This is a genomic window from Ancrocorticia populi (assembly GCF_003123745.1).
GTDB lineage: Bacteria > Actinomycetota > Actinomycetes > Actinomycetales > Actinomycetaceae > Ancrocorticia > Ancrocorticia populi.
The window spans coordinates 1-57,671 of sequence record NZ_QETB01000007.1 but is presented as its reverse complement, the minus strand read 5'-3'; the positions used below and the strand labels follow the sequence as shown (position 1 = coordinate 57,671).

Below are 57,671 nucleotides of genomic sequence, written 5' to 3'. Positions count from 1 at the left end.
TTCGGTGCCTGGCTCAGCCCAATCCACGGGCGGTCGCTGGCCGCGAGTAGCCCGTCGAGTTGGGCTAGTTTGCGGGCATAGCGCCACAGGTTGGGGTAGTCGCGGATAGACGCCGCACCCCAGCCGAACTTCGGGCGCAGCGTCAGATCGAACAGTGCGAGGAAGCCGAAGAGCTGAACATCCACCAGAGAGGCGCGCGTGCCAACCAGATACGCTTCGGGATCGGCCAGAGCGGCGTCCAGTACACCCAGCCGGGCGTAGATCAACCTGGCATAGGCCTCACGTTCTTCGTCAGATTCGGCTGCTACCGCCCGCCGCGCACCCTCCACAAGATCTTCGGAGATGGTGGCCGAAAGCCGCTGGGCCTCGTGTTCGGCAGTTTGCGCCACGAGCCAGGCCGCGTTGGGGTTTCCTTCTTGGATGGACGCCGTCAGTAGCGCCTCGATAATCGCCTCCGTAGGAGCACCGACCGGTGCGGCCGAAGCAGCCTCCTTAGCCACCAACTCGAAATCCTCAGAGAGCCCGAGGATCCTGATGAGGATGCGAATTACGAGGTGCTCCGGCGCTGTGGGATCGAGCTTGAGAACTAGCGGGGCGTTCGAACCCGCGAAGTCCTCTTCTAGGATCTGGGCGACCGAGCCTTCGGGCCGGGCCGCAAACGGTAGTGCTGCCATGATGTTCCTTCGGAGCGTTTGGTCAAGAATTGGGGAATCCTGCGAGATCCCCCGTTGAACCGAACTCAGGGCGGGCCCGGTAGGCGGCTCAAGGCGGAGCTCAAACGAGTAGAGCCGCTGGCCCCCATCTACCACTTTCGTCTCGCGCTCTATGCGCCGGACGAAACCGTGGTTGTAGTAGAGCTGGTGGGCGTGCGTCATGTGCGGGCTGGAATTGATCGAGATTGTCTCGGCGCCGTTGAACCGGGCCTCCTCGATAGCGTGGGCAACCAGCTTGTGCCCGAGCCCGCGCCCACGGCCCGCCGCGGCCACTCCCAGAATATTGAAGGTAGAGACACCGTTGCGGATCCGATCGGTGTGCGGAGTCAGAACGCCCGCCACCAGAGACCGCGTTGAAAGCTGCTCTACCACCCACACATAGCTGGCTTCGGCACGCTCGGTAATCGAGTGCAATCCCGCCTTGTATTCGTCGGTGATCCAGCACCCGGAAGTAAACGCGTCCTCAAGCATGTTGCCGAACGCCTCATACTCGGAGGGATGCGCCAGCCTCAGCAAATGATCGGGGGCCACGAGCGTTGCGGATACCGAGGTACTCATTGCCCGAAGCTCCACAATTCGTACGAACCGCCACCGCCAGGACCCGTGTAGAGCGGCGATCCCGCCAAGCCCTCACGCCCGGCAGGCTCCTTCCACGCCGCGAGCGATTCCTCTGGCGAAGGCAGGTAATCCGTGCTCCCCGAGATCACACCCTTGTTGATGTAATCGCCAGACGGGCCGGGGACCAGCCCGAGGAAGTACTTTTCGCGATCGTCAGCGAAACCGTTCTGGAAGAGGTCACGGGCGTACGCCCACAGATTTGGGTAGCCGCTTATCTGCACGGATTCTTCCTGCCCGAACAGCTTGACGAATCCCGGGCGGTAGTTGCGCTCAAACGAGGAAAGCGTCTGGAACAACCGCACGTCCGAATCCGTTAACTGATCACCAAAGAGATAGCGCCGGGACCCCAGCCGGAAATCGTAATCGGCAAGCCGAGCCTCAAACACGCCCTTTGCCGCCCGAGCCGCCCCCTCACTCCGCGCGAAAATCACCTTGTAGGTGCCGTTATTGACATCGTCGAAAAGCTGCTGATTCAGCAGATCGATCTCCGGGCGAAGCTCTTCCGGATACAGATCCGGCGCACCTGCCTTATGGAACGGCTTCCACGCGGTCTCCAAGTCCGCCGGCAAAAGGTGATAATTGTTTGTTACCACCCGCCCCGTCACGGTATCGATCACGGTGGGCGAGGTCCCACGGCCAACAAAATCCGGATCCGATGCCCGATAGAAATCGTTGAGCCGATCCGTGCCGAAGCGCTGGACCACATCGCCGTCACTATCCGAAATCCGCCACCCCTGCGAATCGCGCCCATACAACAGCACGAACGGGAAAGCTTCCTCAAGCCCGAGCAACCGGAGAACAATGAGCTGCCTGCGCGCCCAGCCGCATCCCACACTTCCCAGAAGGCGGTAGCGGCCGGGTTCGGCGGGCCACCCGCCGTCGTCGTTGCCAAAACGGGCAGTGAACCAGTTGCGTTGACGGCGGAATCCGCCATCGGGGGTCTGTTCCGTAGCCAATTCGGGCATTGTCTGGCTGTCGTCGCGGACTGGTGGGTTGAGCAATTCGTTTTCTACTGAGGTTTTCAGGACGGACATAGTCTTCTCCCTTGATTTTGGGTGCGTTGAACCTAGGTAAGTGGCATAGTTCCGGTAGTGCCGGGGCTTTTTTCCAGCGACGACGGATCGCCATCCCCACAAACACCACACGTGTTCTATGGAGTGACGAATTGCTTAAAGAGCCAATCGTGCCGCGGAAATATATGCGGGGATTGCGCGCGGGGCCCTGCTACACCTCAATCGTGGGCTACGGGCGGGCACAATGTGGCCGGCCTACCGGCAACACATTCGACAACAACATGCGGAGGCACAGTTAATACTGAGTTGTGCGGTGAGCATTGACTTGCGCATATGCTCGCCCCTCTCGTAGTTGAGTCGAGTTGAATACCTTTACCTTATGGAGTTAGAGGGTTAATGCCAATAGGTAGTCATATGGTGAGACGCTGGCGGCGGAATCGTTCAATCTGTACAGCAGAATCACCTACCCTGAATATATGAATGAAGCGGAAGAGTCTGTGGCGCCCAAGAAACCTAAGGGTTTCAACGTCAAGCTGTTTGTGTTGACGTTGGTGCTCGGCGTGATTGTGGTGGTGCTATTGGGGTTGTTCAGTGGCGCCTCAGAGGCGAGCCTGTGGGGCTGGGCGTTGGCGGGCGCGGGAGTCGGCGCACTATTCGGGGCGATCTTGGGTGCGAATGTGCAGATCGCGGATCCGAAGAAGGTCTCCGAGGCTGACACAACCGAACCGGGTGCGGACTCCACAGTGGAATCGGCGGTGAACTCCGGGGACGGTAGCGACGCCGCCCAGTCTCCAGAGCCCCCTGCCCCGGCTATCTGACGCCAACCCAAGCTGGCTTTTGGCGACTTGTCGCTAAATCTGGGTGACTCGAACTTTGAGCGAGCGATAGCCCGCCACCGGCGCCTCTTCGCGCACTGGAGATTCACTCTCATCAAGGCTCACGTGGCCCACGTTCAAGAGTGCTCGGACCAGAACTCGCAGCTCCAACGTTGCAAGCGGGCGCCCGGGACACACGTGGGGGCCATTACCGTACACGAGGTTGGCGGCGGCGTGGCCATCCGGATCGAAGCTGGCCTCGTCGGTGATTACCTCCGAATCACGATTCGCCCGCCGCCAATCCAACACCACCTGCTCGCCTTGATGAACAGGGCATCCGTTTACTTCGGTCTCCCGTGTGGCGATGCGCCGGTTAGAGACGAACGGATCATCGAGGCGGAGTATTTCATCGATTATCCGATCAAGCTGTTCATCTGATGCGGCGATGATGTGGTCGCGATGTGCGGGGTGTGTAGCAAGCCAATGCACAACCACACCAACACACAGTGCCACCGAAGAGAGGTCCCCACCCGTCCAGTTGCGGAGAATGGAGACGAGTTGTTCGTCCGTGAGCGTCTTGCCATCGGCGGTCTGCACGCTCATGAGCTCCTCGGTCACATCACGAGGCGCTTCGGGGGTGACGTTCACTCGGCGCTCATCAAGAAGGGCATGGATGATCTGATCGAACCGCTCCGCAACCTCAGCTGTTTGGGACCGATCACCAGATCGCGTTGCGGCACGGTTATCCTCTACCCATTGCAGGAGTTCGTCTTCATAGGCTGGCGACCATCCGAGCCACAGAGATTGTGCGCGTACAGAGTAGCGGGCACCCAAGTCCGAGACCGCGTCAAACGAATCCTGAGTCTGCACTAGGCCGTTCAGGAGTTCGGTGGCAAGGTCCTCTAGGCCGGACGCCAGAGGCGCCAGCTTTTCGGCGGTAAAGAACGGATCGATGATTCCACGAAATGCGCGGTGTTCAATGCCGTCCAGCCCGTTCGGAATCTGGAGGTGGTTAGACACAGCGTTGGAGAACAAGGTCGGGTTAGTCGCGGCCATGACAACGTCCGCGTGGCCGGAGATAATTGGGCGGCCAGCACTATCTCGCGGGCACATTGCTTCAGTCACTTGCGGCACGAGGCCTCCCTTGTTTTTCACGTTCTTTCTTATGAAAATACCACCAAACCTATCGTTGGCTCATGCAATGTGGAACACTAAACGCCAATTTGATATCTGGCCGCGGTTCCTATGAACTCCGAGCCCCAGCTCTGGGTGCTCCAACGCTGCCTGAGCCCTTACGTGTTCGAGTTCCTCAGGTGAAAAGAAACTAAGCCCGGCCACCCCTGCCGGAGCGACCGAGCTTGCTTTGTACACCGCCAGGGACTCGAACCCTGAACACACTGATTAAGAGTCAGATGCTCTACCATTGAGCTAGCGGTGCGCGAACACGGAGAACCTACTCCCCCTCGGTCGCTCAACGCAACTCAGCATTCTGTACGGCTAGCTCCAGCCAGAGCTTTACAACGCGAGCAAACGGCTCCAAACCCAAGCAAAGCCAAATCCCACACATTGTGCGCTCCACCCCAGCGGTCAGAATGTGGCACCCTAGAAGAATGTCCGCCACCGATTCCCATCAGCCTGCCGCCGAACAGCTTGCACGTCAGGCCCCGAAGCCTCCGCTCAACCTTGCGCTCGATCGTCTGGAGGATGAGCACGGCTACACGCCGCCCGAGGACGCCGTGTACGAGGAGTTCGTTGCGTGGGCGGAATCGACAAACCGCCCCCTCTACCCACATCAGGAAGAGGCTCTGCTCGGCGCGCTTGAGGGCGATCACCTGATTGTCTCCACGCCAACCGGCTCGGGGAAATCGATGGTGGCCCTCGCCGCAATCTTTGCGGGCCTCGCGCTCGGCAAGACCGCCTACTACACGGCGCCGCTTAAGGCCCTCGTCTCTGAGAAGTTCTTTGAGCTCATCGCCGCGTTTGGCGCAGAGAACGTGGGCATGGTGACGGGCGATTCGTCGATCAACGGCCAAGCCCCGATCATCTGCGCAACGGCGGAGATCGTCGCCAATATCTCTCTGCGCGAGGGCGACGCGGCTCAAATCGGCGTCCTCGTCCAAGACGAATTCCACTTTTATGGCGATCCCCAGCGTGGCTGGGCTTGGCAGGTTCCGCTACTCGAGCTCACCTCCACGCAGCAGGTGTTGCTCTCGGCAACGCTCGGTGATACCTCGTTCCTCGAGAAGGATCTGGAACGCCGCACGAAGCGCCCAGTCAGCCTCATCACCAATGCGGAGCGCCCGGTCCCGCTCAATTTCGCCTACTCCACCACGCCGTTGCCGGAGCTGGTCAAGGAGCTCACCTCAACTCACCGCTCCCCCGTTTACATTGTCCATTTCTCCCAACGCGAGGCCGTGGCCCAAGCTCAGGCACTCCAGCCGATCGCCCTCACCACCAAGGAGCAAAAAGCGGCCATCGCCGCAGCCATCGGCAACTTCAAGTTCGGCGCCGGTTTCGGAAAGATCCTCTCGAAGCTGCTGCGCGCGGGCATCGGAGTGCATCACGCCGGTCTCCTCCCGCGTTACCGCCGGCTCGTCGAACGCCTTACCCAAGCTGGCCATCTCCAGGTCATCTGCGGGACGGACACCCTTGGCGTGGGCATCAACGTCCCGATCCGCACGGTCCTCCTGACCTCCCTCTCCAAGTTCGACGGCACCAAGTCCCGCCATCTCACGGCCCGCGAGTTCCACCAGATCTCGGGCCGCGCCGGCCGCGCCGGATTCGACACCACTGGAGATGTGATCGTCCAAGCCCCCGAGCATGAGATCGAAAATGCCCGCCGCGTCGCCAAAGCCGGAGACGACCCCAAGAAGCTCAAGCGCGTCCAACGCGTGAAGCCGCCCGAGGGTGTGGTCCTCTGGTCCGAGAAGACGTTCAACTACCTCATCAACGCGAAACCTGAGACTCTCGCCTCCAGCCTCCAGGTCAACCACTCCATGATCCTCAACATTCTGCAGCGCCCCGGCGATGCGGTCGCGGCCGCAATCAAGCTGCTGACGGATAACCACGAACCACCCGCACCCTCAAATCCCCTCATAAGGCGAGCCCTCGATATCTATTCATCCCTCCACCGCGCTGGTGTACTGGTACACCACGACCTCACGTGGCAAGAAGCCCATCCCGGGCGTTCGGCGGTGGAGTTCGCCCACGAAGTTCCGGAGGATTTCGCGCTCAACTCGCCGTTGTCGCCCTTCGCACTGGCGGCGCTGGATCTGTTGGACAAGGATTCGCCGGAGTATGCGCTGGACGTGGTGTCCGTTGTGGAGGCCGTGCAGGAGGATCCGCGCCCACTGCTGTACGGCCAGCAACGTCAAGCTCGCGGCGAGGCTATCGGGCGGATGAAAGCCGCCGGCATGAGCTACGAGCAACGCATGGCCGAGGCTGACGAAATCACTTGGCCCCAGCCGCTCGCCGAGCCCCTGCACGCCGCGCTCGAAACCTACCGGCAGACCAACCCGTGGGTGGATGAATACGAGCTCTCGCCGAAATCCGTGGTGCGCGAGATGGTGGAAACCGCGCTCACGTTCTCCGAGCTAATTTCGCGCTATGACATCGCGCGCTCCGAGGGCATCGTGCTGCGCTACCTCACCGATACCTACAAGGCGCTGCGCCAGATGGTGCCGCTCGAAGCCCGCACCGAGGAACTGGACGAAATCACTGAGTGGCTCGGGGCGTTGGTGCGTTCCGTCGATTCCTCGCTGCTGGACGAGTGGGAGGCTCTCCGCGACGGGCGTGTGACCGCGGACGAGGCAGCCGCCCTAGACAACGATCCCGAGGGCGGCGAGCGCGAGCTAGCGTTCGGCGCCGATGCCAGCGGGCACGTCGCGTACACACGCAACCTCCACGCCCTGCGCACCGACATCCGCAACGCCATGTTCCGCCGCGTCGAAGCCATCGAGCGCGAGGATTACGATCTCCTCGACGATCTGGCCGGGGGCGGGGCGCCGCTCTGGGACGGTGCGCCCGTCTGGGACGGGGACGCCTGGGCCGACGCCACCGATCCCTATTTCGACGAATTCGAATCCATCGGCATCGGGCAAGCCGCCCGCGGCAGCGAGTTCTTCGAGCTCAACGAACGCCCGGATTCCGCAGATTTGCAGGCCGCCGGAATTCCGGGTCCGATTGCCGACCGCTTCGTTTCCGGGCGCCGCCCCGGAAGGCTCTGGCTTGTTCGGCAAATTTTCGACGACGACGAAGCCACCCACTCCTGGGGCTTCTCCGCACTCGTGGACCTCGACGCATCCGATGCCGCAGACGCGCTCGTGCTGAGCGTGGTCAGCGTGGGCGAGCGGTAAGGCTTATCCACAGGGTGTGCATTTCCCCTGCGAGGCGTACCCCAAGCTGCTACCTTGCAGAACATGGGACACAACGGGCGTGCACTTGCCGGACTACTGATCGCGCTGCTGATGGGGCTCGCGGGCTGCGGTGACGGCAACCCCGCCACGCCCACCAGTCAGGCGACTGCAGTTCAGCCATCCCCCACTGCTACCTCCGCAGTTCCCACTAAGCCCACGGGCATTGAGCCGCCCCAGAAACCCGCAGCCATGTCCACGCCCGACGAGGACGGCGCCGTTGCCGCCGCCGAATACTTCCTTCGCATGACAACCTACGCGGCCGCCACTGGCGACACCACCGAGCTCGAAGCCATGTCGGGGCCAGACTGCCAGTTCTGCGAAAGCTATCTCGAGTCCGTAACGAATATGTACAGTCCCGAGAAAGGCAACGCTTGGGCAACAATGCCCGAGATTACGATCGAATATTCCACTGTGAGGCCAACAGAAGAGAAGCATCAATTTCAAGTGGAGATGCGCACCCAAAAGGGAGAGTTCGACTACTACAACGAATTGAACGGTCTCCAACATGGCGATGAAGAGACCCTCGTCATGGCGGTCGTCGCGACTCATGTTTCTGACAACACTTGGAGAGTCGAAGTCGTACAGGATTTCCCAGAGGATACAAAGATCCCGGGTGAGGATTCATGACGGCGCGAGCACTCCGTATACTTCTGGGCCTCGTGATTGTCCTCTCAGTCGCATTTGCCGTTCCAGCCACTGCCACCTCAAACGGAGACAACGACGCGTTCTGGGAGGGCCGAGCTAATGAAGGTTCCGTTTCAATAGGTGGGAGCTGGTCCGGGTCCAGTACCTCAGGAAGCAACTCTGGCGGCTCGGGCAGCCAACCACCATCACAGAACGCTGGAAACTCTTCCAACTCAAGCAACAACCAGATTGTTCCGGCAGGTCCGGTGTGCCCGGACGGCACCGTTGGTTTATTGCTGGGATGCGAATCTGGCCTATCAATCGCAGGAGTTCTCGGGGGTAGCCCCACGATCGCGGCGGCGGCACCGGAAAGCTCGGGCGGTGAGCCCGTCGTTGATCCTTCAACTCTCGTAACTATCTCGGACGTCCAATCCATCGTGGCTGATGGCGGAACCATCAACGTGAGCCCGAACCGGGGCTGGGTGTATGTAAACAAGCCCGTCTATTTCGAGAGCGATGCGGTGGGATACGACGAAGATCTCTCAGTGCTGGGCAATGCGGTCACTGTGCACCTGACACCCACGTCCTACACGTGGGATCCGGGCGACGGATCTCAGGTATTCTCAAGCGACAATCCCGGCGGTCCTTGGCCAGATGGAACAGTCACGCACGCGTATCTCAAAGACATCGCGGAGGTTCGGATCGGGCTGACGGTTGAGTGGTCGGCGGCCTTCACCGTCGGTGGCACCACCTACCCGGTGGACGGAACGGCAACGTCCACGACGCAGTCGGATTCGTTCGATGTCCGCGAGGCGGAAGCGGTTCTGACGCGCTAAAGCTGCTTTCTGCTTGGCACAAAGGTCACCCTCAACGTCACGCCTAGCCGTCTCAGCAGTCAGAACACCTTTCCGTCCTGAGAGAACCACCTAAACCTTGAGGGGACCGTTCAGTCTGCATTCTTCTGCATGAGAGTGACCTTTGCAACACCACTGTCTCGTGACAGTGACCCGTTTGTCCTGACAGTGCCCTCCCAGACCGGGTTTTGAGGTCTCTCTCAGAGTGCAAACGTCACGCTCACGATTGCGGGACGCGCTCAGCCTACTTTTTCTCTTTCATGACTATCCTCTATACATCCTTGCAACGTGCCGCGGTAGGATTGTCGGCGGTCATTATTGCCAGCCAAGGAGTCGATTGTGAATCTCGAAAGCGTGCCCGCGCTCGATGAAATCCCGGGGCGGTTTGCACGGCTGCAGGAGTCAGTGGCGCAGGTGGTTGCGAAGACCGGGCGCGAGCCGGGTTCGGTCGCGATTGAGCTGGCCGTCAAATACCAAGCACCTGAAAGCGTCCTCGCTGCTATCGATGCAGGCGGGACTCTTCTTGGGCACAATATCATTCAGCAGCTCGAAGAGACCGAGCAGGCGCTCGCAGATGCGAACGCACCTAGGCACCGCACGCACGTGATCGGACACGTTCAGAAAAATAAGGCTGGGCGGGCGCTGGCTTACGCTCAGTGCATCGAGACGGTGGATTCGTCGAAGCTCGCCCGCCGGCTTGATCGCCTGCAAGGCGAGCGGATAGAGCGTGGTGAGGCCAGCCACCCATTCGACGTCATGATTCAGGTGAACTCGTCCGGGACAGAGAGCCAATATGGACGAGCTCCCGAATCGGTCGTCGATTTCGCAGGGAAGATCGCAGGCCTCGAGAATCTACGCCTCGTCGGCCTCATGACAATCGGTGCTCACACCACGGACGTAGCGGCAATTGCCCGATCTTTCCAGATCGTCCGCGAGCTCCGCGAACAGATTCAAGAGGCCGGGATCGCGAGCGCCACCGAGCTCTCAATGGGCATGACGCACGATATGGACATCGCCATCGCCGAAGGCTCAACAATTATCCGCGTGGGTACTGCAGTATTTGGCCCAAGGCCTCAGATCATTAGCCAGCAATAACCGCAAATCGGTTATGCGGGAAGACCGTTCTGATCGTACAGCTCGTCAGTATCAAGAGAGCCGCCATACTCAGCGATTCGCTCAGCCATGAGTTCGACCAGTTCGTCAATCTCGCGCTGCGAAATCATCCTTCTACCCCCGAATGGTGGTGCTCTACGCTTGTCTCTTTCGGTGGAATATACCAAAGGATGACAATAAAGTGTCAAGATAGTTAGTCGATGCGGTGCAGCCACTTGCGGCTGCCGAACTTCGACTTGACCATTTTCTGAGCCTCAACCAGTTCAGAAGGCCGATACGTGCCGCGGCGCACCGCGCGCCCGTCCTCCAAGGATTTGATCATGGCGACGACGACGTCCGCCTTACTCGCTCCACAATAATGACTAATACCCACAACTTTCTTCTGTGCACTCTTGGCGCCGCGCGTTCCCAGATCGTCGCGGAAGAGCCGCGTCACCGCTAGCATTGCTGGCCCCTCAATGTCCCATGACATGGTCGCATGGTGAATTGTGACTCCGTTGGCCATGCGGCGTTGGGCTGCTCCCCCGATTTTGCCCTCGGCTGTGGCGATGTCATTAATGGGCCGGTAAAACGCCGGAACGCCGAGTCCTTGCACGGCCTCCAGCACCCACGAATCGCATAGGGCGTAGGACTCGCGCAGGCTCATCCCCGCGAGTGCCTCGGTCGGCACGATCACCGAGTACGTGATGGCGTTCTTGGGATCCATGAACATCGTGCCACCGCCGGAGCTGCGCCGAAGCACCCGCACTCCACGCACCGATGCCGCCTCGAGATCTATCTCATTGGAGAGGGATTGCGAACTACCGATCACAGCGCAGGTCTCATCCCAGTTCCAGATGCGCACCGCAGCGGGCCGCCGGCCTGCCCCAACCTCGATTGCCACACCGTGATCGAGCCCCAGATTTAGAGCAACGGATAGCGGCCGCGACGTGAGAAGATCGAACCGTTCGGGAAGCTGAGCCATGCAGCCATCATTCCACGCCGACCCGCATTCTTTGCGCAAAAAACTTCGTCGGCGCGCATGAGATCGGACCAGTCCTAGGGGCCTACCTGAAATCCAGCCGTTAGCTGGCGGGGCGATCGCCTTCCACCCAAGGGGTAACACCAGCGCGGCGCAATCCGTACTCGTATCCCTCGGTGAGAGCCTCCCATGAGGCTTCGATAACGTCGTCGCCCACACCTACAGTGCGCCAGATTCCGTGGCCATCCGACAGCTCGATCATGACTCGGGTTGCCGCACCTGTTCCACGGTGGGTATCGAGAATACGGACCTTAAAATCGATGAGCTCAATACCTGCGAGTTCCTCATATACGTTCTTTAGCGCGGTACGCAGGGCCTGATCGAGGGCATCGACGGGGCCCACGCCCTCACCCACTCGCATGTAGCGGCGCCCGCCAGCAAATAGTTTGACCGTAGCCTCGGCGAAGGTTTCACCACTATGGAAGCCCTGGTAGGCGGAATTGCCCTCGCCGGCACTGCCAGCGCTTCCGACCTGTCCCGCTGTACCTGTCTTGGCACCGCCGCCATTTCCATTGCTCACGCCAACGGTAGCGATGTTTGCTCGCCAGGCCTCGATCACGAAGTACTGGGGCCGATCCCCAACGACGTCGCGCACGATCAGCTCGAATGAAGCATCAGCTGCGTCGTACGTGTACCCAGCGGCCTCAGCCGCCTTTACTCGCCGTGTGATCTCGCTCAGAGCTTCCTTGTTCGTAGACAGGTCGATTCCGAACTCGCGAGTCTTCAGCTCAATGGAAGCCCGCCCAGCCATGTCAGACACGAGCATCCTCATGTCGTTACCCACAGCGAGAGGATCGATGTGCTGATACAGGTCCGGATTCACGCGAATAGCAGATGCGTGAAGCCCAGCTTTGTGCGCGAACGCGGAAGCACCAACGTAAGGCTGACGAGCATACGGAGAGATATTCGTGATCTCCGAAGCCGCATGCGATACAGAGGCCAGACGTGCGAGCTGCTCCTGGCTCACCGTCTCATAGTCAGTCTTCAGTGCCAGATTCGCCAGTATTGTCAGGAGATTCGCATTACCTGTGCGCTCCCCATAACCGTTCACCGTTCCTTGGACTTGGCGGCATCCAGCCTCAATGGCGGCGATGGAGTTGGCAACGGCGCAGCCGCCGTCGTCGTGCGCATGAATACCCAACTTCGCGTCTTGGAAACCCGCGCTTGCCAAACGCTCTTTCAAGTCCGTGACGATGTTCGTGACGTGGGACGGAAGTGAGCCACCGTTGGTATCGCAGAGGATGACGCAACTGGCGCCGGCCGCGAAGCACTCAGCAACCACGGATGTTGTGTATTCCGGATCGAAGCTGAAGCCATCGAAGAAATGCTCAACGTCAATCATGACCTCGCGGCCCTGGCTGCGCAGGTACTCCACCGAATCGCGGACCATCGCGAGGTTCTCTTCCCCGGTGGTGCGCAAGGCCTGCTCAACGTGGCGGATGTCCGACTTTGCCACCAGCGTGATCACGGGAGCGCCGGAATCGAGGAGCCCCTGGATCTGGGCATCGTCTGCGGCGCTCACGCCGGCCTTGCGCGTGGCGCCGAATGCCGTGAGCTTGGCGGTGGAGAGAGGGACTTCGTCAGTGCGCCTGTAAAAATCCGTGTCACGCGGGATCGCGCCGGGCCAACCGCCCTCGATGTAATCGACGCCAATCGACTCAATCAGCGGCATGAGGGCCAGCTTATCGGCAACCGAGAGATTAATACCCTCCTGCTGAGCTCCGTCGCGAAGGGTCACATCATATACATCGATCTTCATGGCGTTCTCCATTTCGCGGCGGGTGCCGCTTCTTGCTGATTCTTCGCACAACCTACACGATCAGACGCAAGATTTCCGGTCTGTTTCAATGCGCAGTTGGCTGGGTCAAACCGATCAATCTGCATGACTTCGTGCAAGGCGGCTTAGGCCCGCCTATACGAAGGGCGACACTCTCTGACACGAAATTATGCAGCGCCTATCCACGCAACCAACCACCTGCACGAAGCGGTACGGCCCCTAGGCGAGGCGGTAGAGCCAGTTGAAATCGTCGGGCACTTGGCCCAGCTGGATCGCCGTCAGGTGATCGTAGAGGTTTTTCGTGACTTCGCTGCCGGGGATCTCCACGTGGAAGTCCTTACCGGTCAGCGAGCCAATCGACGTGACAACCGCAGCCGTTCCACAAGCGAACATTTCGGCAACCGCCCCAGAAGCAATCCCGTCAAGCAGCCACTTCAGGGAGATGGTCTCCTCGGAAACGGGTTTGCCCTGTGTGCGCAAGAGCTGGAGGATCGAGGATCGGGTGCAGCCAGGCAGAATGTTGCCGGTGAGCTTCGGGGTCTTGAGGGAACCGTCGGCCATCACAACGAAAACGTTCATGCCGCCCAGCTCGTCAAGGTTCGTATCCGTGGCGGCATCGAGGAATAGAACCTCGTCATACCCACCCTCGTGAGCCTTCACCTTGGGGAGCAGTGAGGACGCATAGTTGCCGCCGGTCTTGGCATCGCCCATGCCGCCGGGGCCAGCGCGGTGATAGGTAGGCTCAACCCACACGTTAATGGGCTGGAATCCGTGTTCGAAGTAGGGGCCGGAGGGTGATCCGATCACCAAGTACTCGTAGCGCTCGGCCGCCCGCACACCCAAGAAGGGCTCGGACGCAAACGTGAACGGACGAAGGTAGAAGGAGGAGCCGGGAACGTCGGGAACCCACTCGCTGTCCGCGCGGACCAGCCCGACGATCGAGGCTATAAAGTCCTCATGCGACAGCTCAGGAATTGCCAACCGGCGTCCCGAATGGTTCAACCGTGCCGCGTTGTAAGTGGGACGGAATGTCCAGATGGAGCCGTCCTCGTGGCGGTAGGCCTTCAACCCCTCGAAGATCTCCTGACCGTAGTGCAGCACAGCAGCGGCCGGGTCCATGTCAAACGGGCCATACGGTTCGATGACCTTGTTGTGCCAGCCTGCCTCAACAGTCCAAGTGGCGTGCGCCTGATAGTCCGAGTAGTCCTTACCGAAGAGCATCTTGGCCATCTTGGCCTCGCGCTCCTCGGTACTTGCCGGAGCCGGATGAGGCTGGCGCTCGAACGCACCAACCAATCCGTCTGAGCTGGCAACTGGCGCAGCTGCAGCATCTTCTAGTGCGGTTGGTTGATATGTCATGAGCGTCCCTTTCTCGCACGTTCAAGCTTACCCAGCGCCACTCCTTCGCGGCGGGACTCTGGGCACCTCTGTTGATTATGTTGGCTAGCTATATCGATCCTCGTCGCATGCTAGCCCTGCCGCGCACTAGCCTAGCGGCGCTAGCCCTGCCGCACGATGGCAGCAACTGCGTCCCCGACCTCGCCGGTAGAACGCGCAAACGGCGCTCCCTCAGCCGCCGCAGCAGCCCGCGCGGCCATGTCCTGATCGATGGCCGCTTCGACCCGGCGTGCTTCCGCCCCGAGCCCGAGGTGATCCAGCAGCAACACCACGGACGCGATCGTAGCAATGGGATCAGCCAGCTGCTTGCCGGCGATATCCGGCGCCGAGCCGTGGATGGGCTCAAACATGGACGGGTATACGCGGTCCGGGTTGATGTTGCCCGAGGCCGCCAGCCCAACGCCGCCGGTGATCGCACCGGCTTCGTCAGTGAGAATGTCGCCGAAAAGATTGTCCGTCACCATTACGTCGAAACGCCCGGGATCGGTCACCAGGAAGATCGTGGCGGCATCCACGTGTAGATAATCCACGGAAACCTCGGGATATTCGGCCGAAACGGCTTCCACGGTCCGCCGCCACAAATGCCCGGCGTTCACCAGAACGTTGTGCTTGTGAACGTAGGTGAGCTTTTTGCGCGGGCGTGCATTGGCCTTCTCGAAGGCGTATCGCACCACGCGCTCCACGCCGTAGGCGGTATTCACGGACACCTCGGTGGCGATCTCGTGCGGAGTCCCCTCGCGCACAACGCCGCCGTTGCCGCAGTACAGGCCCTCGGTCCCCTCGCGCACCACGAGGAAATCGATATCGCCAGGGTTGGCGAGCGGCGTCGGAACGCCCGGGTAGTACTTGTTCGGACGCAGGTTCACGTAATGATCTAGCGCGAAACGCAGCTTGAGCAGCAGCCCGCGCTCCAATACTCCGGAGGGAACACTCGGATCACCCACAGCCCCCAGCAAAATCGCCTCGTGCTGCTTGATGGATTCGAGATCCTCATCGGTGAGGGTCTCCCCGGTCCGGTGCCACCGCGCGGCACCAAGATCGTACTGCGTCGTGGCAACCTGAACGTCGTTCCCCTCAAGAACCGCCTCGAGTACCTTCAGGCCCTCGGCAACAACTTCGGGGCCAATACCGTCGCCCGGAATTACAGCTAAATCAATGGTCCGTGTCATGGTTCCGAGACTACTCCGTTGTCTTAAGGAGTGGGATTTTGGTATCAGATTTTGAACGACGACGACGTCATTCCCCGCCCAGCTCGTGTCGTAAGAGCTCGTCTTCCAGAACCACATCACGAATCCGATCACGAATCTGCTTGGCGGAGGCGTTCAGATCGACCGTCGCAACGCGCATGATGTGCCCCTGTACAAGTGCAGCTTCGTCAATCAGCTCGTTGACGCTCGGATGTAGAAGGACTCCAGATGCTGAATGTGCCAAGTTGCTCTGATTCTCCTGAGTGCGGAGGTATGCGTATAGCTGGTACAAGTACCCACTCTTAAATCTTTGGGATCCGTACATGTCAACGGTGGTTGCACTCGTAAACTTCGTATCAATGACGATCATTCGGCCAGCTTCCTGATGTCGCAGCGTTATGTCCGTCTCCATACCCGGTAAGAGTCCCTGAAACCCCGTTGTCTGACCGTCTCTAGGCCATTTGAGGTGCTCATGGTGTTTGACCAACCATCCCAGAGACGGCAACATCACTTTGTAATACCCAGCTACAGCCTTCTCAAATAACTCTCGCACCCACCTGTCGGCCTTGTCCGGTTCAGCGATCAGGTTGTGACCCGATTGTTCAGTCGGGATACACATGGTCAGTGCGAGCCGTGCGAGGGCCACTACTTCTCTATCTCCAGCATCGTGCCGGCCAAACGAATCCGTCACGATTTCGGATTGGCTCGGAGGGATAGCCGAAACACCCAGATGGTTGAACTGTGCTGCCAGAGAACGGCAACCCGTCGCAAGCTGCTCATTGCTAACCCGTAGTGAGACCTTATCTAGAGCAAAACGAATCATGCGGTTGCGTGGCGTATCCACCGTAAGCTCCTCGTACGAACAAACCACTTTCCCTTTAGCAACCAGCCGCTTGCGCTCAGTTCTCAGTAGATCTAGACGGCCACGTAATCTACGAAGCTCATCGTTCCGCCTTACGTAGCCCGGAGTGAGGTTCCTTCTCAACCGGATCTGCACTTTGCCGTGAAGCAACTCAGCAATAACGTCCACGAGCTCATCTGGATTGCCATCGAGCAAGACCTCTGAACGGTTGATGGCCTCACGTGATTCGGACGCGTACACCATGAGCAACCAAATGTTGCTCATAGGAATCTTGTTGACCCAACTTCCCGCGTAACGTGATCTCTCAGCACTTTGGATAGTTGTCACGTTGTCATACCATCCAATAGGTCGAATTCCGCTTGCTTCACAGTTTCTTCAGAATCGAACCAATACTCCTGCAGTAGCGGCTTGATTTCCGTTCTCACGATGCTCTCGTACCACCCATGTGCGTCTTCGACCCTCTCTTGTTCGTCTGTCAGTGGGGGCGTGAAAAAGCTATGCCCGATCGCGCACTGTGGTCCAAGAGACGGGGTGGTCGAGATCCGCTGATTCAGTTCCCTAATCCTGTTGGCAATCATGTCGAGATAACCTGCATCGATACCAAATCTCTGGTTAACCCAATCTCGCCAAGCGTCGTTATAGGTAGGCGCAAGATCAATGAATGCAAATCGCCGCCGGAGCGCCATATCCACTATTGCAAGCGATCGGTCGGCAACATTCATCGTGCCAATTACGTAGAGGTTCGGAGGAATGTATACACGTTCCGTTCCCCGAGGATAGGCCAGCTCGAGCGCTTCATATTCATTACGTTTGTCAGCCTCCAACAACGTAAGCATCTCGCCAAAAAGCTGGGCTGGGTTCCCTCGATTGATCTCCTCGATCAAAACTACATACGGCCTGTCTGGGTCCGCTTGCGCGGCTGTAACTGCCTTCAGAAATGGACCATCCGTCAACGCCAGCTCACCCTTAGACGATGGCCTATACCCGCGCACGAAGTCTTCATAACTCAAATTTGGATGGAACTGGATAGCTCTGACGCGGTTTATGTCGCGGCTTCCCATGAGAGCATATCCGAGCTTTCGCGCAAGCCACGTCTTCCCTGTTCCCGGCGGACCCTGAAGGATAATGTTCTTCTTTGCCTTCAACCGGTTCAGAATTCGTTCGATCTCATCCCGCGACAGGAAGCTACCATCGCTTATGATCTGATCGATGCTGTAGGCGCTATCGCCGGGGCCTTCTTCGTCAGGCTCATCGTTTAGATCATCACACCCAGCAATATGATTGGAGCCCTCGACATTGTCTGCGGAATCGCTCCGGGCCTTCTCATTCTCCGATGAAACCCAAGCGTGGTACGAGAGATCTGGAAAGCTCTCAAAAGGGTACTCGCCCGCTTCGAATTCACTCTTGCATAGGTCTCGAACCCTTAAATAGGCGACCGCTTTCGGGAGCTTGTCCTTCATGGATTGGACGGCTTCAGCGCAGTCATCACCGAGCGCCCGTTCTTTACGAATAAAGTCACGATTGCGAGAATCTAGATTAAGAAATGCGAGTGGCCTAATCCAATAGAGCCCCATTGTGAGGTTCCATTTGACTTGGCCTTGAGTCCGGACCTGATCAAATGCCATTTCAAATGGTTTGCGATAACCCGATTCGTCAGAAGCAAACAAGATAGCTTGCTCGAACATCTCCCAGAGGTTCTCTATATCGTCTTCCCCACGCTGGCCTTTGAAATCATAAAAGGCGGCTCTAAAGTTGTTTAAGACCGGAATCCCAGCAAACGACGTAGGAATTTGCGCGTGGATTCCAAACTCGTCCCTAAGACCAGTCGCGATTTTGATTCTGGTCTCATCTGCCAGCCCTTTATTGAAGAATCCAAATACTGTAAACGGATCTATATCTACGGGGTCGCCATCCTCGACTTTCGGGAAGTTCACTCTGATGTCCCGGTACATCTCCTGAAGACGATTGAGAAGCTCACCCCGGTCCCTGCGGAATTTCAGCAGCTTATCGGCAAACTCAGCATAGAACTCTATCCATCCGAAGGATCCTGTCTCAGTCACGTAATCTCCGTTGATCTTCATTCGAGTAATCACAACGATTCTACGCGAGGGCGCACAACATCTGGATAAAGGAAATCTATTTGCGAAAAGGCGGGAAGAACCCAATAGGGAGTTCTTCCCGCCTCACATAAATCTAAGCTCCGTGCCGCCTGAACCGCCCAGAAGCCCAGCGCGAACTCGGCAATCACCGCCACGCAGAGGAAAGAAGCAATGACCGCGACGATGCCCACTAAGCTTCGAGCGTCACGGTGGTGGTGCCGGCGGGCCTAGCAGCCTTGAGATCTTGGTAGTGCTTGCGCAGCTCGGGCGTGAGCGCCACGTCCAGAGCCGTGAACGCGAGCGCGGTCCCAGCATCGATGGTGGCTTGATCGGCCGCTTCAGTCCGGGCAGCGGCGGCGAACTCGCGGGTGTGAAGAGCCGCTTCCTGACCGAGGAACGCAATCACCGAGTGAATGGCCGGCAGAACCTGGGTCACGTTGCCCATATCAGTGGAGCCGCCGCCTAGCCCAGAACCCGGAACGAGCTCGCGCCCAAGCCCAGCCAAGTTCGCATCCCATAAATCAGCAAGCTTCTCATCCTGGTCCACCGGGGCGTACGCATACTCCACGGCTTCCCACTCCCACGTGCAGCCCGCGGCCAGTGCGCCCGCCTCGAAGCACTTGAGAACTCGGGCCTTGGCATCGCGCCATGTATCGATATCGAGCGCCCTCACCTCCATTTCCACGACGGCCTTCTCGGGGATGATGTTGGTGACGTGGCCGGATTCAGAAATATAGCCGTTCATATTGACATCGCTCGGCATATGCTGGCGTAGCAGGGCGATGGCGTGAAGGGCGATGCTCGCCGCTGAAAGCGCGTTTTTCCCGGCCCACGGAGCAGCCGCGGCATGCGCACCCTGCCCGTGGTAAGTGACTCTGAAACGATCAACGGCCGTGTACTGCTTGACGTGCGCGGAGATATCGGCCCCCGCCATCCCGTGCACCATCATCGAGAAGTCGGAATCCTCCCACGCGCCTTCACGCAGCATGGTCACCTTGCCGCCGCCGTGTTCCTCAGCGGGCGTCCCGAGCAGCTTGAGAGTGATCCCTGCATCCTCCACCAGCGGAGCAAGCGCAATTGCAGCACCCACACCAATGGTGGCGATTACGTTGTGGCCGCAGCCGTGACCAATCGCGGGCAACGCGTCGTATTCCGAGCACAGCGTAACGGTCAGATCTCCGCTGCCTATCACAGCTTCAAACGAGGTTTCGCAGCCATACACGCCCGTCGTCACATCGAAACCGCGGTTCCTCAGGAATGAAGCAATTCGCTCCATGGCGCGAAATTCCTCCCACGAGAGCTCGGGATCTGCATGAATTTCGTGGTTGAGCTCCAGAATCGCGTCCTTGTGCTTGAGGATTTCTTCTTGCGCAATATCCTTTGCTTGCTCTACAGCCATACCGGACATGTTCGCGTACTCCTCACGTTGTTCGCCTTACTGCGAGCATATGCAGTGCCCTATTTCTTGAACGTTTCAAGTCCAGTACGTGACATTCTTTTCCGACGACGACGAAACTCTCCTCGAACGTGAGCATCCGTCGTCGTTAGAAAATGCGCCAACGGTCCCAATCTGACAACGAAATCCATGCCTACCATGGCCCTATCAACCCGCCAACGAAGGCGGGTTTGCGCGGAAGGGAGAACGTAATGGTCAATCGGATGATCTTCAACCAAACAGGGTTTTTCGGACGTGGAGCTATCCAAGAGATCCCGGCGGCGGCGAAGTCGCGCGGATTCACGAAGGCGATGATCGTGACGGATCCCGTGTTGGCCGATCCAAATAACGGGACCGCAAAGCGAGTGACGGATGTGCTGGACGCGGCTGGCATCGGCTACGAGGTTTTCACGAACGTGAAGGCCAATCCCCCTGTCGAATGCATTCAGGACGGCGTGGAGAAGTTCAAGGCGTCGGGTGCTGATTTCCTCATCGGGCTGGGCGGCGGATCCCCGCAGGATACGTGCAAGGGCATCGGCATCGTGGTGGCAAACCCAGAGTTTGGTGACATTCTTTCGCTCGAGGGTGTGGCAGACACCAAGAATCCCGCTGTTCCAACGTTTGGCGTGCCCACTACCGCAGGAACCGCGTCGGAAACTACCATCAACTACGTCATCACGGACACCGCCAACAAGCGAAAGTTCGTGGCCGTAGATCCTCACGACATTCCGATCGTGGCGTTCGTAGATCCGGACCTCATGGACGGTATGCCGCGCGGTCTCAAGGTGGCTACCGGCTTGGACGCCCTCACCCACGCGATCGAAGGCTACATCACGCCGGGTGCGTGGGCCCTGTCCGATGCGCTGTGCCTGAAGTCAATTCAGATGATCGCGGCGAACCTTGCGAAGAGCGCCGACGGGGACAAGGAAGCTGGCGAGGCAATGGCGTACGCCTCCTACATCAACGGCATGGCCTATTCGAACGTTGGCCTAGGTCTGGTCCACGGCATGGCGCATCCCCTGGGCGGACGCTTGGGCGTTGCTCACGGCGTTGCCAACGGCATCCTGTTGCCCACCGTGTTGGAGTACAACAAGGACTACTCGGGCGAAAAGTACCGTGACATCGCCGCCGCCTTCGGCGTTCCCGGGGCGTACACAAATGATCTTGAAGACGTGCGGAATTCGGCAGTGGCTGCCGTTCGCCACCTTGCCAAGGAACTCGACAACCCCACTACCATCTCCGAGGTGGGAGCTACCGAAGCCGATCTCGAGCCCCTGGCCAAGGACGCGTTCGCGGACGTGTGCACGCCGGGCAACCCGCGCGAAGCCACGGAGGCTGACATTCTGGAGATGTACAAGTCGCTGATGTAGCTGGTGTAGCGGGTGCGGTCGGGACTGCCAGAATAGGTAGGTCTGGTTACAAAAACTAATGTGCCGAGGGGCGCGGGTCTGGATTGCCTCGCGCCCCTCGGTGTTTCTGGTGACCCTTCAGATACCCCATAAATCGGTGACCACAATTTTAATAGTTATTGGTTGAGTCACATGCCGAACTCCCCTCAATAGCAGGGACCGAAGGAGACGGGATTGAACCTCAAAGAGATCGAACTTTTGGTCTGGGCGAAGCTACGCGTTGCCGACGACGGAGAGGACTTCACGCCTTCCAATTTGGTCGAGGAGATGCTCATCCCAGTTCAGAAACGCATCGACTCATCGTGGAACCAGCTTACGGCTCCAGAAACTTCCTTGTGCCAGTTCTGACCCGCAAGCTCTTGACCGTCGACACGAGCATGGCAACAGTGACTTCACAAAGCGCCACGTCAGCCTCTACGACACCGTCGTCGCAGCAGACAAGGGCTGAGACAAACCGATGCGTTGCAGTGTCAGAGTACGAAGTCCAGCAAGGCTACACACTGGTATTACGGAGTCTTTCTCGTTTCTAACAACACTCCGAAGGAGCTAGTCGCAGCGAAATAGTAGCTCTGAATCAGGCCCTGTCTTCTGGAAGCGGAGCCCATCTGAATCGTGGGCTTTGCTCGTCGGTGCCTTGCCATATCACATCTTCAAGACCAAGGTTCTTCTTGCATGATTCCAAGGCAGTTCCGACCAATCCCGTGCCTACACCGGGCTTGACCCACCGCCATGGATGATCATCATGAAGGAAGGGCAATGACATATCTCTCCGCGTAAGTGTAAGGGGGGTAAGCGGCAGTCGTTTTCCCCTGACAAACACTCTTCGTGGTACCATATCCATCATTGCGCGGATTGCACTCTGTTCCTCTGTCGAGAAGTCTTCCTTGAACGTAGCGAAGAGCGGTATCGCAAGAACCCCCTGCGCGAGGAGTGCGGAGCAGAGAGAGAACAAATTCCTCACATCGTTTGAGTCGATGGGATTATGATTCTTGACTTCTCCGAGCACAACCAGCCATCCAGACTCATTCATGATCATCGCAATATCAACTTCCACCTTGCGCTGTCCTGGAAGCTGAACTTCGAGGCCAAACATATGATTTGGCCGGGGCCCTTCTACGTGATTATTCAAGCTGGCAAGGACTCCCGACGCTGCCATCGCCGGGAGGAAAGCTTGCACACGCGAAGAGGGAAGGTGGCCTGCAAGACGGAAGCTCCACTGAGGCTTCGTCAGGGCGAGGGCCAGCGCCAGTCGCACGTCGGTCCCGCAAAACTCACATCTAACAGCGGTGCCGAGCTGTTCAGGAGCAAGTCTGAGCGCGGTGCGACATTCGGGACATACAATACTCAGGAAGGGCACAAACATACCTGAGTTTAGAAGCAGACGGACCTGGCGCTGACTGTAATCCAGTGGAGTCTCATTGTACGCGCGCCATGCATCAGGCCATTCACCTCGGTGGGAAGATACTGTATTTTCAAGATGCTGTTGCGTGAGCCCGTTCATGCGTGTGCCAGCCTCTTGGATTGCTGCGCGGACACCTGGTTGGTTCAGATGCGCCGTCAACGGACCGCCGAAGAGTTCCGCGGCACGAGTCTGGAACTTTCCCTCGTCTGATTGCCCGACAACCACCAAATCGTCATCAAAAAGTAACCGCATCACGTCCATTTGGTATGCATTCAAGACTGAGATTTCGTCCAAATTCGCTTGGATTCCAAGCACCGGCCCAACAGACGAGATCCGAGTCTGATCCGCACCGTAGCCCGGTCGATCAATCAACTTAGCATGGCGCCGATACGGAGGGATAGAGAGGGTAAGTCGCGGATCTACGCCTGAAGCTTCGCGAAAACCGACCTCCGCAGCAACGATTCCTGGGAAAAACCCCAAGTTGTCCCGAAGGGGTAATTCTGGAATGTCGAGGGGAATCAATCTTGTTGTTGCGCCAACATTAATGCGGAAACTGTTTGAAAGAATTCGCTCAAAGCCGGGGAACCTTGACCCTTTCAGCGCTTCCTTTCTGGGAAGGGGGATTAGCTCAGAATGTTGTTTCTTGGCCCACTCGTCTAGCCGCTCCTGTTCCGCTATGTCGAGATCATCATATCCCCACACTGGAATCTCGACCGGTACTTCACGTTGCGCGCCAGTCGGTGAAGACTGCAGAAAGCCGGTGACATCGGGGACATCCGCAAGCACTGCGTTATTGAACTCGGCCGAATCTTGGGTTAGCGGGTAAGTGTTATTTGATAGGGAACGACAATTCCAGAACTGGATCACATCCTGACCATTCTGATCACGCAAGATAACAAAGCCAGGTGGGGTCGGACGAACGAAGCTCGTCGCAAGCTTGAGAAGGCTCGTGGTGTCATTGATCGGACGGCCAGACACCTGTTTATCACTTGTGATTTCCTTTCCTAGATAGGCGGCGACTGCAATCGCCGGAGCAGTTGGACCGTGCCATGCATCTTGTTCGATTCGTGCGGATGCCAGAAGCGCATTTGCTCCGAGGAGCCCCCTTTCGTCCCCAAAAGGACCAAGCTCGGCCCGCCCGTTCCACTCGCAGGAGTGTTTACGGAGGAACTCGACCAGCTCATCCGGTGGGTTCTCAGCATAAACGCTATCTACATCAAACCTCTCAACTTCCCTGCGTAGAGTATCTTCATCTAGGGCCGTGTCAAAAATGGGCATGTACAGCCCACCCCAGACTCTTGATAGCTGGGCTATGACAGAACCTAATTCATCCAAGTCGGTAACATCTGCAAGGACCCCGACCCGCCAGGGGCGTATTGACACGCGGCCGCGGTATAATGCTGTCAATCCCTCGGACACTTTGTCCCCTCACTTTTCAGCGCTTGAACGGCACCAATCTCATGGCCATTGCAATCGTACGCCAGTCACCTCGTTGACGTGCTGCACATTTTCTAAGTCAATAGATTCCTCGTCTATTGCGACATGGATAGGATGCCGTATCCGAAGAGAGCTATCCAAGGTTTGGAAGGTATGATGAGGAGTGAACGTGTATTAGAAGGAGAACCAACGCACGCCATGAAGCCACTCGACGAAGCAGTGCAGCGGCAAGTTGCTGACGAATTAGGCCTGTACGTGTACATGCTTGTTGATCCGCAGACTGGGATACCGTTCTACGTTGGGAAGGGTAGAGGCACACGCTTTGCTTCACACGGCTGGGAAGCGATGTTGGGCGAAGACGAGACCGCAGAATTTGAAGAGACTGACGTAAAGGCCAAGATCGCTCAGATCCGTGCCATCCGATCGACAGGTTTCGAACCGGAGATCTGGATTATTCGTTATGGAATGAAGTCCGGCCCGGAATACACCTCAGTAGAGGCAGCGTGTATTGATCTTCTCCATTCGATGCCGATCCAAACGAGGGTGGATCGCAAGGTCAGGGTTCCTGAAGGATGCACGAGCCAGCTGGCCAACGCGAGGAGAGAAGCATCGCGCGGGCATGGGATCATGCTCCTGCAGGATCTGTACGACGAGATGGCTGCGCCACCGTTGCAAACGGATATCCCTCTTCTTTTGGTAACGCTAGGACCTTGGACCGAAAACAAAAACGAGCGTATGCCCGGTGGTTACCTTCGCCATGGCTATGGCTACAAATCCGAGTGGTTGACTCAGACTGGGCGGATCAAAAACTACCAATCGATCGGAGAGTCAGCCGCGGGGTGGTTCAACTACGCGCCATGGGAAGTCAAGAGAAGAGGTATAGAGTATGCAGCTGCTGTGCATCGCGGAGTCACCCGTGCCCTGCTAAGAATTGACCACGATTCGTGGGAGTCATCTGGCTCTGGACATGATCGTCGGAGTGCGTTCGCATTCGATCTCCTCGACTCAGGTGAGGTATTTGACCAAGTAATCGGCCCGTATGGTCATCGGCTGCCTAGAAAGAAGAAGGGCGCGCAAAAGCAATACTACTGGCCCTACAGGTAGGTTTTCTGGGGGATCGCGACGGGGTAGTGCATGTGCTGGCAAGGCCATGCACATTCGCTTTGTTGCTATCAATCTTTCGTCAGGCTCAGCATGAGTTCGATATGAGCGCAATGCCTTGGCTTCCTCTTGATATTGCGCGGAACTCGGTCAGGGAATCGAAGCTCATGGTCATGCTAGATTGCCACATCTGGCTTTGACAACACTGATCGTCGAAGGTGATATCACGATACTGGCACCCTATAGCCGGTAATATGACGCGCAGAGTCAGCTTTCACAGAGATCGTGGCTCGGCCCGCCGCTCCAAACGCTAGGTGTGTAGTGAAGAAAGAGGAGTGCTAAGTGAACAATGAGATTGTTGGAGAGATATCGCTCGATAAGACGAGCACGGATCCGCTCTTTACTCAGGTCGAAAAGTCTCTCAAAGCAGCCATAGATTCGGGCACGTACTCCCCCGGCCAGAAGATTCCCACGGAACCTGAGTTGGCTGAGATGTATGGGGTCAGCCGAATAACCATCAGGCGCGCAATCGATGAACTGTGCCAGCACGGCCTCTTGGTCAAGCGGCAGGGCAAGGGAACGTTTGTCCGCGAGCGCAAGATGGCCCGCAAGATCGAGCATGCGTCAAGTTTCACTGAATCGGCTTTAATGAGTGGCATGGTTCCAACCGCTGCGGTGATGCTGCGGGAGGTGATCTCCTCAGCTCCTTCGGGTATTGCCTCCCGCCCGGAGTTCCATAACGATGGCATCCTCTACATTCAGCGGGTACATTTCGCTGACGATTCGCCCATTATGGTGGAAAACAATTACTACCCGCTCCCCCGATTCAAGTTCTTGCTGAAGGAACCGCTAGATGGTTCACTCTTTCAGGCACTGAGGGATCACGGCGTGCAGGTGGGCAGCTCCGAGAATTCCTACATCGATGCTATTGCTGCGACGAAGCAGCATGCGGACATGCTCTCGGTTCTTGTTGGGGATCCCCTGTTTTTGTTGTACCGCGAGATGCTCGATACGAACAGCGAGCTGATCTATGTAGGTAGGCAGTATATTGCGGCTAATCGCTATCGCTTCTTTTATGACATCACGTAGGTATCCAAGCAGGAAAATGGGCTGGGGCAGAGAACTCGTCTCTACCCCAGCCCATTTAAGCTATCCGCTACTCAGTAGCCGCGTTCCACTCCCTCGGTTTCACGAGCCACGTCATCCTCGAGGATCTGCCACGCACGCTCGAAATCTGGATCATTGTTCCAGAGCGCCGGAGGTCCGGCCACAACCATGTCCGCACCTGCACGATACAGGTTTGCGTACAAGGACTTGTTCATCGAACCATCGGCCTCAATGAGGAAGTCGAGTCCAAGATCATCACGCAAGCGCGCCAGCGTAGAAATCTTGTCGTACATTTCCTTGATGACCGGCTGTCCAGCAATGCCGGCATCCACGAGCATGAGGGTGACTTTGTCGAGGTAGGGCAGGTAGTACCGAATCGATTCGAGCGGTCGCGACGGGTTGAGTGCTACACCCGCTTTACAGCCAAGCTCCTTGATCTGATTGATTGTCACGAGGGCTACGTTCTCGATAACGTCCGCGTGCGGAGTCAGCCACGTTGCGCCAGCGTTCGCAAACGTCTCAAGGTATTCCCACGGCCGCTGGATCATGAGGTGGGCATCCATTGGCTTCGTAACGATGCCTTTGATCGCTTCCGTGAACTCAGGGCCAACACCAAACGTGCGAACGTAATAGCCATCTTTGATGTCTAGGTGCATGAAATCGGTACGCTCATCAACGTAACGAACTTGATGTTCAAGGTCTAAGAGATCCGCGCATCCAATTGCGGTGGAGATCTTTAGTTTTCTTTCCATGATGCTTCTTCGCTTCTTCCTTCTCATATGAGAATTGGTTGGGGAATGGAAAAATCGTCGTCGTTAAAATTCGCGGTTATACGCGTGGTCCGGCAGTAAAAACCACCGGACCACGCACAACACAACAAGCCGAAATTGGAGGGCTGGTTAACCGATCTTCTCCGCGTAGCCGCGCATCCAGGCTGCGTCTTCGTCCGAGAGATTGATGCTCATCGCGCGTACGTTCTCGCTGATCTCCTCGGGCCGGGTGCTGCCGCTGAGGACCGTGACGTTTTCATCCTGAGCCAGAATCCATGCGATCGCTAGATCGGCCGAGGAACAATCGTACTTCTCGCGAAGCGGCGCCCACGCGTCCAGCATGTCCTGAGCCAGCTCCAGATTGGCGGGCTCAAACCACTTCTTACCTGCGCGAGCGTTCCCGGCGGGAGGCACGTATCCGCGCGGAACAGCGCCGGCAAGAATTCCCATTTCGAGAGGCGAGTACGCCTGGACCGTCACGCCGTTTTCGATACAGACGGGCATGAGATCCTTTTCGACCGTGCGGTCAAGGATGCTGTAGCGCATCTGCACGATATCAAGATCGCCATACTTCAAGTACTCGCGAACCTGATTCGAGTCCACATTGGCGGCGCCAATTCCGTGAATCAGCCCCTTTTCCTTCAGCCCCATGAGGTACTCAACAGTCTCTGCGATAGGCGTGTTGAATGGCTCAATCGCGGGCCAGTGCGTCATGTAGATATCGATGTAGTCGGTTCCAAGGCGCGTCAGGCTCGCCTCAAGCTCTCGTTCGATCGATGCCGGATCCAAGGAACGGTTCAGGACGCGGTCACCAACCTTGTTGAAGAATGACCCCTCTCCGTCCCAGATCAGGCCGCACTTGGTGATTACGACGTAATCCTCACGGTTGCCCGCGATTGCCTTACCAACGATTTCTTCACTACGTCCGAAGTTGTAGCCGGGCGCCGTGTCTACGAGATTGACCTTATGAGCTAGCCCCTCGTGGATTGTCTGGATACCCAGATCTTCGGCATCAACACCATCAAATGCGGGTCCGCCACCGATCGCCCACGTGCCGAGGCCAATCCGAGAGACATCCTGTCCCACGTTTCCAATCTTCATTCTGTTTCCTCTCTTGTTAGCCTTATCGGCTCTTACTTAGATGTCTAACTCCGGCTTGCCAGAAATTCGTCTACTTGCGCTTTGCTTTGCACGCCGGACGTTGCCCCAAGGCCGCCAACCGAAACCGCAGCCACCGCGTTAGCGAATACTGCACATTCTTGAGGTGTCTTGTTATCAACAAGTGCGCGGATGAAACCTGCGGCAAAGTTGTCCCCCGCTCCAGTGGTGTCGATGGCGTCTAGGTCATCACGCACGAACGCTGGAATCGAGATGGGCTCTTGGCCTGCCGTGAACAATGTGCAACCACGCTTGCCCGTCTTCAGGACAACAGTGCCCACGCCCTTGTCGAGAAGCGTTGCGGCGGCTTCGGCACCGTCTCGTGCGCCTGTCAGGTCAATAACTTCATCTTCATTGGGGAAGAAGTAATCAACGTAGCCGAGCGCTTCGGCGATATCGTCGAGTCCTGCTCCGATACGACTAGGAACCATATCTGCACAGATAGTCATCCCTACTGCCTTCGCAGCGGCGAATAGCCTTGCGATCCAATCGCCAGACAGCAATGGATTATTGAAGATGCTGCCGAAAGCCAAGATCCTCGGTGCTGATACTACGGTCTCCTCGGTTGCCCCAGGGCTACCAAGAAAGCCCGATACGTCAATATCGGATTCTTCGGTCTTCCACAGGCTTCCGTTCCGGTTCGTAATAAACGTGCGTTCACCATCTGGTGCAACTAGGCCCACATTTAGCGAGGTTGTGAGCCGCTGTTGGACCGAAACACCCGTCACATCTACGCCGGCCTCCCGCGCGGTCTGGATGATGAACTCGCCGGCAGCATCGGCTCCTACTGCACTGACAAGCCCTACGCGCGACCCGAGTTTGGAAAGCACGATGGACTCGTTGAGGGCATCCCCGCCTACTCGCATCGAGACATCTTCAACTGGATAGGAGACGGAATCGAATACGGTACGGTCTACGGGCTGGAGTGGTATATCCACGACGGAAGTACCAACGCAGATCACGTCTACTGGAGTCATCGGTTCGGACCTTTCTAATAGGAACTGCTACTTAGGAAAGGCTGGAATCAACCACAACCACGGCCTTCGTGAAAGTATCGGCATGGTTTGCCGCAACCTCGAAGGCCTCCTGAATATCTTCGTAATCAAAGTGCTTATCAACTATTGCTGAAGCATCAAGAGCGCCCGAACGAATCAATTCGATCGTTGTTGGATAGGAGTTGCAGTAGCGGAATACTGTCTGCATGGTCACTTCGCGGTTGATTGCGAGGAAGGAGATTGGCGCCTCCCCAGGCACGGTTCCCACGATCATGAACTTCCCGCGGCGCTTGACTACATTGAGCCCGAGCTTCACGGTGGGGATTGCTCCCGCGGTTTCGAAAACTACGTCCGCACCGTATTGACCTACGATGTCCTTGATCTTTGCGGCAACGTCCGGGTCACTTCCGCTGAACGCCGCCGTAGCACCGAGCTCGCGCGCCTTTTCAAGGCGCCGTTCCTGAATATCGACGACGACGATTGCCCTCGCGCCAGCCATCTTGGCAACCATTGAAACCATGAGGCCAACTGCACCGCCACCGAGCACCACAGCCGTCTTTCCAAGGAGGTTCCCGGCCATCTGTACCGCGTGGGTAGCAACGGACGCGGGCTCAACCAGTGCGCCCTCGTCTAGGCTCATGGAATCGGGGAGCTTAAACGTCAGATGTGCGGGGTGCGTAATGAACTTGGCGAAGGCGCCTTTGTAGTTGGGAGCAGTCGCCATGAAATCGACGTTGGGGCATACATTGTAGTGTCCAGCCAAGCAGAACTCGCAGCGGTAGCATGGAACGCCCGGCTCGAGGCAAACGCGGTCCCCAACCTTCAAATCCGTCACGTTCTCGCCAACGTCGGCGATGATGCCCGCTGGCTCATGCCCAAGGCCAACTTCCTGACCCGGCTGGGGTGGAATGTAAGGTCCGGACTTGAACCCATGAATATCGGAACCGCACATGCCAACTCGCGCGATCTGCACAAGCACCTCATCTGGGCCCGGAGCAGGACGATCACAGTCCTCGAACACCATCTTGCCGGGTGTTTCTAGAATTGCCTTTGAGTTTGCACTCATCTTTATTCACCTGATTCTTTCTTCCGCCGGCTTATCCGGCAGTCTCGATGTGCGCTGCCGTAGCAGCGCGAATTGATAGATATGTGCTTCTTGGGATTAACGTGTGGATGACAACTGATCGCTGTCAAGTGACATCTCCTCGCACGTCCTTCCACGCGTCTCTATGCCGAACACGGCTAGGATCACCGCGCAAAGAGTGAGGAGGGCACCGAGGACAATGAATACGGCGACAACACCGAATTCGGTAAGTAGCCATGCCACGAGGTAGGGAGAGACAATCGCCGTCACGCGACCGATTGAGTTGGCGATTCCAAGCCCGCGCATCTTCTGTTTAGTGGGCCAGACTTCCGGGGCGTAGACCGCAGAGGAAAAGCTGTTATAGATGTATAGGACGATGATCATCACCGTTCCTATGAGGAGGATAGCGGTGCGGCTCGTCTGGTTTGCGTAGATAAATCCAAGTACTGCTACGAGCACAATCAGCACGGCGCCCAGAATCTTGCGTGGGAACCTGTCCATGATGAGCGTTGAGATATACACGCCTACGGGAGCACCAATCATCATGATCATGGACATCTGAAGGGAGTTCTTGATATCAATTCCCTGATTCACAAAGATTGTGGGCACCCACTGGGTGATCGTGTAGAGCGATAGGTTCATCGCAACTAGCGTTGCTGTGGCAACGAGTGTTCTCCGCCCAAGATCGCCGTGGAAGAAGTCCCATAACTTCGTATCATCATCCGGTTCGAGTTCTTCGTCATCCTCGAGCACTTGGTCGGGAGATAGAACCTCTTCAAATCCGGACTCTCGTGCGACCTTATTGATAATGGCGATTCCCTCTTCCACTCGGCCGTTGTTAATCAGCCACCGTGGCGATTCATCCAGCCTCAGATGCACCACGAAAAGCATGACGAAAGATAGTGCGCTTCCAACTGCAAACACTGCTCGCCAGCTCAATGTGGGAATCAAGATCGCCGCGAGAATTGCGGCGATCAGAGGTGACAGGTTTCCAAGCAGGGAAATGCGGGCTGACCACATTCCACGCGATTTCGCTGGAATGAACTCCGTGAAGGATCCATACCCCAGAACGATCCCGCCGCCCATGCCGATGCCCATGAGGCCGCGGCACACGATTAAGAAAACCATCCCTGGCGCGAACGCTGCCACAAGAGACGCGGATGCAAACACCACGATGCATAGCTCGTAAGTCTTCTTCCGCCCGATTTTGTCTCCGAGAGATCCAGCAACGAGCGATCCAACAAAGAAGCCAACCATCATGGCCGAGGAGAAGAATGCGTTCCAGTAGTTATTGGACCACCCTCGGTCCACAAGATCCGCGAGTACCGAATTCCCCGATGAATTCAGAATGCCGTTGAATTGGAGAGCGAAGCCAACTACCCAGAACGTTTTCCAGTGCCACCGTGATACAGGCATACGCTCAAGTTTGGCCAGAGCCCCTTTCGATTCCATGACGTCCTCACACATTCTGCAGTCGTGGCAGATTTTGTGGGGGCATCCCTCTATCTGCTAACTGCTCAATTCAGTTTCTGTGCCAGCACCCGACATTGGGTGCCGGCTTCATAAAGGTCTTTAGGTTTCGGCCCCAGTGCCTTGATCTCCACCTAAGCAACCTTGTTAGCCCGTTTTCTGAAACCCACCTCGGATCGAGGTTGGGCCGGGCGGGCAGTGCCCGGATCCGTGGATCCGGGCACTGTTAACCTCAGGTACAGGAACCGGTATCTTCAATAGGCTCAATTGGCTTGCTAAAGTCCGTCTCCACCTTTGGCATGGCTGCCCCGCGGCCCGTCGCTCCAAGCATCTCGATCTTTTCGAGTGCCTTTTCTTTTAGGGCAGCACGTACTCGAAGCTGAGTATTAACGAAGTTCGTGCTGGTATCAGCGCGAATTGCGTCCATGGCGGCGAAGCCCAACTCAGCGTGAATGTTGACCTTGGAAATCCCAAGACCGACGGCCTTCTTCACGTCCTCATCCGGGATACCCGAAGCCCCGTGCAGTACCAGCGGCACGTCCACCGCGTTGCGCACTGCCTCCAGCACATCAAAGGAAATGCGAGGAGTCGAGGAATATGGCCCGTGCTGGTTGCCGATCGCAATAGCAAGAACGTCAGCACCAGTACGCTCAATGAATTCCGCCGCCTGGGACGGATCCGTGTAATCGTATGTGGCCATCTGCTCTTCGTAATTGCCGTAATCGCCAACGTGTCCAAGCTCAGCTTCCACCGGAACGCCACGAGGATGGAAATAGTCCACCACTCGCTTGGTCTCTGCAATGTTCTCTTCGAACGGTAGCTTCGAGGCGTCGCGCATAATCGCGTTCATGCCGTGCTCGTATGCGTTGTGAACAATGTCGAAGCTGCGTCCGTGATCCCACATCAAAATAGTGGGAACATTGGAATTCTTCGCCATCGATTCCATCGTGGTTGCGAAGTCCTCGAACACGCAATTCTCCACGAAACCAGTGCCGAACGAGACGATCACCGGTGCGTTGGCCTCTTCGGCTGCATCCATCACACCCATGAGCATTTCTGCATTCCAGGTATTGAAGAGTGGCACAGCATAGCCGTTCTTCTGCGCATCGCGCAGCCACCAAGTTAAATCAGCAAGCATAGTGTTTCCTGTTCTTCGTTGTGATTATCAGATCAGTCGTCGAAGTCGTACTTCACGACAACCTTGATGGCATCCTTAGCCGCCATGGCTTCGAAGCCCTTCTCCCACTCTGAGAGGCCGAATTCATGGGTAAGCATGGGCTCAATCTGGAGCTGGCCGGATTCAACCATGCGGAGCACATTGCGCCAGGTGGTGGAGTCGTACGCCATATGGCCCAGAATCGCGATGTTCCACTCGGTGATGCGATTGATCGAGAAGTTCAACGGCTGGAAGCCCATACCGGCGCGGACGATCTCCGCATTCGGGCGAACCATCTTGATTGCCTGCTCTAGCGCAGCGTTCGCACCCGAACACTCAATCACTAGGCCGAGGTTGTCCTTGCCGCAGATCTCTTGGCACCGAGCAACAACATCTTCCTTGGAAGCATTGACCACGTGTGTGGCACCAAGCTTCTTGCCCACTTCGAAGCGAGTGGAGACGTCCGCATCGAGGCCAACCAGCACAATGTTGGTTGCGCCCATGGACTTAGCAACCTGGACCGAGTTCAGGCCGATCGGGCCGGCTCCGATCACTACAACGTCCTGCCCCGGAAGCAGATGTGGCTGCTGGGCAACGGTCTTGTAGGAGTTACAGAGCGGTTCAATCGCTGCTGCCTGCTCAAACGGGAGGTTGTCCGGGATCTCCCAAATGGCGTGACGGTGGATGCGCAGGATCTCACCTGGAATCACTGCGTACTTCGTGAAGCCACCGCCCCAACGGTTGTTATCGAGCCCGATGTTCGTCTTGTTCTCACAGACGAGGAAGTCTGCGCGCTCACATGCAGGGCACACACCGCACACATGCCCCGTGTTATCAGTGACAACCCGCTGGCCAACATGCCAATCGGTCACCTTTGAACCAACCTTGGCAATTGTTCCTGCGAACTCATGCCCACGAATCGAATTGAATTCATCCGAGCCATTGTCAACGCGGAAATGCTTCATATCCGCGCCACAAATGGTGGCCGCTCCAACTTCGACGAGGATGTCCTCGTCCCCAATTTCCGGTACGGGCACATCGATGAGCCTGTAGCCGCCGAACTCCTTGCCGTAACGTGCAAGAGCCTTCATAATCTTTCCTTCCTATTTTGCTTCTACGTTGGACAGTTCTTCGATTGAGGCGCCACGGCTCTCCACACCCAGGAAGAGAATCACAACCGCCGTCAGGGCTGCTGTGGCACCTAGGAGGACGAACACTGCTGGAACACCCGACGAGGTCAGCAGTGCTGAGACTGCAAACGGCGAGAGGATTCCACTGATGCGCCCTACCGAGTTGACGAGGCCAGCGCCACGGAGCTTTGCCGCAGTTGGCCAGATTTCAGGGGCATAGACCGCACTGGCGAAGCACACGTACATATACACGAAGATGATGAGGAAGAATCCCATGATCGACAGTGCAACGATGGACGTCTGCTGTGAGTAAATAACACCGAGAACCGCGATGATCACAAGCAATCCGATGCCGAAAACCTTGCGGGGGAAGCGATCAATGATGAACATTGCGATGAAGATACCGATCGGCGCACCGAACATGCTCATCGTATTGAGAACCACGGACTGCTCGAGGTCAATTCCCTGAGCCATCAGCATTGTTGGGAGCCAGTTGATCAGCGTGTACTGAACGACATTCATAGCGATCAGGACCATCGACCCCAAAATCACACGCTTCAGTAGATCGCCCTTAAACAGGGAGCTGTACGGAATCTTGGTGGGGGTCTCATCCACCAGATCAGTCGGAACCTCGGGCTGCTCCAGCTGGATGCCCTTCTGGTTTTCTACCTTCGTCTCGATTTCATCCAGAATCACATTGGCCTCGTCGTAACGCCCCTTGGTTTCTAGCCAGCGTGGGGATTCCGGGAAGAACTTCCAGACGAAGATCAGCACAATCAGGGAATTGACAGCTGGAATAATGAACTGGATTCTCCAGTTCATATCCGGCGCCACCACGCCCACTAGGAACGATGCGATCAATGAGCAGATCGGGTAGGACCAGTTTCCAATAAAGGATGCCCTAGAAGACCAGGTTCCACGGTCACGCGAAGGTACGTACTCTGTCCAGGACGCGAACAAGATCGTGAGCAAGCCACCCAGTGCAACGCCCATGAAGAAGCGAACGACAATCAGGAATGTCATGTTCGGCGAGAACGCCGCGATCACCATCGTCACAACATGGAAAATGACGAACATGATGTAACCATTGCGGCGGCCAAGCCGATCTCCGATGACGCCTCCCACCAACGCTCCTAGGAACATTCCGGCAGTGGTCAAAGAGGAGAAGACCGCAGTGGAGTCATTATCCGCCCAGCCGATATCTTTCAGAATCGCCAGCACCAGACCACCGATCGCGTTGCTCCAGCACACGAGCAATCCAAAGGCAACCATTGCATAGACCGACCAGTGGAAGTTGCTTGTAGGCAACCTATCTAGGCGTGGCCCGGCATTCGGCCACTTCGTATTGTTCTTCGCCATTTGTTCTCTCTCAGTTCATCCTCGAACGGACGATGTCATTCAAACATCTCACAACCTGTGTATAACGTTATATGACGTTATGACTTACACAATAGCAAGATCCTTCAGAAACTCAACAGGGCCGAAAGTCCCACACTTCCCCTAATAGGTGAAAACGCCTCCACGGGATGCTTGGCTCAGGCAAATGGAGAACAATGATGTTCGCAGGCTCACGCCGGGGTGAACACGTCCCGGCGTTGGGCTAAGAGAAGCAACGGGAGAATGATGTCTGAAGGCAATGAACTATCGGTCTCTGGCCGGCCCGACGCCGCACAGGTGTATGAGCGGCTCTCGAAGATTCGCCGCCTGCTAATGACGCGGGAGTTCGGGCTTCAGGAGATCCTGACGAAGATCGATATTCTCAGGTCCGAGTTCCAATACAGCCACGATTACAACCCGATAGAGCACGTGAGCTCTCGGGTCAAGTCGCTGGATTCGATCATCTCGAAGACTCACCGTAAGGGCATCCCGTTCACGGCGGACGATATTGGCGCAAACCTCCTGGACATCGCGGGTATCCGCCTCACATGCAGTTTCGTCTCGGACACCTACACGATGCGCGATCTGCTGCTGTCCCAGAATGACCTCACCCTCATCCGCGAGCGCGATTACATCAAGGATCCAAAACCGAACGGCTACCAGAGCCTGCACCTCATCATCGAGGTCCCGGTGTTCTTGGCCGAGGGGCCCGAACGAGTGCCGGTGGAGATCCAGCTGCGCACGGTCGCCATGGATTTCTGGGCGTCCCTCGAGCACAAGATCCACTACAAGGATGATTCGGATGTGCCGCGCCATCTCACGGACGCGCTCAAGCTAGCGGCCGATATGTCCAGCTCTCTGGACGTATCGATGGAGCGGATCCACAACGAGATTCTTGACCTGCATGCGAAGGAAGAAGCCTCCCGGACAGGTTCGGTCGGAGAGCAGGAAGATGATAGCGCCACGACAACCGGCACACGCCGCGTGCATCACCCGGCTGCCCAGCGGCAGGCGATGAGCGACGATTCGCAGGAGCTCTTTCAGGCCGTCCTCGAATCATTCGGCTTTGAACGGCAAGGAGACTAGGACGCAGGCAGGCGCCACCTAACACCGTTCGGAAAACCTGCATTTCCGCCGTAAACTGAAGGCATCACCGGCACCACCAGAAGGCCACCATGTCTGACGATTACACCGCGCCCGCTCCGAAGGACCCAAGCGTCCCTGAGGACCCACCCGTCCCTGAGGACACCCCAACTCCGATAGTCCCGCCCGCCCCAAAGGACGCTAGCTCTGCCCCGCTGATCCTCGCGGTCTTGGCTGCCGCGCTCTCGGGCGCGCTGGTTGCCTTCCAAGGCAACTTCAATGGCGCCTTCAACGCCCACGGCGGCGGCCCGCTGCTGGCCGGCTGGGTCTCATATGTCGGTACATTCATCACGGTCATCATCATTATGATGGTCCAACGCAACGTAGGCACGTTCCTCGAGATCCTGCGCACGCGCTCGAAGCCGTGGTGGTACTACGTGGGCTTCGGCGGCGTGCCGATCGTGGTGGCAACATCCTGGGGAATCCCGATCGTTGGTGTTGCGATCGCCTCGGTGTGCTCGGTGGCGGGCCAGACGATCATCAGCCTCGTCTTCGATCAGCGCGGCGTGGGCATCCCCGCCCCCATCGCCTTCTCGGGCCGGCGCGTCTTAGCAACTCTTGTGGCGCTGGCGGGCCTAGCCCTCGCGATCAGCGCGAGCTCGGGCACCTCCACAACGCTCTGGGCCACGATCGCCACCGGACTGATCATCGCGATCGCGGGCGCGGGCCTATCCGCCCAGAACGTCGGCAACGGCGCGGTGGTGGCCCGAACCGGCTATCCACTGCTCCCCTGCCTCACCAGCGTGATCGGCGGAACGGCCCTCATGTCCGTGATCCTCGTGATCGCCGCCGCAACGGGCAATCTCAGCCTCACGTTCCCACCGCTCTCCTCATGGTGGATGTATCTAGGCGGGCCGGTGGGCGCGGCGATCGTCCTGTGCTCGGCGTGGGCGATCCGCCGCCTCGGCGCCTTCCGCCTCACGCTAGCGGTTGTAGCCGGTCAAATGGTCACGGCCGTTTTAGTTGACCTTGCAGCCGGCACACCCGTCCCGCCAACAACCATCGCCGCGGCAATCACCATGGTTCTGGCCACTACATTGGTGGTTGTCAGTGCAACCCCAACTGCTAGAGGGGCTGTGGGGCGCTAAGTTCGTCGTCGTCGTTCTCTAAGACAACCTTCCCACGCACGCGACGCCACTGGAAGAACAGGATCACGAACCAAATCGGGGTTACTGCCAACGCAACGGCGGTATCTGGATCTTGGGTGAGCGCCACGATGATGAAGGCAAAGAAGGCGAGGACCACCCACGGCATCACGCGCGCGCCCGGCATCGGGTAAACGGACGCGGCGTGGGCTTCGGGGTAGCGGTGCAGGTAGACGATGTAGCACGCCAGAATCAGGGTCCACACCACGAGGAACAGCACGGAGGACACGGTAGTGATGATCGTGAACGCCTGCATTACGGAGGCGCTCGCGGTTAGCACTAGCGAGCAGATGATGAGGCCCACGGTGAGTACTAGCGCGCGCCAAGGAACGCCGTGACGGGAGATTCCGGCGAACACGGACGGCGCCATGTTCTTGCGCGCGAGGCCATACATCATGCGCGAGGTGGAGTAGATCCCCGAGTTCGCGGACGACGAGGCCGATGTCAGAACCACGAAGTTCATGACGGCCGCGGCGGCCACGAGCCCGATTAGGTTGAACACGCCCACGAACGGGGAATGCTCGGGATCCACTTGGTCCCACGGGGTGATGGACATGATCGCCGCGAGCGCCACAACGTAAAACAGGAGCACGCGCACGGGGATGGAGTTGATTGCGCGCGGCAGCGTGACTTTCGGATCCTTGGTTTCCGCGGCCGTGGTGCCCACGAGTTCGATACCCACGAACGCGAAAATTGCGAGTTGGAATCCGCCGACAAAGCCGGTAAAGCCCGTGGGGAACAAGCCTCCGTGGTTCCACAGGTGGGAGACTGATGCGTAGGTCCCGTCGTGTTGGAAGCCCGTGAAGATTAAAAATAGGGCGACGACGACGAGTGCTCCTATCGCCACCAACTTAATCAGGGCGAACCAAAACTCGAGCTCGCCGAAAAGGCGGACCGTCAGTAGGTTCATGAGGAGGAGCGCAAGCATCACGCCCACGGCAAGGGCCATGGCCACGTTCTTGTTGTCCACCCAGAAGTTCCAATAGTCCACGATGGCGATCAGGTCCGCCATGCCCAGGACCACCCAGCACAGCCAGTAGGTCCAGCCCACCACGAAGCCGGCCCACGGGCCGAGGATGTCTGCGGCGAAGTCCTGAAAGGATTTGTACTCGAGGTTATGGAGAAGCAACTCCCCCATCGCACGCATCACGAAGAACAACATGAAGCCCACCACGGCGTAAACGATCATGATGGAGGGCCCAGCCACGTGGATGGAACGGCCCGAACCCATGAAGAGCCCCGTTCCGATTGCTCCGCCGATGGCGATGAGTTGAATGTGACGGTTACTCAAACTCCGGCGGAGCTTGCCGTCTTCTTCTTTCTGGGCCACAACGTCTAGTTCGGCTTTGGCCGCTGCCTCTTGTTCTGCTTGCGCTTCTACTGGCACGTTATCTCCTTTTTCCGCGGATACTCTACGCCTCGGGTTAACGCGCAGGTGCCCCCGATCGTCCTAGATGGACGGCCGGGGGCACCTTGCGGGGTAGCCTTGGACTGCCCACGGGCGGCTCAAGGCTACTTAGGAATTCTTAGATTCCTGTGGAGACGCGATGGTAAACCGCGTTCCAAGCAAGAGAATCCTCGAAGTTTCGGACCGTGGTGTCCTCGTCCACCACGGCGAGCTCAACGCCGGCGATCTTGGCGAAATCGCGCCATGTATCCAGCTCGAGGGCCGTGGAGAGAACCGTGTGGTGAGCTGCTCCCGCAGCCAACCAGCAGGTTGCCGAGGTTTCGAAGTCAGGAGCCGGCTCCCACACAGCGCTGGCCACGGGGAGGTTGGGCATCGGCTCATCCGGATCGGTGACCTTCACAACGTTTGCGGTCAGGCGGAAGCGATCTCGCAGATCCGACATGGCCACCACGATGCCGTCGGACGGATCGGCGTTGAAGACGAGGCGTACGGGATCCTCGCGGTCTCCGATGGAGAGCGGGTGAATCTCAAGGCTTGGCTTCTTCTGCGTGAGGCTTGGGCAGATCTCCAGCATATGCGCACCGAGGATCTTCTTGTTCCCTTCCTCAAGGTTATAGGAGTAATCCTCCATGAGGCTGGCGCCGCCGGGCAGGCCGTAGCCCATCACCTTGGCCACACGGATCAGTACGCCGGTCTTCCAGTCGCCTTCGGCGCCGAACCCGTAGCCGTCGGCCATGAGGCGCTGGACCGCAAGGCCAGGGAGCTGCTTGAGAGCGCCCAGATCCTCGAACGTATCCGTCAGGGCCGTGGCATCGTTTTCCTCGAGGAAGCCGCGGATGGCCGCCTCTTCCCGCGCTGCGTAGCGGAGAGAATCGTGGCGCTTTCCGCCAGGAAGCAGGGCCGGATCGCAATCGTAAAGATCGGCGTATTCGGCAACAAGTGCGTCTACCGTTTCCTCGGGGACGGCCTCTACTGCTTCAGCTAGCTCGTTCACGCTCCACGTGTTCACGGCTACGCCGAACTTGATCGCGGCCTCGGTCTTATCGCCCTCGGTCACGGCTACGTTGCGCATGTTATCGCCAAAACGCACCATCTTCATATGCTGGATCTCGTTCCAGCCCGCTGCCGCCCGGGTCCACACGCCTACGCGGTGCAACACCTTGGGATCGGTCACGTGGCCCACCACGCTCACGCGCGGAACGCCCATGCGAGTGAGGATGTAGCCGAACTCGCGGTCACCGTGGGCGGCCTGGTTCAGGTTCATGAAGTCCATGTCAATCGTGGACCATGGCAGCTTGAGATCAATCTGTGTGTGCAGGTGCAGCAGCGGAACCTGCAGGGCATCTAGGCCGCGGATCCACATACGGGCGGGCGAGAAGGTGTGCATCCACGCGATCACACCAATAACGTTCTCCGCATTGTTCGCCTCGCGGATGGTCTCGAGAATGCTGTCCGAATCGGTGAGCACCGGCTTCCAGACGATCGAGGCGGGAATGTCTTCTGCCTCATCCAGCCCCTTAGCGATGGACTGGGACTGGACCTTAACCTGATCCAGCGTCTCTTGGCCGTAGAGGCCCTGACTTCCGGTGAGGAACCATACTTCCTTGCCCTCGAACGGATTCTTCATCATAATGTTTAGCTCCTTCGTTGGAATCTAACTATCTCGGTTTACTGAGGTTGGTCTTAGGGGGCGATCACTGAGGACGCCGTGTCCTGAATGGGTAGCGCTGCGGTGAAACGCTCCAAGAAGTCCTTGAATCCCGCGACGCCCTCAGCGTTCGGCAGGGCCGTGGTCACAGAGACCTGTGCGAAGATCTTGTTATCAAGGAAGTCCGGGAGGGATTCGCCCGGTTCGGCATCGAGGTAGGCGGCCAGCAAGGCGATACCCCATGCGCCGCCTTCACCCGCGGAATCGGACACTCGGATCGGGGTTTCTAGCGCATCAGCAAGAACCTGCTGGGCAACGCCCTCAGTCTTGAAGATGCCACCGTGGCCGTTCATGAAATCAATGGCCACGCCTTCTCCCTCAAGGATCTTCGAGCCGCTAGCCAGAGCTGCGAACACCGAGTAAAGCTGGGCGCGTACCAAGTTCGGCAGGGTCAGGCGCGCCTCGGGTGCGCGTGCCACGACTGGGCGGCCATCAGCCGCTCCCACAACGGGTTCTCCAGAAACGAAGCCATAAGCTAGAACGCCGCCAGCGTCTGGGGATGCTTTGAATGCCTGACCTAGAATCGTCTTGTAGGCCTCATCCTTGGAAGATAGTGTCACGCCGAAGGCCTCGGCCACCTCGGCAAGCATGTCTACCCAAACGCCCAGCTCACTGGCGCCATTATTGCAGTGAACCATGGCTACCGGATCACCGGAGGGCGTTGTGACTAGGTCAATTTCGGTGTGCAGGTGGGACAGAGGGTGCTCTAGGACAGCCATCGAGAATATGCTGGTTCCGGCGGATACGTTGCCGGTGCGCTGGCGCACAGCATTCGTGGCCACCATGCCGGTGCCTGCATCGCCTTCGGGCGGACACAGCGGAACGCCCGGCTTGAGCGTACCAGTGGGATCGAGCAGGCGGGCGCCGGCCTCTGTGAGGTGGCCAGCGTTTTCTCCGGCTTTAAGGACGCGGGGAAGAAGGGTCTTGAGCGGAGCAATCTGAGTCTTCTTCGCGAAGAGCTCATCGGCCTTGGCGAGGCGGTCCGCATCGTAATCCACTGTGGCTGAATCGATGGGGAACATGCCGGAGGCATCGCCCACTCCGAGTACCTTTTCGCCCGTGAGCTGGAAGTGAACCCAGCCGGCCAGTGTGGTGAAGCTTCCTAGGGAAGCGATGTAATCCTCGCCGTCCAAGATCCCCTGATACAGGTGGGAGGTTGACCAGCGCAGGGGCATGTTCTGCTGGAGGAGCTCTGTCAGCTCGGCAGCGGCCTCTCCCGTGTAGGTGTCGCGCCAAGTACGGAAGGGCACCAGCAACTCATCTTGCTTATCGAGTGCGATAAGCCCGTGCATCATGGCGGAAACGCCGATGCCTGCAAAACCTGTGGGGCGGCTGCCGTATTCCAACTCAACGTGGTTGGCCAGATCGTTGTAGCTGCCGGCTAGGCCCGCTCGCACGTCATCGAGAGAGTAGGACCAGTGGCCGTCTACGAGCTTGTTCTCCCAGTCGTAGATGCCGATGGCCAGAACCTGTCCATCCGCCGCTGTTAAGCACGCCTTGATCCGGGTAGAACCGAATTCAATTCCCAGATAGGAGCTCTGGATAATGTTGCTTTGGTCATTGGTTCGCATTGAGAACCCCTTCGTTTTCATCCGTCGTATTCAGCGTCTTTGTCCGAATCCCCACGCTTGCGGGCTGGTTGTTAGCGCTCACATTTGCGGTTGACACCATGATGCACCATCAGAGGGTCCGACACAAGGGGGCAATCAAAAATCATTAATGATCTGCGGGTCACATGACGAGTCATTCGGCGTCAGCGCCGCAAGACCCGCAGCACCATCGCCCCGACCCCAAGATTTGACGAAATCTCTGGTCAGCTAGGGATAGTGAGCGCGCCTTTCACCGTGAAAGTGCCAGCTCTACCATGAGCGCGCACCCCACATCGTGAGAGCACCCCCACTCCCCTGAGAGTGACATATCTACGGGGTACCTTCACGGTTTATTGCGAACTCTCACCAATTCAACTCGTGAGGAGGCCGCGGAGAGTGCGCGGCAAGCTCACAATCCAGAGATTCAACGCAAAATCTAGGTGTGCGGCCCAGCGATTTCTCGAGACTTGACGCAATCTTTGGATAAAGCACAATAGACTGGTCGTGTTGATGCCGGTTTTCACGCCGAGGGTTCCGGCACACAGGTACAACACGTACAAATTCGCATTCGTGCGCTTTACCCTCGCATTAGCCGACTAAAGGGGGGCGATGGTGGTTACTCACAGCGCGAGGCCAAGCATGGCCGAAGTAGCAAAGGTGGCAGGCGTATCCCACCAGACAGTCTCCCGCGTAATCAATGGGTTTCCTGGAGTGCGCCCAGATACTCGCGAGCGTATCGAGGCTGCAATCAAGGAGACGGGTTATCGCCGTAACTCTGCGGCCCGCACCCTCGTGACGCGGCGATCGGGTCTGATTGGCGTTATCGCCGTCGGATCCTTCCTCTACGGCCCAACGAGCACCCTCGCCGCCATCGATGAAGCCGCGCGCAAACACGACTACACCATCATGCTCTCCAATATCCGCGAAGGGAGCGAGACCGAGTTTCGCAACGCCGTGGAGTCCTGTTTGGACCGCGCGGTCGAAGCCGTCTTAATTATCGCCACACGCGAGGTGCTGGTCGAATACCTCCATGCCATGCAGATTGATGTCCCAACTATCGTGGTTGGCCCGTCCCAGGACTCAGTACCCGGGGGGCTGAACACCATGTGCGTCGATCAGGAGCAGGGGGCACACATGGCCGTTCAACACCTCATTGACTTGGGTCACCGTGACATCACGCTAGTCACCGGTCCACACAATTGGATCGAAGCCCAAGAGAGATGCGAAGGCGCCAAGCGCACCTGCGCGGAAGCTGGCATTAAACCAACGATCTACGAGGGTGATTGGAGCGCGGCGTTCGGATATCAGCTGGGAAAGAAGCTCACAGATCCCGAAGGCTCACTCCCTGAGGCGATCTTCGCCGCTAATGACCATATGGCGCTCGGCCTCATTGCTGCCTTCCACGAGAATGGCATCAAACTCCCTGAAGATGTCTCTATCGTGGGTTTCGATGATGTTCCCGAAGCGTCCTTTTACACCCCCTCGCTCACTACTATCCATCAGGACTTCACCACTCTTGGCCGCAGAGTTCTAGAGGCTGCACTGGCACTCCTAGATGACGAACGTCCGGACATGACGCCAGTAGCGGCCACACTGAACGTCCGCGCTTCAACGGCTCGCGCCTAGCGTCCGCCCTCTCCTGCAACCAAATTCAAGCAGATCAGTTTGCGACGCCCGACCGAATCAGCCTGCAACAAGCTTCCGGATCATCGGTGAATCGCATCCAAACCACCTGTGTCACACACCCGAACCAGTCAGCACGCCCAAATCATTCAGCGACGCACAACCAAAGCGACCAGTGACTCGCAACCCAAACTATCTGTGACGCCCGCCACCAATGTTAGCGTTGACATTCCCGGAGCACGAGTTCTAGAGTCGTCTGTAACAAATAATGTTAGCGCTAACAGCTTGGTCGCAAAATTGTACTTGTGACTGCTCGCCAGCGAATGACAGGCCACTACGAGGTGGCAAACGGACATCCACTCGCAGAGGAGTGCAATATGGGGACAGACAAGAAGATCTCCAGCAATTTCATCTATTTCTTTGGCTCATTCGGCGGAATTCTCTTTGGTTATGACATCGGCGTAATGACCGGTGCGCTGCCGTTCCTCCAGAGCGACTGGGGAATCAAGGGCGAACCCGCGGTAATCGGGTTCATCACCTCGGGAGTAATGCTCGGCGCGATCTTCGGCGGTGCCATTGCTGGCCAGCTATCGGACAAGTTCGGACGCCGGAAGATGATTCTGGCAGCTGCAGTAGTGTTCGCGGTCGGTTCGCTGCTGTGTGCAGCGGTCCCACCCAACGGATCGGCCTTCCTCATCGCTGCGCGCATTTTCCTCGGCTTGGCAGTTGGAGCCGCCTCGGCCCTCGTGCCCGCATACATGGCAGAGCTTTCACCAGCAAAACTTCGCGGACGCCTCTCAGGCCTGAACCAGACGATGATCGTCTCGGGCATGCTCATTTCCTACATCGTTGATTACCTCTTGAAGGACCTGCCGGAACACTGGGCATGGCGCGTTATGCTCGGTGCCGCCGCTGTTCCTGCACTGATCCTCTTCATCGGCGTTCTCAGACTCCCAGAATCTCCCCGCTACCTCGTCCGTCACGGTTTTGAAGATGAGGCCGTGCGAGTACTCACCATCATTCGTAAGCCTGACCAGATTGAAGCCGAGCTGGCAGATATCAAGGCCACCAACGCCATCGAGGAATCTGCATCCGAGCAAACGTCTTGGTCCAGCTTGCTCGACGGAAAGTACCGCTACCTTGTGATCGCAGGTGTGGGCGTCGCAGCCTTCCAGCAGTTCCAGGGCGCCAACGCAATCTTCTACTACATCCCTCTGATCGTTTCGGATGCAACTGGTGCCGAAGCCGGCAGCGCGCTCATGTGGCCCATCATTCAAGGCATCATCCTCGTGCTCGGTTCGCTCCTGTTCCTCGTGATTGCTGATCGCTACAACCGCCGCACTCTCCTAACCATCGGCGGAACGATCATGGGCCTGTCCTTCATCTTCCCGGCCATCCTCAACAGCGTGATGAGCGATGCAAACCCCATGATGGTTGTGGTGTTCCTCAGCATCTACGTTGCCCTCTACTCCTTCACATGGGCCCCACTGACCTGGGTGATTGTTGGAGAGATGTTCCCGCTGGCAATCCGAGGTCGCGCTTCAGGACTGGCCTCCTCCTTCAACTGGCTCGGCTCCTTCGTGGTTGCACTACTCTTCCCGATCATGACGGCATCGATGCAGCAAGAGCACGTATTCGCGATCTTCGGCGTGATCTGCCTGCTGGGCGTCGCATTCATCCGGCTCCGTGTTCCTGAAACCAAGGGCCGCAGCCTCGAGGAGATTCAGGCGAATGCTACTCCAGGGCGTAAGAAGGGACTTCCAAGCGAGACCGCAGACGCGGCAAGCAACCTGTGACCGTGCAATAATACCTCCCCCGCGGCTAAGCTGCTTCGTATGTTGGAAGCCACGTACGCCGTATACCGAGCCACGGGAGAGAGCAAGATCGTCAGCGATCTAACCGAGGCGCTGCGGATCTGGAACCGGGAACCACAAGATTCAAGGCTCTTGTGGGCGGATATCCCGGCCACCGGGTCTGCAGCGTCACTGCTTTCTCAGCTGGCAGAGGCGTTTGGATTGCATCGCCTTGCAGTAGAGGACGCTGAGGAAGGCCATCAGCGCACCAAATTCGAGCGGTACGGCGATTCGAACTTCATGGTTCTGCGCCCGGCCTCCTCGTTACATGACGGCTCAGTCACCCTGTCCGAACTGGAGATCTTCTCGGGTTCGGGCTATCTGATCACAGTCCGCCACGTAGACCCTCCCGAAGAAGGCGTTGCCCATGGCTGGCACTCAGATCACCTATCCGATTCCATGCGCAGCGAGTTCGCCGATTCGCTCACGAGGTTCCGGGCACAGGACTTTGGCTCATTGAGTGCCACCTACGCGCTCCTACATCAAGTACTCGACTGTGTGGTCGATTCCTATGGTCCCATTCTGGACGTATTAGAGGATGCCGCGGACGATCAGGAAGACCGCATCTTCTCCGGAGCTCCGATCTCCTCGCAGGAAATCTACACACTGTCTCGTAGCGTGCTCGAACTGGACAAGGCGATCAAATCGCTGCCTACGGCCATGCAGGGACTCACCGAGTACTCACACCGGGCAAACTTCTCCGACGATATGCTCCAAAACCTGCGCGACGTAACCGATCACGTCCAAATTCACGTTGATCGCCTGGAACGCCTACGCTCCATCATCCACGAAATATTCTCCGCGAACTCCACGTTGATTGCTGAACGCCAGGGTGATCAGACCAAGAAGATCTCCGCATGGGCCGGAATCCTGTTCATCCCCAGCCTCATCGCCGGGCTATATGGCATGAACTTTACCCATATGCCCGAGCTCCACTGGATGTTGGGCTACCCGTTCGCAATTCTTCTTATGCTGTTAGGCAGCGCAATCATGTACGCGATCTTTAAGTACAAGGACTGGGTTTAGCACCGAAACGCTGAGTCTAGCCTCGCTTGAAGAAGCCGATCAGCCGGGCCCAGAAGCCCTTCTTGCGCGGAGCCGGCGATTCCTCTTCTAACCCGAGGGAGGAGATACCCGAGCATTCCGTTTGCTGCTGGTGTTCATGCTGCGGCCCTGGCGCTGCGGCGTCATGAGCCACGTCCCCGAGCGCCGAACCCGGCACCGCGCCCGGGATCGCCTGATCACGAGCAACAGCATCGGGCTGCACCTGCTGGCCCGCGCCCAGCTCATCAGGGAACGGCAGCGGCGCTTCCACGGTCCCATCATCCTTCAGGCGGGATCCGTCCACCAGTGGGATATCCTCCTCATCGTCCTCGGGTTCGCCCACCACGAGTAGATCGATGTGCAGGGCTAAGGTGTTGCCCTCGCTGTCCTTGGCGGCGAGCACCGGATAGAAGCCGTCTCCCCAGCCCGAATGGCTAAGCACAACATTCTCTCCCTCAACGGCCAGCGGCATAACGATGTTGGCAACCCCAGAACGGATGTGATCGGGCGAGTCCATGAGAGCAAACCATGAATCATCGCGCTCCGAATCAAACACCACCTCATACCACGGGGCATCCTCAGTCTCCTCGGGCATGCAGTCAGCAACGGCCTCGTGATCGCAGAACGCCACGGTTCCGGCATCTACCCCGACGCCCCAGTACTTACCGGTTTCGGGTTCTCCGCGCACAGAGGCGGCGGCCCCAACAGAAGCTAGGATTCCTTCGCGCAGGACCACCGAGAGGTAGGCCTCTCGCTCGTGGGAGCCGTCCTGTTCCAAGCTGATATCCGCGAGCGTCACATAGGCCTCGTAGTCACCGGGTTCAACCTCGAACACGGTCCCATCACCAAGGGTTACGAACGGGTCACTGGCCTCCAGCAAACCGGAAGGCACGCGTACTTTCCCGAGCGGGACCACGGTGAGGTGGGCGGGCATGCCATCAATCTGCGTGGCCTCGCCATCCCGCATCGCGTAGAAACTCTCTAGCTCCATGCCGCGAGCATACATTTACGCGGCCCACCGGGCCACCAAACGCGCCCGAATACAAGAAAAGAGCCGGATCTCTCCGGCTCTTTTCTTGATTCTCAGTCAGCTCAGCGGGCTGCGGAACCCTCGGTGTAATCGGTATCGAGGTTCTCAGTGTTCCACGCGAACATCTTGCGGATCTCCTGACCAACCTTCTCGATTGGTGCGGCTGCGTGCTCATCGCGCAGGCGATGGAACTCGGGGCCGCCCTCATTCTGGTCTTCGATGAAGCGCTTGGCGAAGGCTCCGGACTGGATATCGTCCAGAACGCCCTTCATGTTGTCCTTCACGTTCGGTGTGATGACGCGAGGGCCAGAGACGTAATCGCCGTATTCGGCGGTGTCGGAGATGGACCAGCGCTGCTTGGTGAGGCCACCTTCGTTGATCAGATCAACGATCAGCTTCATCTCGTGCAGCACCTCGAAATAGGCCATCTCGGGCTGGTAGCCAGCCTCGGTCAGGGTCTCAAAGCCGTATTCGATCAGCTGGGTCACGCCACCGCATAGGACGGCCTGCTCGCCGAACAGATCGGTCTCAGTTTCCTCGCGGAAAGACGTCTTGATCGCACCTGCACGCGCACCACCGATGGCGGCCGCATAGGAAAGCGCCAGATCTAAGGCCTGACCGGAAGCGTCCTGCTCAACGCACACGAGCACGGGAACGCCACGGCCCTCTTCGTAGGTGCGGCGCACGGTGTGGCCGGGGCCCTTCGGGGCAACCATACAGATGTCATGGCCAGCGGCAGGCTTGATGTAGCCGAAGTGAATGTTGAAGCCGTGGGCGAAGAAGATCGCTGCGTCTTCCTTAATGTTCGGCTCAATATCCTCGGTCCAGATGGTCCGCTGGTACTGATCCGGGGCCAGAATCATGACAACGTCTGCACCCTTGACGGAATCCGGAACGCTGGCAACCTTGATGCCTGCCTCCTCGGCCTTCGCGATGGACTTGGAGCCGGGGCGCAGTCCAACAACAACGTCAACGCCCGAATCGCGAAGGTTCAGCGCGTGAGCGTGGCCCTGCGAGCCGTAACCGATGATCGCAACCTTCTTCGACTGGATGATCGAGAGGTTCGCATCTTCATCATGGTAAATTTCTGCCACTGTTCTTCTCCTTATACGGAATGGCTAACACTTCTAGTTTAGGTTGTTTGATTTGTGTGAGCGCACGTGTTCACTATGCGCACGGTGGGCGGAAGGATTCGTCGTCGCCTGCAAAAACTACGCGCGGCGCAACTGCATCTCTGCGGAAACTCGCTCAGAAAGGGATCTGTTTCCACGGCCAATGGCCACCGATCCGGACTGGACAAGCTCCTTAATGCCGTAGGGCTCTAGGGCGGTGAGGAAGGCCTTAACCTTGTTATCCCCACCGGTGGCCTCGATTGTGACCGCGTCCGGAACCATATCCACAACGTGGGCGCGGAAAAGATCCACAACCTGAAGCACGTTCGCACGGGTTTCGTCTGTGGCCGCAACCTTGACCAGCAGAAGCTGGCGGTGAACGGCAGAATCATCCTCCAACTCAACGATCTTAATGATGTTGACCAGCTTGTTGAGCTGCTTGGTTACCTGTTCCAGCGGGAGCTCGGCCGCGTCCACCACAACGGTGATGCGGGAGAGATCCGGATCCTCAGTCTCCCCCACAGCGAGGGAATGGATGTTGAAGGAACGGCGGGCGAAAAGCCCGGAAACGCGAGTCAAAACGCCCGGCTTGTTCTCCACAAGAACGGACAGTGTGTGGCGGGTACTCATAGCTAGTTCTCCTCTCCCGCCTAGTTCATCTCAGAATCGAATTCGGGCTGAAGGCCCTTTGCGTAGAGGATTTCGTCATTGGACACCCCTGCTGGCACCATCGGCCACACCTCGGAATTGGGCGAGGTCACGAAATCGACAACCACAGGGCGATCGTTGATGCTCATCGCCTTCTCAATTGCAGCGTCCACATCCTCGGCCCTCTCCACGCGGAACGCCGCACAATCGTAGGCTTCCCCGAGCTTGACGAAATCAGGCACGTGCGCCGTGCCGTCGCCGGTCTCCAAATCGGTGTTGGAGTAACGCTGGCCGTAGAACAGGGTCTGCCACTGGCGCACCATGCCCAGCGAGGAGTTGTTGATGATGGCCACCTTGACGTTGATGCCGTTCAGGCGGCACGTGGCCAGTTCCTGATTGGTCATCTGGAAGGAGCCGTCCCCATCAATTAGCCACACGGTCTTCTCGGGCATGCCAGCCTTCGCCCCCATGGTGGCGGGAACGCCGAATCCCATGGTGCCAGCCCCACCGGAACTGATCCACTGGTTCGGATGCTCGAACTTGAGGAAGTGGGAGGCCCACATCTGGTGCTGGCCCACACCCGTGACCCAGATAGAATCCTCGGATCCCACGATCTCGCCAAGGCGGGAGATCACGTACTGGGGGCTCATGAGGCCATCGTCCGGTTCGGTCCAGCCCAGCGGGTAGGTGTCACGCAGCCGGTTCAGCTGCCTCCACCAGGCAGTCAGATCGGCCTCGCCATACTGTTCGTGGGCAGCACCAAGCTCCTCCACCAGATCGGCAGCTGTCATCTTCAAGTCCCCCACGATCGGCACATCGGCCTCGCGGTTCTTAGAGATCTCGGCCGGATCAATATCAACATGGACCACCTTGGCGTCCGGAGCAAAGGCATCGAGTTTGCCCGTCACGCGGTCGTCAAAGCGCGCACCCAACGCCACGATAAGGTCGGCTTGCTGGAGGGCGGCCACGGCAGGGACAGCGCCGTGCATGCCGGGCATCCCGAGGTTATTCGGGTGGGAATCTGGGACGGCACCGCGGGCCGTCAGTGTGGTCACCACCGGAGCGCCGGACAGATCGGTCAGCGCGCAGATCTCTTCGCTGGCATTCGCGCGAATCGCGCCACCACCCACGTACAGGACGGGGCGCTCAGCCGTGGCGATGAGGCGAGCCGCCTCACGAACTTGGCGCGCGTTGGGCTTGGAGCTGGGCCGGTAGCCGGGCAGATCTAGGATGGGCGGCCACACAAAGTCTGCTTCTTCGGTCTGCGCTGACTTCGTAATGTCCACCAGTACCGGGCCGGGACGGCCGGTTGAGGCGATGTAGAAGGCCTCGGCAATGCGCGCCGGGATTTCGTCCGCGGAGGTGATAAGGAACGAATGCTTTGTCACGGGCATCGTCGCACCCACGATATCCGCCTCTTGGAAAGCGTCCGTGCCAATGAAGCTCGCGCCCACCTGCCCGGTAATCGCCACCATCGGGATCGAATCGAGGTTCGCGTCCATCAGTGCCGTGACGAGGTTCGTGGCGCCAGGACCGGAGGTGGCGATACACACGCCAACGCGTCCAGTTGCCACCGCATATCCCTCGGCCGCATGCCCAGCGCCCTGCTCGTGACGTACCAGTACGTGGCGTAGCTTGGAGGAATCGAAAAGGGGATCGTAGGTTGGCAGGATCGCTCCGCCCGGCAGGCCGAACACAACATCTACGTCAAGTTCTTCCAGCGATCGAATGATCGAACGCGCGCCCGTGGATTTCTCCCGGATCGTGCGCTCTGCAGGAGGTTCCGCTTTGCTCGCAGAACCAGGGATGGCCACATCGGCACGCTGACGAGTCTTTGCCATGTGATCCTCCTTCGTCTTCCATAGTGTTCACGAACTCCTTCGCGAACGGGATAAAAAAAGCCCCCCGAGCTTTCGAGGGGCGCGCAGCACCAAACCAGCAGGCCGGGCGGCGCGCTAGCTAAGTACTACAAAAATCATCATGGTTCGAGAGTAGACGGGCGGGCGGGTCTCGCGCCACTTGAGACTGCTTTTGTCTCACATGGTGGATCACGTTCTCACGCAGCGGCTCATTTCGGGCTAGCAACCGGCACCTTAGTCCCGCCTTCGAAGTCCCGTGGTACCGCCTTTTGCACGCAGCTTCTAGACTAAGGGAATGAACCGAACTGAAACCCGCTGGGAACTCTTCGAAACTCCGGAAGTCGCCTCACTCGATAGCACTGCGGCCGAGCCCATCGGCCTCCTGTATCGACGCTGGAATGAGACCGAGCTTGTGACTGAGGTGATCTTCGCACACCCGGAGCCTCACCGGATCTCGAGCGTGATCACGCTGGAAGGCAAGCGTTGGACCACGTCACGTTTTGTTGAAGACGGCACCGATCCCGTGATCATTAACGCCGAGGATCTCATCGAGGAGGAAGATGCCATCCCCGCCTACATGGAGTTCTTCCTACTCCAGGACGCCGCCCAGCTCGAAGATTCTGACCACACGATCAGCTACCACGTGATTACCCCGTCCGATCCGCACGGCATTGCCGAAGACGCCTCCATGTGGCAGCCCGAGGCGGGAACTTGGGAGATAGAAACGAACGGAGATCTGGCCTCTACCCACTGGGTTGAAGAGGGCCAGATCGTCCGTTCAGATTGGCAAGGAGTAGTTTCCCGTCCCGTCTCCCCCGATGAGGCGGTACGTACGTTGAAGGGGATTATCGACGACGACGAACTCTCCTCCCTCCTCGCACACGAAACCGCGGGCGATTAACCCGTCACATAGTGGCCAAGATATAGCCCGCGATAATCTTCCCGATCATTGCCACCGGATAGACCAACGCATAACCCATCGCCACGCGAGGATCGGAGTTGGTCTGCCCATTGGCAAACGCGAGGATGGCGGGCTGTGTCTGAGCTCCAGCAATGAGGCCCGAGAGCTTCGTTCCGCCCATCTTGAACATCTTGCGCATGGTCCAGTACAGGCCCACTGCCATGACGGAGGTAATGACGAATCCCAGCACGAGGATCTTCCACCATTCCCCTGAGGTGAAGGCGGCGCTAATCTGACCGCCCGCATTCGAGCCCGCTTGAGCGAGGAACACGAGGAGCCCGAGTTCTCCAAGAACCAGATTTGCGGTATTGGGCAGCGCGGTAATGACCGGGCCGATGCGCCCAATACGGCCCATAATCAGACCAATGATGAGTACGCCAGCTGCCGCACCGATTGAGAAATCTGCGCCGCCGGGAAGCGGGATCGGCAGCTCTCCAATGAAGATGCCGAGCGCCAGCCCGAGGCCGAGGGCGATCGGATTGATCTCGGTGAGCCCCTTGGCCGAATCCCCCATCCATTTGGAGATTTTAGGCATTTCGAGGGTCGGGCCAACCACGCGGACGCGGTCACCCAGCTCCAACATGATGTTTGGGGAGGCTAAGCGATCGTCGTCGCCCCTACGAACCCGCGAAAGGCGTGCGTTCCAGCGCTTCTCCAACTCCTCGTCAACTTGCCCAACCGTCATCCCAGCAAGCTTGTGGTTTGAAATCGTGATGCGGCGGAAGTCCATCAAGCGGCGGTCCGCACGCAGGGAGTGGGACGAACGGTGGCCCACCTCGCGCTCCACACTCGGCAGGTGGGAGACCGGCCCAACCACGGTCAGGAGGTCATCCTTCTCGATGGTGTCCATCAGCGAGGGTACCCAGATCGGGCCTTCCTCACCACGGCGCAGGCGCGAAAACTCGACCGGCCCATCCAGGTGGCTTGCGATCACACGGAGTGTGGGCGTATCTGTCCGCTCCACGCGGTAGGTCACGTGAGTAACGGGCTCCGGGGCGTCCGTATCGTTCGGCGCCTGGCGCAGAGCGAACTGGGCGGCGATGAGCATACCCAGCACACCGAACAGGTACGCCACAGCGTATCCCACTGTCGCGGCTCCGATATCTCCGGAGGCCTCGCCTACAGTTGCCAGAGTTGGAGTGTTGGTCAGCGCGCCAGCGAAGGTTCCTGCGATCACCGTAGTGTCCATACCAAGAAGCTGTGTGCCCACGAGGTAGGCGGCACCGCCCGATACAACAAACAGCACCACCATCATGAGGATGGGGCCGGCTCCCTGCTTGAGTCCGGAGAAGAAGTTGGCACCCGCGTTATTGCCGATGGAGAAGGCGAAGAGGACTAGACCGAACGTACCCAGTTCCGCTGGAACGCGGATCTCGTATCCTGCCGATTCGCCCAACGCCGAAACGAAGATGGCCGTAAAGAGCACCATCGCCGCGCCGAAGCCGACTCCCTTAATCTTTAGCGCACCGAGTGCCATTCCAACACCCACCATAAGGAAGGTAAAAAGAATGGGTTCTTCGGCTAGGTAGCTTAACGCCGTTGACATCAGCCGCACTCACACTCCTGACAAAGCAACCTTGAGGGTTCACCCTGTTGGCTCGCCCGCACTGTTCAAGTATGGGCGTGCCGATCAGCCAAGGAGTGGGGCGGTAGTCCCGGTGAGTAGTCTTTAGTCCACGTGACGCACGGCACCCATAGACGCCGATGTTGCCATCGAGGCGTAGGCGCGCAGCGCTTTGGAGACCTGCCGGTCGCGGCTCACGGGCTTCCATGGAGTTGGTCCTGCTGCCTCACGGCGTGCCGCCAGCTCCTCATCGGAAACGTCGATCTTCAGGGTTCGGCTCGGGATGTCGATCACCACGTTATCGCCTTCTTCGACCAGCCCGATGGCGCCGCCCGCGGCGGCCTCTGGTGAAATGTGGCCGATCGAAAGACCGGAGGTGCCTCCGGAGAAGCGGCCGTCCGTGATAAGGCCACACACCTTGCCTAGGCCGCGCCCCTTCAAGAAGGACGTCGGATAGAGCATCTCTTGCATGCCCGGGCCGCCCCTCGGACCCTCATAGCGGATAACCACCACGTCTCCGGGTTCAACCTGCTTGGAGAGGATGAGGTTAATAGCCTCTTCCTGCGATTCGACCACCCGGGCGGGGCCCTCGAAGTGGAACAGCGATTCGTCCACACCGGCGGTCTTCACCACAGCGCCCTCGAGCGAGATGTTGCCGTAGAGGATGCATAGGCCGCCGTCCTTCGTGTAAGCGTGCTCCACGCTGCGGATACAGCCCTCTTCCGAATCCAGATCGAGGCTCTCCCACTTGGCGTCCTGAGAGAACGGCTGTGTGGTGCGCACGCCGCCGGGGGCCGCGTGGAACAGATCTTGAGCTTCCTGCGAAGGTGATTCCGAGCGGATGTCCCATGCACCCAGCCAAGATTCGACATCCGGGGCGTGGACTGCGTGTACGGTTTCGCGTAGAAGGCCAGCGCGGCGCATTTCGCCAAGAATCGCGGGGATCCCGCCGGCGCGATGGAAGTCCTCCATGTGGAAGCGCGTTGAGTTGGGCGCCACCTTGGACAGGCAGGGAACGTGGCGTGACAGCTCATCGATATCCGAAAGCCCGAAGTCCACCTCTCCTTCCTGCGCGGCAGCCAAGATGTGCAGCACCGTGTTCGTGGAGCCGCCCATCGCGATGTCCATCGACATAGCGTTGAGAAAGGCATCCCGCGTGGCGATATTGCGAGGAAGGACTGATTCGTCGTCGTCCTGATAATAACGCTTCGCCAAACCCACGATCCGGCGCCCAGCCTCTAGGAACAGACTCTTGCGCCGCGCGGCCGTGGCCAGCGTAGAGCCATTGCCGGGCAGCGATAGGCCGAGCGCCTCGGTCAGGCAGTTCATGGAGTTCGCCGTGAACATGCCAGAACACGAGCCACAAGTGGGGCAGGCGCTAGCCTCCACGAGGCCAAGCTGCTCGTCACTCACGTTATCGTCCGCCGACACGGAGATCGCATCGATGAGGTCCGTGCGGTGATCCACCACGCCTTCGACGGCCGCGCCCGATTCCATCGGGCCGCCAGAGACGAAGATCGTCGGGATATTCAGGCGCAGCGCTGCCATCAGCATGCCGGGCGTGATCTTGTCGCAATTCGAAATACAGACGAGCGCGTCAGCGGTGTGGGCGTTCACCATATACTCCACCGAATCAGCGATGATCTCGCGCGACGGGAGCGAATACAACATACCGGCGTGCCCCATGGCGATGCCGTCATCCACTGCAATCGTGTTGAACTCGCGGCCAATACCGCCCGCTTCCTCAATCGATTTGCGAACGAGCTGCCCCATGTCTTTGAGGTGTACGTGTCCCGGCACGAACTGCGTGAAGGAGTTGGCGATCGCAATGATCGGCTTTCCGAAATCTTCACTTCCCATGCCAGTTGCCCGCCAAAGAGCGCGAGCACCAGCCATGTTTCGTCCGGTTGTAGACGTTGCCGAGCGTAACTGTGGCATCTGATCCCCCTCTAAAACTGTACAGACCAGCATAACCGGGTAACGCGCGGAAGCGCCGTAACGATCACCACGTGACCGGGACCTTTGGCCCTAAGTTGGTGGGGCCTCGCACGGATGACCTCGCGGACAAGCGCCGAATGGCAAGGAACGGTGCGACATCGTGGCTCCGTCGGGCCGCTCACACATCACCCAGCTCAGCCCACTTCAATTTCCAGACAATTCCAAGTTCGTTAAGGGTGTTGCACAGAACACATTGAGGCGTAGCGTCATGACATGGCCACAACAATGATCAACCAGAAGTTCAAGACATTCGGCCAGCTAGCCGGAATGGTACTGGCCGTCGGAGCACTCAGCGGACTCAGCGCGTGTACTTCCGCGACTAACGATGATGCAGGCGGGACGGCGCCGGCTTCGGCACCAATTACCTCGGCAAGCACCGAGGCAGATACATCATCACCAGCATCGAGTTCGCCCGCTGCCACCACATCCGAGCCCACAGGCGAACCCAGCAACGGCGATACCCAAATGCCTCAATGCGCATCTTCGGACCTTCAGGCCTCTCTAGGCGAGGGCGATGGCGGCGGCGCCGGCCACATGTACCCAACCATCGTGCTCACAAACGATGGCAACGAATCTTGCGCCCTCAAGGGCTACCCAGGAGTCTCCCTCGTCACTGGTGATGACGGCACGCAGCTGGGGGCTCCCGTCGAAGAGGACTCCAGCGGACCAGATCGGATCTGGGTCACGATGGAGCCCGGCGAATCGGCCCAAGCCCAGATGGATATCGTCCAAGCAGCCAATTACGACGAGGATGAATGCAAGCCCGAGGACGCCGACGGCTTCCGCATCTATCCGCCCGGTGAAACTGAGTCCATCTTTCTCGCAGCGGACGATTTCACCGGCTGCGCTAACGAGGATGTCTCCCTCATGACAGTGCGGGCCCTCGAGCCCGTGAGCTGATTGGGCATATAAGAAAAGGGCCCCTGGTGGTGTTCCGGGGGCCCTCTGCAAGGGGGTGACGGCGGTGTCTTACTCTCCCACACCCTGGCGAGTGCAGTACCATCAGCGCTGGCAGGCTTAGCTTCCGGGTTCGGAATGGAGACCGGGCGTTTCCCTGCCGCTATGACCACCGTCAAAACGTTTGGATCCTCTACACGCATGCCACCGCTGGTAGGACCTACCAGCTGGCTGGTTTGGTGTTGAGGGATTGTATAGTGGATGCGACACACGTGCCAGCTCAGGGGCCATGCCCTGGCTTGCATGTTGTTTTAGGTTGGTTTTGGCGCATTAGTACCAGTCAGCTCCACAGATTACTCTGTGTCCACGTCTGGCCTATCAACCCCATCATCTATAGGGGGCCTACACAACGTATGTTGATGGAGAACTTATCTTGAAGCAGGCTTCCCGCTTAGATGCTTTCAGCGGTTATCCTTACCGAACGTAGCCAACCAGCCATGCTCCTGGCGGAACAACTGGCACACCAGTGGTTCGTCCGTCCCGGTCCTC

Annotated in this window: 44 protein-coding genes, 1 tRNA gene, 2 rRNA genes and 1 pseudogene (1 of these 48 running past the window's edge); 16 read left to right on the top strand and 32 right to left on the bottom strand. The window is 58.2% G+C overall.

The window, feature by feature from the left end:
- On the bottom strand, positions 1 to 1,271 hold the 5' portion of the coding sequence (locus DD236_RS11590; protein WP_109094557.1) for a GNAT family N-acetyltransferase. Its footprint begins 91 nt before the window's first position; the window shows 1,271 of its 1,362 coding nt (coding positions 1-1,271); its start codon is at positions 1,269 to 1,271; its stop codon lies off the left edge, out of view.
- Complete coding sequence (locus DD236_RS11585) at positions 1,268 to 2,365, bottom strand: glutathione S-transferase C-terminal domain-containing protein (protein ID WP_109094556.1); 1,098 nt, start codon at positions 2,363 to 2,365, stop codon at positions 1,268 to 1,270. The genes DD236_RS11590 and DD236_RS11585 overlap by 4 nt, the downstream gene beginning before the upstream one ends.
- A 455-nt stretch (positions 2,366 to 2,820) precedes the next feature.
- Between DD236_RS11585 and DD236_RS11580 the strand changes: the two genes are divergently transcribed.
- Positions 2,821 to 3,162: a hypothetical protein gene (locus DD236_RS11580; protein ID WP_109094555.1), complete on the top strand. Its 342-nt coding sequence runs from the start codon at positions 2,821 to 2,823 to the stop codon at positions 3,160 to 3,162.
- A gap of 33 nt (positions 3,163 to 3,195) precedes the next feature.
- Here the strand turns inward: DD236_RS11580 and DD236_RS11575 are convergent, their stop codons facing one another.
- Both DD236_RS11575 and DD236_RS11570 read right to left on the bottom strand, forming a co-directional pair.
- The gene (locus DD236_RS11575) at positions 3,196 to 4,314 is read right to left on the bottom strand and encodes a cytochrome P450 (protein ID WP_207785811.1); all 1,119 of its coding nucleotides are present in this window, start codon (positions 4,312 to 4,314) and stop codon (positions 3,196 to 3,198) included.
- A gap of 211 nt (positions 4,315 to 4,525) precedes the next feature.
- Positions 4,526 to 4,597, bottom strand: a tRNA-Lys gene (locus tag DD236_RS11570).
- A gap of 172 nt (positions 4,598 to 4,769) precedes the next feature.
- Here DD236_RS11570 and DD236_RS11565 point away from each other — a divergent pair.
- From DD236_RS11565 to DD236_RS11550, 4 genes are all read left to right on the top strand, one after another.
- Positions 4,770 to 7,514, top strand: a complete 2,745-nt coding sequence (locus DD236_RS11565) for a DEAD/DEAH box helicase (RefSeq protein WP_109094554.1) — start codon at positions 4,770 to 4,772, stop codon at positions 7,512 to 7,514.
- A gap of 63 nt (positions 7,515 to 7,577) precedes the next feature.
- A complete protein-coding gene (locus DD236_RS11560) occupies positions 7,578 to 8,201 on the top strand; it encodes a DUF6318 family protein (RefSeq protein ID WP_109094553.1) in 624 nt (207 codons plus the stop codon).
- On the top strand, positions 8,198 to 9,034 hold the full coding sequence (locus DD236_RS11555) for a hypothetical protein (RefSeq protein ID WP_109094552.1): 837 nt from the start codon (positions 8,198 to 8,200) through the stop codon (positions 9,032 to 9,034). The genes DD236_RS11560 and DD236_RS11555 overlap by 4 nt, the downstream gene beginning before the upstream one ends.
- Positions 9,035 to 9,391: 357 nt before the next feature.
- Positions 9,392 to 10,147 carry a YggS family pyridoxal phosphate-dependent enzyme gene (locus DD236_RS11550; RefSeq protein ID WP_243410306.1) on the top strand — a complete coding sequence of 252 codons (756 nt, stop codon included), beginning with the start codon at positions 9,392 to 9,394 and terminating at the stop codon, positions 10,145 to 10,147.
- A 211-nt stretch (positions 10,148 to 10,358) separates the two neighbouring features.
- On the opposite strand, the gene DD236_RS11545 is transcribed toward DD236_RS11550, so the two are convergent.
- The 8 genes and pseudogenes from DD236_RS11545 to DD236_RS11510 form a co-directional block, all read right to left on the bottom strand.
- Complete coding sequence (locus tag DD236_RS11545; RefSeq protein WP_109094550.1) at positions 10,359 to 11,129, bottom strand: lipoate--protein ligase family protein; 771 nt, start codon at positions 11,127 to 11,129, stop codon at positions 10,359 to 10,361.
- A 100-nt stretch (positions 11,130 to 11,229) separates the two neighbouring features.
- On the bottom strand, positions 11,230 to 11,706 hold the full coding sequence (locus DD236_RS12475; RefSeq protein WP_423716475.1) for an alpha-isopropylmalate synthase regulatory domain-containing protein: 477 nt from the start codon (positions 11,704 to 11,706) through the stop codon (positions 11,230 to 11,232).
- Positions 11,707 to 11,727: 21 nt separating this feature from the next.
- Positions 11,728 to 12,945, bottom strand: a pseudogene (gene cimA, locus DD236_RS11540) (citramalate synthase); the annotation flags it as partial.
- 237 nt (positions 12,946 to 13,182) lie between these two features.
- The gene (locus DD236_RS11535) at positions 13,183 to 14,322 is read right to left on the bottom strand and encodes a branched-chain amino acid aminotransferase (protein WP_109094549.1); all 1,140 of its coding nucleotides are present in this window, start codon (positions 14,320 to 14,322) and stop codon (positions 13,183 to 13,185) included.
- Positions 14,323 to 14,462: 140 nt separating this feature from the next.
- Positions 14,463 to 15,530 carry a 3-isopropylmalate dehydrogenase gene (locus tag DD236_RS11530; protein WP_109094548.1) on the bottom strand — a complete coding sequence of 356 codons (1,068 nt, stop codon included), beginning with the start codon at positions 15,528 to 15,530 and terminating at the stop codon, positions 14,463 to 14,465.
- A gap of 67 nt (positions 15,531 to 15,597) precedes the next feature.
- Positions 15,598 to 16,674: a 5-methylcytosine-specific restriction endonuclease system specificity protein McrC gene (gene mcrC / locus DD236_RS11525; RefSeq protein WP_109094547.1), complete on the bottom strand. Its 1,077-nt coding sequence runs from the start codon at positions 16,672 to 16,674 to the stop codon at positions 15,598 to 15,600.
- A 59-nt stretch (positions 16,675 to 16,733) separates the two neighbouring features.
- Positions 16,734 to 18,491, bottom strand: a complete 1,758-nt coding sequence (locus DD236_RS11520) for an McrB family protein (protein WP_109094571.1) — start codon at positions 18,489 to 18,491, stop codon at positions 16,734 to 16,736.
- Between the two features lie 208 nt (positions 18,492 to 18,699).
- Positions 18,700 to 19,908, bottom strand: coding sequence for an amidohydrolase (locus tag DD236_RS11510; protein WP_207785809.1), 1,209 nt, complete (start codon positions 19,906 to 19,908; stop codon positions 18,700 to 18,702).
- Positions 19,909 to 20,156: 248 nt separating this feature from the next.
- Here DD236_RS11510 and fucO point away from each other — a divergent pair, with 248 nt between their 5' ends.
- Both fucO and DD236_RS12095 read left to right on the top strand, forming a co-directional pair.
- A complete protein-coding gene (gene fucO, locus DD236_RS11505; RefSeq protein WP_109094544.1) occupies positions 20,157 to 21,314 on the top strand; it encodes a lactaldehyde reductase in 1,158 nt (385 codons plus the stop codon).
- A 213-nt stretch (positions 21,315 to 21,527) separates the two neighbouring features.
- Positions 21,528 to 21,701: a hypothetical protein gene (locus DD236_RS12095; RefSeq protein ID WP_165819915.1), complete on the top strand. Its 174-nt coding sequence runs from the start codon at positions 21,528 to 21,530 to the stop codon at positions 21,699 to 21,701.
- A gap of 226 nt (positions 21,702 to 21,927) precedes the next feature.
- On the opposite strand, the gene DD236_RS11500 is transcribed toward DD236_RS12095, so the two are convergent.
- Positions 21,928 to 24,033: a zinc ribbon domain-containing protein gene (locus tag DD236_RS11500; protein WP_109094543.1), complete on the bottom strand. Its 2,106-nt coding sequence runs from the start codon at positions 24,031 to 24,033 to the stop codon at positions 21,928 to 21,930.
- A 357-nt stretch (positions 24,034 to 24,390) separates the two neighbouring features.
- Between DD236_RS11500 and DD236_RS11495 the strand changes: the two genes are divergently transcribed.
- Together DD236_RS11495 and DD236_RS11490 are read left to right on the top strand one after the other, a co-directional pair.
- Positions 24,391 to 25,296: a GIY-YIG nuclease family protein gene (locus tag DD236_RS11495; RefSeq protein ID WP_109094542.1), complete on the top strand. Its 906-nt coding sequence runs from the start codon at positions 24,391 to 24,393 to the stop codon at positions 25,294 to 25,296.
- A 339-nt stretch (positions 25,297 to 25,635) separates the two neighbouring features.
- Complete coding sequence (locus DD236_RS11490) at positions 25,636 to 26,382, top strand: GntR family transcriptional regulator (protein ID WP_109094541.1); 747 nt, start codon at positions 25,636 to 25,638, stop codon at positions 26,380 to 26,382.
- 71 nt (positions 26,383 to 26,453) lie between these two features.
- Here DD236_RS11490 and DD236_RS11485 read toward each other — a convergent pair whose 3' ends face one another.
- From DD236_RS11485 to DD236_RS11450, 8 genes are all read right to left on the bottom strand, one after another.
- On the bottom strand, positions 26,454 to 27,152 hold the full coding sequence (locus DD236_RS11485) for a beta/alpha barrel domain-containing protein (protein ID WP_109094540.1): 699 nt from the start codon (positions 27,150 to 27,152) through the stop codon (positions 26,454 to 26,456).
- A gap of 147 nt (positions 27,153 to 27,299) precedes the next feature.
- Positions 27,300 to 28,271, bottom strand: a complete 972-nt coding sequence (locus DD236_RS11480) for an aldo/keto reductase (protein ID WP_109094539.1) — start codon at positions 28,269 to 28,271, stop codon at positions 27,300 to 27,302.
- Between the two features lie 44 nt (positions 28,272 to 28,315).
- Positions 28,316 to 29,305 (bottom strand): carbohydrate kinase family protein, encoded by a 990-nt coding sequence (locus DD236_RS11475; protein ID WP_109094538.1) that lies wholly within the window; start codon positions 29,303 to 29,305, stop codon positions 28,316 to 28,318.
- A 31-nt stretch (positions 29,306 to 29,336) separates the two neighbouring features.
- Positions 29,337 to 30,389: an NAD(P)-dependent alcohol dehydrogenase gene (locus tag DD236_RS11470; protein ID WP_109094537.1), complete on the bottom strand. Its 1,053-nt coding sequence runs from the start codon at positions 30,387 to 30,389 to the stop codon at positions 29,337 to 29,339.
- A 96-nt stretch (positions 30,390 to 30,485) separates the two neighbouring features.
- Complete coding sequence (locus DD236_RS11465; protein WP_165819914.1) at positions 30,486 to 31,823, bottom strand: MFS transporter; 1,338 nt, start codon at positions 31,821 to 31,823, stop codon at positions 30,486 to 30,488.
- 286 nt (positions 31,824 to 32,109) lie between these two features.
- Entirely contained in the window at positions 32,110 to 33,015 is a 906-nt protein-coding gene (locus DD236_RS11460) for a class II fructose-bisphosphate aldolase (RefSeq protein WP_109094535.1), read from the bottom strand.
- A 32-nt stretch (positions 33,016 to 33,047) separates the two neighbouring features.
- A complete protein-coding gene (locus DD236_RS11455) occupies positions 33,048 to 34,124 on the bottom strand; it encodes a zinc-binding dehydrogenase (RefSeq protein WP_109094534.1) in 1,077 nt (358 codons plus the stop codon).
- 12 nt (positions 34,125 to 34,136) lie between these two features.
- A complete protein-coding gene (locus tag DD236_RS11450; RefSeq protein WP_109094533.1) occupies positions 34,137 to 35,522 on the bottom strand; it encodes an MFS transporter in 1,386 nt (461 codons plus the stop codon).
- Positions 35,523 to 35,783: 261 nt separating this feature from the next.
- Here DD236_RS11450 and DD236_RS11445 point away from each other — a divergent pair, with 261 nt between their 5' ends.
- The gene (locus DD236_RS11445; protein WP_207785808.1) at positions 35,784 to 36,626 is read left to right on the top strand and encodes a GTP pyrophosphokinase; all 843 of its coding nucleotides are present in this window, start codon (positions 35,784 to 35,786) and stop codon (positions 36,624 to 36,626) included.
- An 89-nt stretch (positions 36,627 to 36,715) separates the two neighbouring features.
- Positions 36,716 to 37,771, top strand: a complete 1,056-nt coding sequence (locus DD236_RS11440) for a DMT family transporter (RefSeq protein ID WP_109094532.1) — start codon at positions 36,716 to 36,718, stop codon at positions 37,769 to 37,771.
- Here the strand turns inward: DD236_RS11440 and DD236_RS11435 are convergent.
- The 3 genes from DD236_RS11435 to DD236_RS11425 all read right to left on the bottom strand — a co-directional run bounded on the left by DD236_RS11435 (position 37,749) and on the right by DD236_RS11425 (position 42,515).
- A complete protein-coding gene (locus DD236_RS11435) occupies positions 37,749 to 39,215 on the bottom strand; it encodes an amino acid permease (protein ID WP_243410305.1) in 1,467 nt (488 codons plus the stop codon). The genes DD236_RS11440 and DD236_RS11435 overlap by 23 nt on opposite strands.
- A gap of 139 nt (positions 39,216 to 39,354) precedes the next feature.
- The gene (araA, locus tag DD236_RS11430) at positions 39,355 to 40,866 is read right to left on the bottom strand and encodes an L-arabinose isomerase (protein WP_243410304.1); all 1,512 of its coding nucleotides are present in this window, start codon (positions 40,864 to 40,866) and stop codon (positions 39,355 to 39,357) included.
- 53 nt (positions 40,867 to 40,919) lie between these two features.
- Positions 40,920 to 42,515 carry a xylulokinase gene (locus tag DD236_RS11425; RefSeq protein WP_207785807.1) on the bottom strand — a complete coding sequence of 532 codons (1,596 nt, stop codon included), beginning with the start codon at positions 42,513 to 42,515 and terminating at the stop codon, positions 40,920 to 40,922.
- Positions 42,516 to 43,172: 657 nt separating this feature from the next.
- Here DD236_RS11425 and DD236_RS11420 point away from each other — a divergent pair.
- The 3 genes from DD236_RS11420 (at position 43,173) to DD236_RS11410 (ending at position 47,035) form a co-directional block, all read left to right on the top strand.
- Positions 43,173 to 44,159 carry a LacI family DNA-binding transcriptional regulator gene (locus tag DD236_RS11420; protein ID WP_165819913.1) on the top strand — a complete coding sequence of 329 codons (987 nt, stop codon included), beginning with the start codon at positions 43,173 to 43,175 and terminating at the stop codon, positions 44,157 to 44,159.
- Between the two features lie 374 nt (positions 44,160 to 44,533).
- Entirely contained in the window at positions 44,534 to 45,952 is a 1,419-nt protein-coding gene (locus tag DD236_RS11415) for a sugar porter family MFS transporter (protein WP_109094529.1), read from the top strand.
- Between the two features lie 39 nt (positions 45,953 to 45,991).
- Positions 45,992 to 47,035 (top strand): magnesium and cobalt transport protein CorA, encoded by a 1,044-nt coding sequence (locus DD236_RS11410; RefSeq protein WP_109094528.1) that lies wholly within the window; start codon positions 45,992 to 45,994, stop codon positions 47,033 to 47,035.
- 16 nt (positions 47,036 to 47,051) lie between these two features.
- Here DD236_RS11410 and DD236_RS11405 read toward each other — a convergent pair whose 3' ends face one another.
- The 4 genes from DD236_RS11405 to DD236_RS11390 all read right to left on the bottom strand — a co-directional run bounded on the left by DD236_RS11405 (position 47,052) and on the right by DD236_RS11390 (position 51,684).
- Positions 47,052 to 48,044, bottom strand: coding sequence for a DUF4241 domain-containing protein (locus DD236_RS11405; protein WP_165819912.1), 993 nt, complete (start codon positions 48,042 to 48,044; stop codon positions 47,052 to 47,054).
- Positions 48,045 to 48,145: 101 nt separating this feature from the next.
- Complete coding sequence (gene ilvC, locus DD236_RS11400) at positions 48,146 to 49,177, bottom strand: ketol-acid reductoisomerase (RefSeq protein ID WP_109094526.1); 1,032 nt, start codon at positions 49,175 to 49,177, stop codon at positions 48,146 to 48,148.
- A gap of 117 nt (positions 49,178 to 49,294) precedes the next feature.
- Positions 49,295 to 49,825 carry an acetolactate synthase small subunit gene (ilvN, locus tag DD236_RS11395; RefSeq protein ID WP_109094525.1) on the bottom strand — a complete coding sequence of 177 codons (531 nt, stop codon included), beginning with the start codon at positions 49,823 to 49,825 and terminating at the stop codon, positions 49,295 to 49,297.
- 20 nt (positions 49,826 to 49,845) lie between these two features.
- Positions 49,846 to 51,684 carry an acetolactate synthase large subunit gene (locus tag DD236_RS11390; RefSeq protein ID WP_109094524.1) on the bottom strand — a complete coding sequence of 613 codons (1,839 nt, stop codon included), beginning with the start codon at positions 51,682 to 51,684 and terminating at the stop codon, positions 49,846 to 49,848.
- Between the two features lie 313 nt (positions 51,685 to 51,997).
- Here DD236_RS11390 and DD236_RS11385 point away from each other — a divergent pair, with 313 nt between their 5' ends.
- A complete protein-coding gene (locus tag DD236_RS11385; RefSeq protein ID WP_109094523.1) occupies positions 51,998 to 52,603 on the top strand; it encodes a hypothetical protein in 606 nt (201 codons plus the stop codon).
- Between the two features lie 4 nt (positions 52,604 to 52,607).
- On the opposite strand, the gene DD236_RS11380 is transcribed toward DD236_RS11385, so the two are convergent.
- Both DD236_RS11380 and ilvD read right to left on the bottom strand, forming a co-directional pair.
- The gene (locus DD236_RS11380; RefSeq protein WP_109094567.1) at positions 52,608 to 54,209 is read right to left on the bottom strand and encodes an aspartate:alanine exchanger family transporter; all 1,602 of its coding nucleotides are present in this window, start codon (positions 54,207 to 54,209) and stop codon (positions 52,608 to 52,610) included.
- 123 nt (positions 54,210 to 54,332) lie between these two features.
- A complete protein-coding gene (ilvD, locus tag DD236_RS11375) occupies positions 54,333 to 56,165 on the bottom strand; it encodes a dihydroxy-acid dehydratase (protein ID WP_109094522.1) in 1,833 nt (610 codons plus the stop codon).
- Between the two features lie 273 nt (positions 56,166 to 56,438).
- Here ilvD and DD236_RS11370 point away from each other — a divergent pair, with 273 nt between their 5' ends.
- The gene (locus DD236_RS11370) at positions 56,439 to 57,125 is read left to right on the top strand and encodes a DUF4232 domain-containing protein (protein WP_109094521.1); all 687 of its coding nucleotides are present in this window, start codon (positions 56,439 to 56,441) and stop codon (positions 57,123 to 57,125) included.
- Positions 57,126 to 57,181: 56 nt separating this feature from the next.
- Here the strand turns inward: DD236_RS11370 and rrf are convergent.
- Both rrf and DD236_RS11360 read right to left on the bottom strand, forming a co-directional pair.
- A 5S ribosomal RNA gene (gene rrf, locus DD236_RS11365) occupies positions 57,182 to 57,299 on the bottom strand.
- 133 nt (positions 57,300 to 57,432) lie between these two features.
- Positions 57,433 to 57,671: ribosomal RNA gene (locus tag DD236_RS11360) — 23S ribosomal RNA — on the bottom strand; the annotation flags it as partial.

Bases quoted from the DNA above. Each gene is read 5' to 3' on its own strand.
- DD236_RS11555 (WP_109094552.1), top strand. From the start codon at position 8,198: ATGACGGCGCGAGCACTCCGTATACTTCTGGGCCTCGTGATTGTCCTC.
- ilvD (WP_109094522.1), bottom strand. From the start codon at position 56,165: ATGCCACAGTTACGCTCGGCAACGTCTACAACCGGACGAAACATGGCT.
- fucO (WP_109094544.1), top strand. From the start codon at position 20,157: ATGGTCAATCGGATGATCTTCAACCAAACAGGGTTTTTCGGACGTGGA.
- DD236_RS11580 (WP_109094555.1), top strand. From the start codon at position 2,821: ATGAATGAAGCGGAAGAGTCTGTGGCGCCCAAGAAACCTAAGGGTTTC.
- DD236_RS11370 (WP_109094521.1), top strand. From the start codon at position 56,439: ATGGCCACAACAATGATCAACCAGAAGTTCAAGACATTCGGCCAGCTA.
- DD236_RS11450 (WP_109094533.1), bottom strand. From the start codon at position 35,522: ATGGCGAAGAACAATACGAAGTGGCCGAATGCCGGGCCACGCCTAGAT.
- DD236_RS11390 (WP_109094524.1), bottom strand. From the start codon at position 51,684: ATGGCAAAGACTCGTCAGCGTGCCGATGTGGCCATCCCTGGTTCTGCG.
- DD236_RS11470 (WP_109094537.1), bottom strand. From the start codon at position 30,389: ATGAGTGCAAACTCAAAGGCAATTCTAGAAACACCCGGCAAGATGGTG.
- DD236_RS11510 (WP_207785809.1), bottom strand. From the start codon at position 19,908: ATGGCTGTAGAGCAAGCAAAGGATATTGCGCAAGAAGAAATCCTCAAG.
- DD236_RS11380 (WP_109094567.1), bottom strand. From the start codon at position 54,209: ATGTCAACGGCGTTAAGCTACCTAGCCGAAGAACCCATTCTTTTTACC.
- DD236_RS11475 (WP_109094538.1), bottom strand. From the start codon at position 29,305: ATGACTCCAGTAGACGTGATCTGCGTTGGTACTTCCGTCGTGGATATA.
- DD236_RS11385 (WP_109094523.1), top strand. From the start codon at position 51,998: ATGAACCGAACTGAAACCCGCTGGGAACTCTTCGAAACTCCGGAAGTC.
- DD236_RS11495 (WP_109094542.1), top strand. From the start codon at position 24,391: ATGAAGCCACTCGACGAAGCAGTGCAGCGGCAAGTTGCTGACGAATTA.
- mcrC (WP_109094547.1), bottom strand. From the start codon at position 16,674: ATGAGCAACATTTGGTTGCTCATGGTGTACGCGTCCGAATCACGTGAG.
- DD236_RS11455 (WP_109094534.1), bottom strand. From the start codon at position 34,124: ATGAAGGCTCTTGCACGTTACGGCAAGGAGTTCGGCGGCTACAGGCTC.
- DD236_RS11535 (WP_109094549.1), bottom strand. From the start codon at position 14,322: ATGACATATCAACCAACCGCACTAGAAGATGCTGCAGCTGCGCCAGTT.
- DD236_RS11560 (WP_109094553.1), top strand. From the start codon at position 7,578: ATGGGACACAACGGGCGTGCACTTGCCGGACTACTGATCGCGCTGCTG.
- DD236_RS11420 (WP_165819913.1), top strand. From the start codon at position 43,173: ATGGCCGAAGTAGCAAAGGTGGCAGGCGTATCCCACCAGACAGTCTCC.
- DD236_RS11480 (WP_109094539.1), bottom strand. From the start codon at position 28,271: ATGAAGATTGGAAACGTGGGACAGGATGTCTCTCGGATTGGCCTCGGC.
- DD236_RS11460 (WP_109094535.1), bottom strand. From the start codon at position 33,015: ATGCTTGCTGATTTAACTTGGTGGCTGCGCGATGCGCAGAAGAACGGC.
- DD236_RS11405 (WP_165819912.1), bottom strand. From the start codon at position 48,044: ATGGAGCTAGAGAGTTTCTACGCGATGCGGGATGGCGAGGCCACGCAG.
- DD236_RS11565 (WP_109094554.1), top strand. From the start codon at position 4,770: ATGTCCGCCACCGATTCCCATCAGCCTGCCGCCGAACAGCTTGCACGT.
- DD236_RS11585 (WP_109094556.1), bottom strand. From the start codon at position 2,365: ATGTCCGTCCTGAAAACCTCAGTAGAAAACGAATTGCTCAACCCACCA.
- ilvN (WP_109094525.1), bottom strand. From the start codon at position 49,825: ATGAGTACCCGCCACACACTGTCCGTTCTTGTGGAGAACAAGCCGGGC.
- DD236_RS11545 (WP_109094550.1), bottom strand. From the start codon at position 11,129: ATGGCTCAGCTTCCCGAACGGTTCGATCTTCTCACGTCGCGGCCGCTA.
- DD236_RS11410 (WP_109094528.1), top strand. From the start codon at position 45,992: ATGTTGGAAGCCACGTACGCCGTATACCGAGCCACGGGAGAGAGCAAG.
- DD236_RS11445 (WP_207785808.1), top strand. From the start codon at position 35,784: ATGATGTCTGAAGGCAATGAACTATCGGTCTCTGGCCGGCCCGACGCC.
- DD236_RS11440 (WP_109094532.1), top strand. From the start codon at position 36,716: ATGTCTGACGATTACACCGCGCCCGCTCCGAAGGACCCAAGCGTCCCT.
- DD236_RS11500 (WP_109094543.1), bottom strand. From the start codon at position 24,033: ATGCCCATTTTTGACACGGCCCTAGATGAAGATACTCTACGCAGGGAA.
- DD236_RS11415 (WP_109094529.1), top strand. From the start codon at position 44,534: ATGGGGACAGACAAGAAGATCTCCAGCAATTTCATCTATTTCTTTGGC.
- DD236_RS11485 (WP_109094540.1), bottom strand. From the start codon at position 27,152: ATGGAAAGAAAACTAAAGATCTCCACCGCAATTGGATGCGCGGATCTC.
- DD236_RS11520 (WP_109094571.1), bottom strand. From the start codon at position 18,491: ATGAAGATCAACGGAGATTACGTGACTGAGACAGGATCCTTCGGATGG.
- DD236_RS11530 (WP_109094548.1), bottom strand. From the start codon at position 15,530: ATGACACGGACCATTGATTTAGCTGTAATTCCGGGCGACGGTATTGGC.
- DD236_RS11465 (WP_165819914.1), bottom strand. From the start codon at position 31,823: ATGCCTGTATCACGGTGGCACTGGAAAACGTTCTGGGTAGTTGGCTTC.
- araA (WP_243410304.1), bottom strand. From the start codon at position 40,866: ATGATGAAGAATCCGTTCGAGGGCAAGGAAGTATGGTTCCTCACCGGA.
- DD236_RS11425 (WP_207785807.1), bottom strand. From the start codon at position 42,515: ATGCGAACCAATGACCAAAGCAACATTATCCAGAGCTCCTATCTGGGA.